We start from the raw sequence: 54,935 nt of genomic DNA, 5'->3' as shown, positions 1-54,935 counted from the left end.
CGGCGGGGTCTGCTCGCGCTCCATCACGCTGCGGCGACGGATCTTGTTGAGCACGTACACGTTGCCCAGGTGCATCACACCGAGGACGAGCAGGACGACTCCGAGCTTGACGGAGAGGGCCTCGAAGAGCGCGCGGGCGTCGAGGACGGCGGCGTCCTGGCTCAGGTAGAGGGCGACGAAGCCGAAGTTGACGAGGTAGAAGCCGACCACGAGGAGGTGGTTGACGGCGTCCGCGAGCTTCTCGTCGCCGTGCAGCACGTCGGAGAGGAAGATCCTTCCGTTGCGGCTGAGGGTGCGCGCGACCCAGATGGTGAGCGCCACGCTGATCAGCAGGTAGACGGTGTACGCGATGACAGTGAGGTCCATGCCCCACCCTCCCTTGAACGCGTTCAAAAGCTGGTAGGCATGACTGTAGGACTGTTCTTGAACATGTTCAAGTCCCGGTTCGCGGTCGGTTCGCGGTCGGCTCGCGTCCGGTTCATATCCGGTGGCCCGCCCCCACGGGCCGAACTAGGGTCGACGGGTGACGCTCTCTCATGACCTGGCCGGTCAAGGCCCCTCCACCGTCGTCCTGCTGCACTCCGGCGTCTGCGACCGCCGCATGTGGGACGGGCAGTTCCACGCCCTCGCCGACGCGGGCCACCGCGTCGTCCGCTGCGACCTCCGCGGCTTCGGCGACACCCCCGTCGACGCCCCGCACACCCACGCCGAGGACGTCCGCGCCCTCCTCGACCACATCGGCGCCGACCGCGCCGCCGTCGTCGGCTCCTCCTTCGGCGGCGCCGTCGCCCTGGAGCTCGCCGCCCGCCACCCCGACCGCGTCACCGCGCTCGCCCTGCTCGCCCCCGCCAGCCCCTGCATGGTGCCGAGCGAGGAACTCCGCGCCTGGGGCGGCCGCGAGGACGCCCTCCTCGAAGCCGGCGACATCGACGCCGCCGTCGAGCTCAACGTCGACACCTGGCTCGGCCCCGAAGCCGACGAGGCCGCCCGTGCCCTCGTCCGGCGGATGCAGCGCCGCGCCTTCGACGTCCAGCTCGCCGCCGAGTTCGGCGCCGACGACCCCGAGGTCACCCGCGACGAACTCGCCCGGATCGCCGCCCCCGCCCTCGTCGTCGGCGGCGCCCACGACGTTCCCGACTTCCGCGCCGTCGCCGCCGACCTCGCGGAGCTCCTGCCCGCCGCCCGCCGTGTCGACCTCGACTGGGCCGGACACCTCCCCGCCCTGGAACGCCCGGACGAGACCGCCGTCCTGCTCACCGCCTTCCTCGCCGAGCTCGCCGAGGAAGCCGCCGCCTAGCGGAAGCGCCGTACCCCCGGCACGAACACCGTCGCCAGGCAGCACCCGCCGACCACCGCCGCCGCCGCGAGCAGCGGCACTTCGGGTCCCCAGGCGGCCGAGGCCAGCGGCGCCAGGGCGTAGCCCACGGGTGTGGCCGCCAGGGAGAGCAGCCAGTCGTACGAGGTGACCCGGGCCAGCGCGTGCCCGGGCACCGCCCGCTGGACGGCCGTCTCCCAGACCGGCGACAGGAACCCGAGCCCCGCCTGTGCGAGCCCGTAGGCCGCGACGGTCAGCGGCGCCGGCGCGGCGACCGCGAGCAGCACCAGCGGCAGCGCGTACGTCGCGAGCCCGAGGTTCGCCGCCAGGACCGGCCGCCGGGGCCGCGCCCGGTCGGCGAGCAGCGCCCCGAGCAGGTAGCCGACCGCGCCGACCTGGAGCAGGACGACCCAGGTCCCGCCCCCGCCGAGCCGCTCCACCGCGACCGCGGGGCCCAGGGTCATCAGGACCGCCGCGGCCCCGTTCCAGGCGCTGTGGCCGATCAGGCTCGTCCAGTACCAGTCGCGGGAGCGGACCTCCCGCCAGCCCTCCACGAGATCGGCGCGGAGCGAGCGGCGCGGGATCGGCACCCGCTTCACCCGCACCATCGCCAGGAGCGCGGCGCTCACCGCGAAGGTGACCGCGTCGAGCACGAACGCCCACCCCGGCCCCACCGTCAGCACCAGCGATCCGGCGAGCGCCGGCCCGCCGAGCCGCCCGGCGCTCGACGCCACGCCCATCGCCGCGTTGGCGCGGTCCAGCGCCTCGGCCGCGACGACCCCCTTCACCAGCGGCGACCCGGTCGGCACCGCGAAGGCTCCGGCCGCGCCGCCGACCGCCGAGGCCGCCGCGAGCACGGCCAGGCTCGGGCTGCCGCCGAGCAGCTGCACCCCCACGAGCAACTGCGTGGCGCAGCGCACGAGGTCGGTGGTGAGCGCGACCGCACGGGCGTCGAACCGGTCGCCCACGACCCCGCCCAGCGGCAGAAGGAGCAGCTTGGGGGCCATCGCGCAGCCGAGGACCAGGGCGAGCGCCCCGCTGGAGCCCGTGGCCGCGAGAACGGCGAGGGCGAGCGCGGCGGGGATCGCCGCGTCCCCCAGGAGGGAGAGCGCCCGGCCGGCGAAGAGCAGCCGGAAGGAGCGGGTGCGCAGGGGGTGGGGGACGGCGGTGGACGTGGGCGGCTTGGGGGGCTTGGGGGGCTCGTGCGTGCGGGCAGGGGATCGCATGGACCGCAGAGTATTTCGGCACCGAATAATTCGTCAACGAAATACTTTCCGGGGGGCGGTCCGGAGGTCCCGACGTACGATCAGCTCATGGCGCTCCCCGAGGACCCGCAGGCCCCCCGCGACTGGACCGACGACCACGTCGCCCGCTGGCAGCCCGTCCTGCCCGACCTCGACCCCGTCATCGAGGGCGCCGTCACCCGGATGAAGAAGCTCTCCGTCCACCTCCGCCGCGTCAGGGAACAGTCCCTCGTCGACTTCGACCTCGAACGCCACGAGTTCGACACCCTCCACAAGCTCGCCGGCCGCGGCGGCAGCGCCGCGCCCTCCGAGCTCGCCGAGGACCTCGACCTCGCCCCCGCCTCCGTCTCCGGCCGCCTCGACGCCCTGGAGAGGCGCGGCTTCGTCCGCCGCACCCCCTCCACGACCGACCGGCGCCGGGTCGTCGTCGAGCTCACCGAGGCGGGCCGTCAGACCTGGCTGGGCGCCATGGACGTCCTCGGCCACGAGGAGTACCGCCTCCTCGGCGCCCTCGCCCCCGAGGAGCGCGCCCTGCTCAACGACCTGCTCCGCCGGATCATGCTCCAGGCGGAGTCGACGGAGAACCCCGCCGGGCGCCCGTGAACGCGGAAGGGCCCCGCCTCCCCAGAGGGAGACGGGGCCCAGCCACACACCGGCGGTCGGAGGCCGCCGCAGCGGCCCGAAGTGACATGTGCGGCTTCGCCGCGCGGCCGTGAGGCGCCCCCGGCGCCGAGCGGTGCGAGGGGCGCGTCGAAAAGGCTAGAAGCGACGCGTGATCAGCGCGCGCTTCACTTCCTGGATCGCCTTCGTGATCTCGATGCCACGCGGGCACGCGTCCGTGCAGTTGAACGTCGTGCGGCAGCGCCACACGCCGTCCTTGTCGTTCAGGATCTCCAGGCGCTGCTCGCCCGCCTCGTCACGCGAGTCGAAGATGAAGCGGTGCGCGTTGACGATCGCGGCAGGACCGAAGTACTGCCCGTCGTTCCAGAAGACCGGGCAGGACGACGTGCACGCGGCGCACAGGATGCACTTGGTGGTGTCGTCGAAGCGCTCGCGGTCCTCGGCGGTCTGCAGACGCTCGCGCGTCGGCTCGTTGCCCTTGGTGACCAGGAACGGCATGACGTCCCGGTACGCCTGGAAGAAGGGCTCCATGTCGACCACGAGGTCCTTGAGCACCGTCAGGCCCTTGATGGCCTCGACCGTGATCGGCTTCTCGGGGTTGACGTCCTTGATCAGCGTCTTGCAGGCGAGCCTGTTCTTGCCGTTGATCCGCATCGCGTCCGAGCCGCAGATGCCGTGCGCGCACGACCGGCGGTACGTCAGCGTGCCGTCGACGTCCCACTTGATCTTGTTGAGGGCGTCGAGGACGCGCTCCTTCGGGTCCATCTCGATCTGGAAGTCTTCCCAGACCGAGGCGTCCGAGATCTCGGGGTTGAAGCGCCGGATGCGCATCGTGACCGTGATGTACGGGGAGGCGGCGGACTCCGCCTCGACCTTGTCCAGTACGGGGGTAGCCATCAGTACTTACGCTCCATCGGCTGGTAGCGGGTCGTCACGACCGGCTTGTAGTCGAGGCGGACGGTCTCGGAGCCGTCCTCGCCGACCTCGCGGTACGCCATGGTGTGGCGCATGAAGTTGACGTCGTCGCGGTTCGGGTAGTCCTCGCGGTAGTGACCGCCGCGGGACTCCTTGCGCGCCAGCGCCGAGACGGCCATGACCTCGGCCAGTTCGAGCAGGTTGCCCAGCTCGATGGCCTCCAGCAGGTCCGTGTTGAAGCGCTTGCCCTTGTCCTGGATGGACACGTTCTCGTAGCGCTCGCGCAGCTCGGCGATCTTCTCGACGGCCGTCTTGATGGTCTGCTCCGTGCGGAACACCATCACGTTGGCGTCCATCGTCTCCTGGAGCTCACGGCGGATGTCGGCGACCCGCTCGTGACCCGTGGAGTTGCGGAGCTTCTCGATCGTCGCGACGACGAGCGCCTCCGGGTTCTCCGGCAGCTCGACGAAGTCGGACTTCGCGGAGTACTCGGCGGCGGCGATGCCCGAGCGCTTGCCGAAGACGTTGATGTCGAGCAGCGAGTTGGTGCCGAGGCGGTTGGCGCCGTGCACCGACACGCAGGCGACCTCGCCGGCCGCGTACAGGCCCGGGACGACGGTGGTGTTGTCCGAGAGGACCTCACCCTCGACGTTCGTCGGGATGCCGCCCATGGCGTAGTGCGCGGTGGGCTGGATCGGGATCGGGTCCGTGTAGGGCTCGATGCCGAGGTAGGTGCGCGCGAACTCCGTGATGTCCGGGAGCTTGGCGTCGAGCTGCTCCGGCGGGAGGTGCGTCAGGTCCAGGTAGACGTGGTCGCCCTCGGGACCGCAGCCGCGGCCCTCGCGGATCTCCGTGTAGATGGAGCGCGAGACGACGTCACGGGACGCGAGGTCCTTCATGACCGGCGCGTACTTCTCCATGAAGCGCTCGCCGTCCTTGTTGCGGAGGATGCCGCCCTCACCGCGGGCGCCCTCCGTCAGCAGGATGCCCATGCGCCAGATGCCCGTCGGGTGGAACTGGAAGAACTCCATGTCCTCCAGGGGCAGACCGCGGCGGTAGCACGCGGCCTGGCCGTCACCGGTCAGGGTGTGGGCGTTGGAGGTCACCTTGAAGAACTTGCCGGTGCCGCCGGACGCGTAGATAACGGCCTTGGCCTGGAAGATGTGGATCTCGCCGGTGGCCAGCTCGTACGCGACGACGCCCGCGGAGTGCTTCACACCGTCGATCTCGGTGATCAGCTGGTCCAGGACGTAGAACTCGTTGAAGAACTCCACGCCCTCCTTGACGCAGTTCTGGTACAGCGTCTGGAGGATCATGTGGCCGGTGCGGTCCGCGGCGTAGCAGGACCGGCGGACCGGGGCCTCGCCGTGGCTGCGGGTGTGACCGCCGAAGCGGCGCTGGTCGATCGTCCCGTTGGGCGTCCGGTTGAACGGCAGGCCCATCTTCTCCAGGTCGAGGACGGCGTCGATGGCCTCCTTCGCCAGGATCTCGGCGGCGTCCTGGTCGACCAGGTAGTCACCACCCTTGACCGTGTCGAAGGTGTGCCACTCCCAGTTGTCCTCCTCCACGTTCGCCAGCGCGGCGGCCATGCCGCCCTGCGCCGCGCCCGTGTGGGAGCGGGTGGGGTAGAGCTTCGTCAGGACGGCGGTGCGGCTGCGCTTCGTCGACTCGATGGCGGCGCGCATGCCCGCGCCACCGGCGCCGACGATGACGGTGTCGTACTTGTGGATCTTCATGACGTGGATTACCTCAGCCCCGTGCCTAGCGGATGTTCGGGTCGAAGGTGAAGATCACCAGCGTGCCCAGAAGGATGGTGAACACCGTGGCGGTGTACAGCAGGCCCTTGAGCCACAGGCGCGTGTTGGCCCGCTCCGCGTAGTCGTTGATGACCGTACGGAGGCCGTTGGCGCCGTGCAGCATGGCGAGCCAGAGCATCAGGAGGTCCCAGACCTGCCAGAACGGGGACGCCCAGCGGCCGGCCACGAAGGCGAAGCCGATCTTGGAGACGCCGCCGTCCAGGAAGAGCTGGATCAGCAGGTGGCCGAGGACCAGGACGACGAGGACCACGCCCGAGAGGCGCATGAAGAGCCACGCGGCCATCTCGAAGTTGCCCCGGGTCGCGCGCGGGGTCTTGCCCGTGCGCTTGCGGGGGGCCTCGATGTACGGCGCGGGGTTGTCCACGTCGTAGTGGGCGCCGCCCTCGACGGGGCCGATCGCGGCGGAGGTCGTGTCAGCAGACATGAGTGGCGTCAGCTCCCGAACAGTTCACGTGCGGCGTGGCCGAGGACGGGGTACAGCGAGCCCGCCATCAGCACGACCCAGATGCCCACGACGGTCCAGAGCATCTGCTTCTGGTAGCGCGGGCCCTTGGACCAGAAGTCCACGGCGATGACACGGAGACCGTTCAGCGCGTGGAAGAGGATGGCGGCGACGAGGCCGTACTCCAGAAGAGCGACGATCGGCGTCTTGTAGGTCGCGACGACCTCGTCGTACGCCTCGGGGGAGACGCGGACGAGAGCGGTGTCCAGCACGTGTACGAACAGGAAGAAGAAGATGAGGACGCCGGTGACTCGATGAGCCACCCAGCTCCACATTCCTTCCCGGCCGCGGTACAGCGTTCCAGCCGGCACGGAAAAACCCTCCGGGAGCGGGGATCAGGGCCGGCCGGCTTCTCTGTCGGTCAGACCCGGCCGGGTACGGTCCACCGGCCCCGGTCATCGTAGCGACGACTTGTCGGTTCGCTCGCGCGGGGTCCTTAGGTGTGATCAAACAGGCACGGACGGACTATCGCACGACACGAGACCGGCCCCAGACTGTCCCGAATCGCCGCATTCCGGTCGTCCTCACGCCCCGTGGTGACGCCGTGTGAGCCCTTCCGCGAGTCGGAAGGCCAGCCGGGCGCGGGCCAGACGGCGGAGTTCGTCGGCCGCGACGACCCTCTCCTCCTCCGGTTCGTTGCCGAGACGTGACCGGATTCCGGCCAGAACCTGGTCGAGGCGCTCCCCGGGACGCACGCCGTCGAGGCTGATCACGAACGCGTGGCCGAAACTGCTCTCGTACGCGGCGTGGGCGGCCCGCAGCGCCGTCCGGGCCGCCGGAGGGGCGCCGGGGTGCGGCGGGGCCGAGGACTCGGCGGCGAGGGCCTCGTCGAGTTCGGCGCGGGACAGGTCGTATCCGGCCTCGTCGGCGGCGGCGAGCAGGGCGTCCAGGGTCGGGTACGGGCGGTGCGCGGCGACCCGTTCGGCCCAGCGGAGGCTGCGGCAGCAGGACAGGAGCAGGGCCTCGGCCTCGGCGGCGGAGGCCGCGTTGAAGCCGACGAGGCCGTCCAGGTGCCGGGGAGGCGTGTGCTGGGCGGGTATCGCAGGCGTGTCCGTGGAGCCCGTTTTCCGGCAGGGGGCGTGGGTGTCGCGGGTCAGCGTGGGCTCCGGTACTGCGCGGGACGGGCGGGGTGGACGTGACGCAACGTTATCGACGGGATGAGGGAAGTGTCCGACGGATGCGCGATTTTCACCCGGAAGGGAGAGTTTCGGAACAAGTGATGGACGATCCGGTTCCGCGTGGCTGACTGGCCGAGGCGGTGCCGGTACGGGAGGATTCGGAGTGATGCGTTACTCCATACGGGTAACCCGACGGGGCCCGGCACTCATGGCGACCGCGGTGGCACTGGCCACCGTGGCGGCCTGCTCGAACGGATCCCCGTCAGGGTCGCCGACGCCGTCCGGATCCGTGTCGGCCGGTACGTCCTCCTCCTCCGGTACGTCCACGGGCGCCGCCCCCACGAGCGCGCCGGCCCCGAGCCCGACGCCCACCCCGACCCCCACCCGGACGTACCCGCTCTCCGAGGCCCCCCGCACGATCCCCGCCGTCCGCGCCCACGAGCCCGCCCGCGGCCCCGGCTGGAAGCCCGCCCCCACCGCCGGCGTCGTCCTCGCCGCGAACAGCGCCGGCCTCGCCGACGAAGGGCGGCTGCTCGCGGGCGAGCTCGGCATCGCCTACCGGGGCGCCGTCGCGGCCGGCCCCGGGGACGTGGAGCTCGCGCTGGGCGGGTCGGGAGCCCCCGAGTCGTACACCCTCGGCGTCAAGGACGGCCGGGTCCGGATCGCGGGCCCCGACGAGGCCGGCGTCTTCTACGGCACCCGCACGCTCAAGCAGTCGGTCAACGCCACGGGCGCGATGCCCGAGGGCACCGTCACCGACCGCCCCGCGAAGCCGCAGCGCGGCCTCATGGTCGACATCGCCCGCAAGCACTTCTCGGCCGCGTGGCTGGAGGACCGCGTCCGCGAGATGGGCGACCTCAAGCTCAACCAGCTCGGTCTGCACTTCTCCGACGACCAGGGCTTCCGGATCGAGTCCGACAGCCACCCGGAGGTCGTCTCCGCCCAGCACCTCACCAAGGCCGAGGTCCGGCGGATCCTCGCGCTCGCCGCGAGCCGCCACATCACCGTCATCCCCGAGATCGACTCGCCGGGACACCTCGGCGCCGTCATCGCCGCCCACCCCGACCTCCAGCTCGTCAGCGCGGGCGGCCGGACCCCGCGCGGGGCCGTCGACATCTCCGACCCGGACTCCGCCCGGATCGTCGACGACCTGCTCCGCGAGTACGCGGCGCTCTTCCCCGGGGCGTACTGGCACCTCGGCGCCGACGAGTACGTGGCCCTCATGGCGAAGAACCCCGAGGCGACCTACCCGCAGCTCGCCCGCGCCGCGACGGCGAAGTACGGCCCGTCGGCGCGCGTCCAGGACCTGGCGACCGGCTGGCTCAACGACCGCGCGGCCGTCGTCCGGCCCACCGGCAAGACCCTCAAGGCGTGGAACGACGGGTTCTTCCCCGGGGGCGTGGTCAGCGCCGCGAAGGACATCGAGGTCGAGTACTGGACGGGCAAGGAGATCGGCGCGCGGCAGCCCGTCGCGTACCTGAGCGCTGGCCGGAAACTGGTCAACCTCAACGACGAGTACCTCTACTACGTCCTCGGCCAGCCCAACGACTTCACGTACCCCACCGGCCGCCGCATCTACGAGCAGTGGACCCCGCTCGTCGTCCGGGGCACGAACCCGGTGCCCGCGCGGTACGACTCCCAGATCCTCGGCGCGCGGTTCGCGGTCTGGTGCGACCTGTCGAAGTCCCAGACGCAGGCCCAGGTCGCCGACGGCATCCGGATGCCGCTGACCGCCCTCGCCCAGAAGGTCTGGAACCCGGCGAAACCGTCTCTGACCTGGGAACAGTTCAAGTCGCTCGCGGCGAAGGTCCGCTGACGCGACCTGACATACGTCGTGGACGCGGGCCCTCCGCGTCCCGTACGTTCCCCCAGCGGCCGAGTGGCCGCCGACGCCGGGGGGGAGGCGTCCTCATGTTCCTTGGGGGGAACCGCTCATCATGCTCCGCAATCCGAACAATCTCTCGTGGTCCGTGCAGTGTCTGCTCGGCATCGCGATCTGCGTCGACCTCGTTGCCCTGAACGCCGACCTCCGCCTCCGCTCCGCCGCGGCGGAGGGAATCACGGGGGACTCGTCCCCGCTGCACCTGGCGCTGCTCGACGTCGGCGTGACGGGGTCTCTCCAGCTTCTGGCGTTCATCGTGACGGGGATCGTCTTCATCGTCTGGTTCCGCCGGCTGCGCATGAACGCGGAGGTGTGGGCCGGAATGCTCATGACGCGGAAGCCCGGCTGGGCCGTCGGCGCCTGGTTCATCCCGCTCGCCTCCCTCTGGATTCCGCGCGAGGTGGCCGTGGACATCTGGCGGGCCAGCCGGGCCGAGCCCACCGCCCCCGACCAGCCGGGTGAGCTCCGGCTGCTCAACAGCTGGTGGACCTTCTTCGCCCTCAGTCTGGTGATGTCGCAGGGGTCGGGCCGACTGCTCGGCTGGGCCGAGACGCCCGACGAGTACTCCTTCGCCGCGAACCTGCTCCTCGCGACCGACGTCCTCGACATCATCGCCGCCGTCCTCGCCATACTCTTCGTCCGGCGACTGACCTCCATGCAGGAGGCCAAGGCCTCCGGCGTCACGTTCTCGGCCGTGAGGTGACGAAAAATCGCCCCCTGGCGCAGTAAAGGAAAACTGCGTCCATTCGGGTGACGAGGAGGCGTCCATGACGTCGACGGCCGCGCTGAGCGCGTCGGGCAGGAGTCTGCGGGAACTGGTCGACGCGGCCGACGAGCGCGGGCTCGCCGCCGCCGGGCTCGCCTGCCTGGACCGGTGCCTTCCGCTCCTCGCCCCCGACGGCGGCGACGCCCTGCGCCCCGTGTGGGCCGCCGTCGCGCGCGGCGACGGCGGGGCCTGGGGCGAGGCCGTCGCCAAGGCGCGCGTGGAGCTCGATTCCGCCGGTACGGGGGCGGGCGCCGGAGCCGTACGGGAGATGCTCGCGCAGGCCCCGGCCGACTGGACCGCCGGGGCCCTGCGCCCCTGGGCCGCCGCCTGCTCGGACCGGGCCCTCGCCCTGCACGGCGGGTTCGACGCCGCCGGCGTCGCCGACGGGCTCGTCGCACGCTGCCGGGCCGGGGACCCGGCCGGCGCGGGACCGCTGCTCGCCGGGGAGCTCCGGCGGCAGCTCGCCGTCCTCGAAGCGGTCGCCCACGGCCCGACCGGACTGCGCCGGGCCCGTGAACTCTCCGTCGAGGGCGGCCGGGTCCTGCGCGCGGTCGTCTCGCGCCGGGCCCGTACCGCCTGAACCGCTATTCCGAAGCGTCCTCGGGCTCCTGGATCGCGACCGACGCGACCGCCGCCGCGATCTCCTGCTCCGCCGTCGCCTTGTCGAGGCCGAGGCCGCTGAGCACGCCCTCGCCGTCCTCGTGCTCCAGGAGCGCGAGCAGGATGTGCTCGGTGCCGACGTAGTTGTGCCCGAGGCGCAGGGCCTCGCGGAAGGTCAGCTCCAGGACCTTCTTCGCCGCCGCGTCGTACGGGACGAGCGCGGGCGGCTCCTCCACGGCCGGCGGCAGGGTCGCCGTGACCGCCTCGCGGACCTGGTCGAGGGTCACGCCCCGCGCGGTGATCCACAGGGCCGCGAGGCCTTCGGGCTCGGCGAGCAGGCCGAGCGCGAGGTGCGCGGGGACGGTCTCGCCGTTGCGGGCGGAGGTGGCCTCGTTCTGCGCGGCCATGACCACGTTCCGGGCCCGGGGGGTGAAGCGGCTGAACCCCGCGTTCGGGTCCATCTTCTCCGCGTCCGGCTCCTTGGGGACGAAACGCTTCTGTGCCGCCTGGCGGGTGACGCCCATGCTGCGGCCGATGTCGGTCCAGGAGGCGCCGGAGCGGCGGGCCTGGTCCACGAAGTGGCCGATGAGGTGGTCGGCGACGTCACCGAGGTGATCCGCCGCGAGGACGGCGCCGGAGAGCTGCTCCAGCGCGTCGGGATGGACCTTCTTGATCGCTTCGATGAGTTCGTCGAGACGGACGGGGATCTTCGGAACGATGGGATTCGTCATGAGGCAACCGTAGGTTGACACTCGGCGAGTGTCAACGGTCGGTTGACAGTGAAAAGGGTGTGACGGATCCCGGGCCATGAGACCGGGGGAGGGGAGACGGGGAAAAGGGCGACGACCGGGGTCGCCACCCCCCACAGGAGAGACCCCGGTCGTCGTCTACGGAGCCGCAGCACGGCCCCGTACTCCTTACTGCGCCACGGGTGCGGTTTCTGTCACACCGCCATGCGGACAGTCGAAGGTTGCAGCTTGTACAAAGTCGCCCGTAGTACGTGGACGTACCACCGGACCACCACGTAGCGTGCAGCTTCGCGAGTGGGCGAGACGGCGATGACCAGCCGACGCGCCGTGTGTACGCGACCGACGAACAGGGTTATGGGGAGTGCTGGGGGACGACGCGGAGCTGACGGCCGCGGTGCTCGCTGCGCAGGACGGGGACGAGGACGCGTTCCGGACTGTGTACCGCGCCGTGCAGCCTCGATTGCTCGGCTACATACGCACACTGGTCGGCGAAGGCGACGCCGAGGACGTCGCCTCGGAGTCCTGGCTCCAGATCGCGCGCGACCTCGACCGGTTCAGCGGCGACGCGGACCGCTTCCGCGGCTGGGCCGCCAGGATCGCGCGCAACCGCGCGCTCGACCACATCCGGATGCGCGGCCGCCGGCCCGCCACGGGCGCCGACGAGACCGAACTCGCCGACAAGCCCGCCGAGTCCGACACCGTGGCCGAGGCGATGGAAGCCCTGTCCACCAGCGACACCATGCACCTCATCTCCCGGCTCCCGCAGGACCAGGCCGAGGCCGTCGTCCTCCGCGTGGTCGTCGGCCTGGACGCCAAGAGCGCCGCCGACACCCTGGGCAAGCGCGCCGGAGCCGTACGGACCGCCGCGCACCGGGGGCTGAAGAAGCTCGCCGAACTGCTCGGCGCGGACGGACCGTCGGCGGACGGCCAAGGGCTCGTCCCCCTGGACGGAGTCCCTCCGCAACGCGGGCCCGGGCCGGGGGCCCCCGGCCCCGGCGGTGTGACGCATTCACGTTCGCGTACGCAGAAGGACATGTGATGGCCGACGAGCGCTACCAGTGGCTCGACCAGGAGGCCGCGGAGCGGCTGCTCCGCGGCGACCCGGTCGACGCCCTCGACGATCCCGGGCGTTCCGAGGCGCGACGCCTGGCGGAGGCCCTCGACTCGGCCCGTACGCCCACCGTCGGCGCCGCGCAGGCCGAGCTGCCCGGCGAGGCCGCCGCGCTCGCCGCCTTCCGCGAGGCCACCGCGGCCCGCGCCACCCGCGCCGCCGCCGGTCCGGGGGCTTCCTCCGCCGAACTCGGCCCGGTCGTACGGCTCGCCGCTCCCGCCACCGCGCCCGTGCGCCGCTGGGGACGCTCCTTCCGGTACGGGCTGGCCGCCGCGGTCGCCGCCGTCACGGTCGGCGGCGTCGCCGTCGCCGCGGGCACGGGCGTCCTGCCGCTCCTCGGCCCCGCGCCCGCCGCCTCCGTCACGGCGGTCGAGACCACGGAACCGGACGTGTCGAACTCCCAGGGCGTCCGCGAGGACCCCGAGGCGCCTTCGCCGCGCCCGGACGAGACCGGGCCCACGCACGGCTCGTCCCCGTCGTCCCCGTCCTCGGCGTCCTCCGGGTCCTCCTCGGCCGGGAGCGGTTCCTCCTCGGACACCGCCTCGCCCCGGACGCGTACCACCCCGGGACCCGGGGCCTCGGCGGCGGCCACGAAGGATGGCAAGGGCACCAAGGACCCGAAGGATCCGAAGGACGCCAAGGAGAGCGCCCTCCAGGGCTGCCGCGACTACCTGGCCGGCCGGCTCGACGCGTCGGCCCGGCGCGAGCTCACGGATCTTCTGCACGCCAACGAGACCCTGAGCCGGTTCTGCGAAGCCGTCGTCTCCGGGACCGGGGCGTCTCCCCGGCCCACGCTCACCCCCACGCCGGCGTCCCCGGAGAAGGGCAAGGACGCCGAGAAGGACGGGAAGGACGGGAAGGACGGGAAGGACGGGAAGGGCAGCGCCGCCGACGCCGCCGCACCCGCGAGTCTGGCCGGCGCCCCTCGCGACAGCGGGGACGAGACCGGCAGGGACACCGGCAAGGACACCGGCAAGGACTCCCGGAAAGGCCGTGGCGAAGACCGCGGCCGTGACGCCCGGGGCGACTCGGGGAAGAAGCGCGAAGCCCGTCGCTGAACGGCCCGCCGGACCCGTTTCACCCCAGGCGTGACACTTTTCGCCCCGTCGGCGCTGTACAGAGTGAGCCGACTGGTCATCGGCCGCGCGTGAGCCGGGGTTCCCCCCGTACCTACGGCTCCGCGCACCCGGCGCGGGTGGGACACGTTCCCCCGGTCCCACCCGCGCCCTCTCTCCGCTCGCCCCTGTCTCCCCTGTCTCACCAGTGGACGACGACCTTGTCCCCGACCTTCACCTGGTCGAAGAGGGCCGCGAGCTTCGCCCGGTCCCGGACGTTGACGCAGCCGTGCGAGGCGCCGTTGTAGCCCCGGGCCGCGAAGTCCGCCGAGTAGTGCACGGCCTGGCCCCGGCTGAAGAACATCGCGTACGGCATGGGCGTGTGGTAGATCGTCGACACCCAGTCCTTGGCCTTCCGGTCCACCTGGAAGAGGCCCTCGCGGGTCGGCGTGTTCTCCGAGCCGAAGCGGACGTCGAAGGAGGAGACGACCTTGCCGTCGATCATCCAGGCCAGCGTCCGGCTCTCCTTGCTGATGCACAGCACCCGGCCGGTCATGCAGCGCGGATCGGGGGTGTCCAGCTTGTTCGTGGTCGAGGGCTTGAGCTCGTCGGCGGTCGGCTTCCGCGTCATCCCGAGCAGCCGCTGCCAGGTCGTCTCGTCGACCGAACCCGTCTGCGGCAGCCCCCGCTTCTCCTGGAAGGCCGTGACCGCGCCCGCCGTCATCTTCCCGTAGAAGGCGGTCGGCGCCCGGTCGAAGTAGCCGATCTGCCGCAGCCGCGCCTGGAGCTCGCGCACCTGCTCGCTCTCGTCGCCGTCCCCCATGAGCGGCTTGGCGTCCGGGGTGGCGGACGCGGAAGCGGAAGCGGAAGGTGAAGCGGAGTCAGAGGCGGAGGCGGAAGGGGCCGGCGGCTTGTCGTCCGTCCCCGAAGGCGCCGGAGTGGAAGGCGCCGCCGATGACGACGAGGTCGACGGCGCGGGCGTCGTCGGCGTACATCCCGCCGCGAGCGCCACCGCCGCCGCTGCCAGTACCGCTCTGCGTATGACGGACGTGGTCCGCTTCATGGTGTCCCCCGAGTGGAATCGTGCGTATGTACCCCTAGGGATGCTTCCCGGACCCACACGGTTGCGCACGCTGTGAGGAAGGTCCCAGCGTGCTGCCCTCCACCGGCCGCACGCCCGCCGCTACAGTCCGTCGCGAGGGGCGGTACCGCCGAGTCGGTACCGCTGAGCAGCAGGTCTGCAGGGTCTATCGGGAGGCACAACACATGGCGCGCGAGACGGAGTCGGGTCTCCCGATCGAGCCGGTCTACGGACCGGAGTCCCAGGAGGGCTGGGACCCGGCGGAGAAGCTGGGCGAGCCGGGCAAGTACCCGTTCACGCGGGGTGTGTACCCGTCGATGTACACGGGCCGTCCGTGGACGATGCGGCAGTACGCCGGGTTCGGTACGGCGACGGAGTCGAACGCCCGCTACAAGCAGCTCATCGCCAACGGCACGATGGGCCTCTCGGTGGCCTTCGACCTGCCGACGCAGATGGGCCACGACAGCGACGCCCCGATCTCGTCCGGCGAGGTCGGCAAGGTCGGTGTGGCGATCGACTCGATCGACGACATGCGGGTCCTGTTCGACGGGATCCCGCTGGACAAGGTCTCGACGTCGATGACGATCAACGCCCCCGGTTCGCTCCTCCTCCTGCTCTACCAGCTCGTCGGCGAGGAGCAGGGCGTCCCGGCGGACCAGCTCACGGGCACGATCCAGAACGACGTCCTGAAGGAGTACATCGCGCGGGGCACGTACATCTTCCCGCCGAAGCCCTCGCTCCGTCTGATCGCGGACATCTTCAAGTACTGCAAGGCCGAGATCCCGAAGTGGAACACGATCTCGATCTCCGGCTACCACATGGCCGAGGCGGGGGCGTCGCCCGCGCAGGAGATCGCGTTCACGCTCGCGGACGGCATCGAGTACGTCCGCACGGCCGTCGCCGCCGGCATGGACGTCGACGACTTCGCCCCGCGCCTGTCGTTCTTCTTCGTCGCCCGCACGACGATCCTGGAGGAGGTCGCGAAGTTCCGCGCGGCCCGCCGGATCTGGGCGCGCGTGATGAAGGAGGAGTTCGGCGCGAAGAACCCCAAGTCGCTGATGCTCCGCTTCCACACGCAGACCGCCGGTGTGCAGCTGACGGCCCAGCAGCCCGAGGTCAACCTCGTCCGCGTGGCGATCCAGGGCCTGGCCGCCGTCCTCGGCGGCACCCAGTCGCTCCACACCAACTCCTTCGACGAGGCCATCGCCCTCCCGACGGACAAGTCGGCCCGCCTCGCGCTGCGTACGCAGCAGGTCCTCGCGTACGAGACGGACGTCACGGCCACGGTCGACCCCTTCGCGGGCAGCTACGTCGTCGAGAAGATGACGGACGAGGTCGAGGCGGCGGCCCTGGAGCTCATGGCCAAGGTCGAGGAGATGGGCGGCGCGGTCAACGCGATCGAGCGCGGCTTCCAGAAGGGCGAGATCGAGCGGAGCGCGTACCGCATCGCGCAGGAGACCGACAGCGGCGAGCGGGTCGTCGTCGGCGTCAACCGCTACACGATCGACGTCGAGGAGCCGTACGAGCCGCTGCGCGTCGACCCGGCGATCGAGGCCCAGCAGGCCGAGCGCCTCGCCAAGCTGCGCGCCGAGCGCGACCAGGCGGCGGTGGACGCCGCGCTCGTGGAGCTCAAGAAGGCGGCCGAGGGCACGGACAACGTCCTGTACCCGATGAAGGACGCCCTCCGCGCCCGCGCGACGGTCGGCGAGGTCTGCAACGCGCTGCGCGAGGTCTGGGGCACGTACGTCCCCACGGACGCGTTCTAGAAGTCCCCCTAGAAGTCCCCGGGCGGCTAAGACCCAGGTCACAGCGGAGTGTCGCACCCATGTGCGACACTCCGCTCCATGCTGGGTGTCATCGATCTGCCGACCTATCTCGCGGGACTCGTCCTCATCATCCTTCTCCCGGGGCCGAACTCGCTCTACGTGCTGTCCGTCGCCGCCCGCAAGGGCACGCGCACCGGATACCGGGCCGCCGCCGGGGTCTTCACCGGCGACGCCATCCTCATGACGCTCGCCGCCCTCGGCGCGGCCTCGCTGCTCCAGACCACCCCGCTCCTCTTCATGATCGTGAAGTACGCGGGCGCCGGTTACCTGGCCTGGATGGCGTACGGGATGCTGCGCTCCGCCCTCGCCATGTGGCGGAGCCGGCGCGAGGTGACGGCCGCCGTCGAGACCGAGGAGCGGGAGACCGGCCAGGTCGAGCGGCCGTACCGGCGCGCCCTGCTGATCAGCCTCTTCAACCCGAAGGCGATCCTCTTCCTGATCTCCTTCTTCGTACAGTTCGTGGACCCCTCGTACGCCTACCCGGCGCTCTCCTTCCTGGTCCTCGGCAGCCTGCTCCAGTTCGGCAGCTTCCTCTACCTGACGACCCTGATATTCGGCGGGACGCGGCTCGCCGCCGCGTTCCGCAGCCGCCGCCGGCTCTCGGCCGGTGCCACCTCGGCCGCCGGCGCGCTCTTCCTCGGCTTCGCGGTGAAGCTCTCCCTCAGCAGCGCGGCCTGACGTCCCCGACGTGATCGTTTGACCCTGACACCGTGTGAGGCTGTTCCGTAAGGGGCGTCATGTTCATCATCGGAGACTTCGCCCGGCACGGGCGGGTGTCGGTCCGCATGCTGCGTCACTACGACGCCATCGGACTGCTGCGCCCGGCCCGGGTCGACCCGTACACGGGCTACCGCTACTACGCGGCCGACCAGCTCGCCCGGCTCAACCGCGTCATCGCGCTCAAGGACCTCGGCTTCACCCTCGAACAGGTGGGGGAGATGCTCGACGAGCGGATCGACGCGGACGAGCTGCGCGAGATGCTGCGGCTGCGCCAGGCCGAGCTGGAAGAGGCCCTGGAAGCGGCGCGCTCACGGCTCGCCCAGGTCGGCGAGAGGCTCCGGGCCATCGAAACGGAGGGACGCATGTCCACTCAGGACGTCGTCGTCAAGAAGATCCCCGCCGTGCGCGTCGCCGAGCTGAGCGCGGTCGCCGCGAGCTTCGGACCCGAGGACATCACCCCCGTCATCGGTCCGCTCTACGACGACCTGTGCGGCCGTCTGGCGGCCGCGGGCGTCACGGGCTTCGGCCCGGGCATCGCGTACTACGAGGACGCGGGCCGCGGCGACGGCTCGGTCGTCGTGCACGCGGCCATGACCGTCCCCGAGGGGACGGCCGTGGAGGGCGTGGACGTCCGCGTCCTGCCCGGCGTCGAGGAGGCCGCGACCATCGTCCACCGCGGCTCCATGGACGACGTCCTGCCGACCGCGCAGGCGCTGGCCCACTGGGTCGGCACCAACGGCTACACGACCAAGGGGTACGCCCGCGAGCTGTACCTGGAGTGCCCGGACGACCAGTCCCAGTGGGTGACGGAGCTCCAGGAGACGATCGAGCGCGTCTGACCCACCCGCGGACGGGAAGGGCCCGGGACCCCCGCACGGGTCCCGGGCCCTGGTCTTTCGCGGCCCCTGCTGACGGCCCCTGCTGACGGCGCCTGCTCGCGGCCCCTACTTGCGGGCCGCCGCCCGCTTCCTGAGCTCCTTCCGCAGCCGCAGCGCGCGCCGCGCCAGGCCCCTGACCTTCGGGTGCCGGGGCACGGGCAGGCCGCCCGGGAGGCTCAGGTAGGTCAGGCGGCGGCGGGTGAAGTGGACCCGGGTGCGCTCGGCGTACGGCCCCGACAGGTGGCGCGCCGCCGCCGGCCGCAGGTCGGCCCGTATCTTCGGCTGCATCGCGAAGCCGACCGCGGCGACGAGGTCGTTGAGGCCCGCCGCGTCCGGCACCGGGCCGCCGGACCCGTCGGCGCCCTCCTCCAGGGGCGGGATCACCGCGTCCACGACGGTCAGCGGGATCCGGTTGCTGTTCTGGAACGGGGTCAGCCGTTCCAGGAGCGTGCCGGTGCCGACCCGGGCGGTGGGCAGCCCGTAGAAGGAGTGCGCGGTGAGCAGCGCCGTCGAGAAGCAGCCGACGACGAGCGCGGGCCGGGTCTCGCGGTAGAGCACCTCGGCGAGGACCGGCCGGTCCTCGACGGTCAGCTCGGCGCCGAGCCGCTCCGCCTCCTCGGCCAGCGAGCTCGTCCAGCTGTCGGGGGCGGTCGGGTGCGGCTTGAAGACGAGCCTCCGGTGGCCGCGGGCGACGGCGCCCCTGACCATCCGCAGGTGGAGCTCCTCCTCCTCGGCCGCGGTGAGCAGCTTCAGGGCGGCGAGGTACTGCCCGAGGAGCAGCGCGGGGCCGGGCTCCCGAGCTTCCGCCCCCGCCAGTTCCGCGACGACCTTCGTGAACGCCTCGGCCGGTACGGTCTCGGGCACGGACCCGAACTCGGCGAGGAGCAGCGGCCGGAGCCCCGGGACGAGGTCCAGGTGGAGGAGGCGCGGGACCCGTCCGCCGATCATCGGGTCGATCTTGTTCCGGGTCGGTCCGTAGCTCATGAGCCCGTCGGCGTACACCGTGATCGAGGCGTCGGGCAGCAGCTGGGCGATGGCGAGCGCGGGGGTCACCTGGAGGGATTCCAGGGCGAGTTCGACCCGGTCGTCGCCGAGCCGCCAGAGCGTGCGCAGGTACCGCTGGAGCATCGGCAGGTCACTGGCCCGGGGCGTCCAGCCGGCGGGGTGGAGCGGGGAGATCGTCTCGTTCCAGGAGACGACCTCGTCGAAGCGGGCGCGGATCCGGTCGAATCCGTCGGCCTCGTCGAGCGCCGGGGTCGTCTCGGGCACGGCCGCGTTGTTGGTGACGAGGAGGATCCGGCGGTCGGCCCGGCCGAAGGAACCGCTGTCGAGCGCGGCGGCCAGCGTGGCCGCCCCGTAGAGGGTGGAGGCGGCGAAGATCTGCGTGGTCCGGCGGGCGCTCATGCCGCCACCTCCGGCGCACCGAGGGCGGAGGGGGCGGAGGGGGAGACGGGGGCGGCGGGGGCGACGGGGGAGGAGGACGGCCGGGTCACCGTCACCGCGACCGGCGCCGGGTCCGGCGCGGGCGGCGGCGGGGCGGGCCGCTGCTTGCGCAGCTTCCGCAGCATCACCGCGCGCTCCCCGCCCATCGCGGTCAGCGCGCCGTCGAGGACCTTCTGCGGCATGCGCCGCAGCGCGCCCGCGCTCATCGCCGTCAGCAGCTCGGCGACCTCGGGCTCGAATCGCTTGATGCCGCCGATGTGGTGGGAAATCAACGCGCAATAGGTGCGTACGGCCTTGGGGAGAAGAAGGTCCGCGTCCCGGTCCTGCGCGGTCTCCTCGATCACCTGGTCGAATGCGCGGATGAAATCCAATTGCCGGACATCACCGATCTGGGTGAGTGAGGTCGCGACCCCCCGGCGGTAGAAGACGCCGAGTTCGCCGATCGCCGCGAAGGATTCCGCCTCGCGGTGCAGCTTCCAGATCCAGGGCCGGTCCTCCGCCGTCCGCAGCCCGTGCGGGAAGTGCAGGAGGCCGCGCTCCAGGAGCCGGCGGTGGTAGATCCCGGCCCACGCGTACGGGTAGTCGACGGCGGTCGTGCGGTGGGCGGGCAGTATGGCCTCGCGCGGGTCGAGGGCCTCGTCGCGGCGGGGGACCGGCACCCGCCGGATCGAGCGGGCCCGGCCCGTCACCGAGACGTGGTCGGTACGGAGGAAGTCGACGCCCGTCCGGTCCATCGCGGCGACGAGCCGCTCGTAGTAGCCGGCGGCGAGCCAGTCGTCGCCGTCCAGGAAGGTGACGTACTCGCCCCTGGCCCTGTCCAGGCCGGTGTTCCGCGCGGTGGCGAGTCCCTGGTTGGCGGCGTGCCGGATCAGCACGGCACCCGGGACGTCGCCCACGGCCCGTTCGAGGATCTCCGGTGTGCCGTCCGACGAGCAGTCGTCGACGAGCAGGAACTCGAAGTCCTCGCGGGCGTTGGCGCGCAGGCTTGTGAGGGTGTCGGAGGCGTATGTCTGCACGTTGAAGAACGGCACGACGACGGAGAGCTTGACCACGCGGCCGACGCTAGGGCCCGACCCGGGCATTCCCCCCGACCGGTGGGGGGATATTCGGTGAACACCAAGCGGCGAGCCGCTTAACCGCCTTTCACAGAAGGGAAATCCAGCCCTCTCCCGGCCGGATTCCGGGTGCGTCCGAAGCTGCTTCAGAATGCGGAGGCGCTCTGTTCACCCGTTGTTGTGGCTCAGTTGGGCCGGAAAGCGACAGGCCCTTCTAGCGTCCTCGACGTGCCAGCAAGTAGCAGCGAAGCGGTACGGACCGCCGTACTCGCAGATTCCGACACCCGGTGGAAATGGGGCGCCCTCACCGCGCGCCGCATCACCGCGGCGACAGCCGAACCCACCGGTTTCGTCCTGCGCGGCAGGGCCACTCCCACCGCACGCCAGCTCGCCGAGACCGGGGTCTCCCGGGTCGCCCCGCGCGAGGTGACGGGCGCCGAGTTCCTGCGCGAGGTGCGGGACGCGGAGGCGCGCGGCGAGGGGTACGACGTCCTCGTCCTCGCCCTCGTCGGCGGCACCGTCCGCGCGGTCCTCCAGGGCATCGCCGACCTCGGCCTGAAGCGCCGCCCGGTGATCGTGACCGGCTACGTCGGGGTCGTGTACGAGAAGCTCGCCGACGGCCTCCTCCTCCGCCACGGCGCCGACGTCGTCCTCGCCAACTCCCGCCACGACGCCGAGCGTTTCCGCGCGGTGTACGAAGGAGTGGGCTACGAAGGAGTGGGCGCGGATTCCGGAGCCGGAGCCGATTCCGGCGCCGGAGCCGACTCCGTCGTCGAGGCCGCGCTCCCCTTCCTCGGCGGAGCCCCGTACGCCCCCCTGGCCGGCCGCGACACCCTCGTCTTCGCCGCGCAGCCCTCCGTGCCCGTCACCCGGGCCGAACGGGCCTACCTCCTGGGCCGGCTGACCGAGCACGCCCGGCTCCACCCCGGCCGCGAGGTCCTCCTCAAGCTCCGCTCGAAGCCGGGCGAACACACCACGCACCTGGAGGAGTTCCCGTACCAGAAGCTGGTCCGCGAACTCGACGCACCCGCCAACTTCCGTCTCGTGTACGGGAACATGGGCGAGGTCCTGGACCGCACCGACCTCCTGGTCACCGTCTCCTCCACGGCCGCCCTCGAAGCGCTCCACCGGCGGATCCCCACCGCGATCCTCACCGACTTCGGCATCCGCGAGGCGCTCGGCAACCACCACTTCGTCGGCTCCGGCCTGCTCACCTCCTTCGACCGGCTCGACAAGGGACGCGTCCCCGTGCCGGACGAGGAGTGGCTCGGCCGGCAGGGCGTCGCCTCCGACACCCCGTACGAGTCGGCCTTCGACGCGGCCCGCGACCGCGTCGCCGCGCTCCTCGCGCTCCCCGCGCTGCCCCCGCTCCGCCCCTACTACACCGCGGAGACGGCCCCCGGGTACCTGCCGGGGATCCTCGCCCGCCACCGCCTGGACGTCACCGCGCCGGAGCCCCGCGAGAGCGGACTGCGCCGGGTCGTGCGGGAGGCCGCGCGGGGCGCGTACCGCCACGGCGTGCAGCGCGTGGCCCCCGTCATCCGCCGCCTGGGAGAACTGTGATGCCGAAGAACGAGCCGACGAGCCGGCCGACGAGCCCGCACGCGAGCCGGACCCCCACGGTCCTCGCCGTGATCCCCGCCCGGGGCGGCTCCAAGGGCGTCCCCGCCAAGAACCTCGTCCCCGTCGCCGGGGTCCCCCTGGTGGCCCGCGCCGTCCACGCCTGCCTCGGTGCCCGGCCCGTCACGCACGTGGTCGTCTCCACCGACGACGAGGCCATCGCGGCGGCGGCCCGTACCGCCGGGGCCGAGGCCGTGCGCCGCCCCGCCGACATCGCGGGGGACACCGCGACCAGCGAGGCGGCCGTCCTGCACGCCATGGACGCCTTCGAGGCGGTCCACGGCCGCCCCGCCGACGTCGTCCTCCTCGTCCAGTGCACGAGCCCCTTCCTCACCTCCGCCGAGGTCGCCGAGACCGCCGACCGGGTCGCCTCGGGCGCCGCGGACACCGCCTTCACGGCCGCCCCCACCCACGGATTCCTGTGGCGCGAGACGGCGGAGGGCGGCGCCGAGGGCGTCAACCACGACAAGGCCCACCGGCCCCGCCGCCAGGACCGCGAGCCCGAATACCTGGAGACCGGCGCCGTCTACGCGATGGACGCGCCCGGCTTCCGCACCCACGGCCACCGCTTCTTCGGCCGCACCGCGCTCGTCGTCACCGACCCCGCCCGGGTCCTGGAGATCGACGACCCGCACGACCTCGCCCGCGCCAAGGCCCTGGCTCCGCTCCTCGACGCGCCCGCCACCCCGGGCTTCGCCGACGTCGACGCGGTCGTCCTCGACTTCGACGGCACGCAGACCGACGACCGGGTCCATCTCGACGCGGAGGGACGCGAGTTCGTCTCCGCCCACCGCGGCGACGGCCTCGGCATCGCGGCCCTGCGCCGCGCCGGACTGCCCGTCCTCATCCTCTCCACCGAGCAGAACGCCGTCGTCGCGGCCCGCGCCCGCAAGCTCAAGATCCCCGTCCTGCACGGCATCGACCGCAAGGACCGGGCCCTCAAGGAGTGGTGCGACGCCGAGGGCATCGACCCCCAGCGCGTCCTCTACGCCGGAAACGACGTCAACGACCTGCCCTGCTTCCACCTCGTCGGCTGGCCCGTCGCCGTGAGCAGCGCCCACGACTCCGTACGGGCCGCGGCCCGCGCGGTCACCACCACCCCCGGCGGTTTCGGCGCGATCCGCGAGATCGCCGCCTGGCTCCTCGGACCCGAGCTCACCGCCCCCACGCCCCTCAGCACCCCCCGCACCACCAACTCCTAAGGAACCACCGTGAACACCCGTCTGCGCACCTTCGGCTCCAAGACCGCCGGCCCGGGTCAGCCCGTCTACATCACCGGCGAGATCGGCATCAACCACAACGGCGAGCTGGAGAACGCCCTCGCGCTCATCGACGTCGCCGCCGAGGCCGGCTGTGACGCCGTCAAGTTCCAGAAGCGCACCCCGGAGATCTGCACCCCGCGCGACCAGTGGGACATCGAGCGCGACACCCCCTGGGGCCGCATGACCTACATCGACTACCGCCACCGCGTGGAGTTCGGCGAGGACGAGTACCGCGCCATCGACGAGCACTGCAAGAAGCGCGGCATCGACTGGTTCGCCTCCCCGTGGGACACCGAGGCCGTCGCCTTCCTGGAGAAGTTCGACGTCCCGGCCCACAAGGTCGCCTCCGCCTCCCTCACCGACGACGAGCTCCTCCGCGAGCTGCGCGCCACCGGCCGCACGGTGATCCTCTCCACCGGCATGTCGACGCCGAAGCAGATCCGGCACGCCGTCGAGGTCCTCGGCTCGGACAACATCCTGCTCTGCCACGCCACCTCGACCTACCCGGCCAAGGCCGAGGAGCTCAACCTCCGCGTGATCAACACGCTCAAGGAGGAGTACCCGAACGTCCCGATCGGCTACTCCGGCCACGAGACCGGCCTCCAGACCACCCTGGCCGCCGTCGCCCTCGGCGCCACCTTCGTCGAGCGCCACATCACCCTCGACCGCGCCATGTGGGGCTCCGACCAGGCCGCCTCCGTCGAGCCGCAGGGCCTCCAGCGCCTCGTCCGCGACATCCGCACCATCGAGACCGCGCTCGGCGACGGGATCAAGAAGGTGTACGAGTCGGAGCTCGGCCCGATGAAGAAGCTCCGCCGGGTCCAGGGGCTCGTCGCCGCATGACCGGGCAGCTGGCGTTCGTCGAGAGCCCGGTCCAGCTCCTCAACGTCCTGGAATGGGCGCACACGCAGGCGCCCGGCCGGGCCCCCGGCGAGCCGCCCGCGCCCGCCCTCACGGTCGTCGTCCTCTCGCCGACCGACCCCATGTCGCGGGGCCAGCTGCGCCGCATGGCCCAGCTGGCCCGCGACGACGGGCTCACCGTCCACTGGCAGGAGGCCCGCGCCGGCCGCGGCGCCCTCGCCCGCACCCTGCGCGGGCTCGCCGGGCCGCTGCGAGCGGCCGAGCGGGTCGTCATCGGTGACCCGTTCTCCCGCTACGTCCAGCTCCTCCTGACGCTCTTCGCCCCGCGGTGCCTCACCGTGGTCGACGACGGCACCGCGACGATGGAGTTCGCCGCCCAGCTCGGCCGCGGCGAGCGCCTGGTCCGCTGGCACCGCAAGGGCAGCCTCGGCCCGCGCGAGCTGGTCCTCGCCCCCGTCACCTCGATGGCCAGACGGCGCCTCGCCCCCGCCCGCGGCCGTACGGTCGAGATCTTCACCTCCCTGCCCGTCGAGGCGCCCCCCGGCGTCGAGGTCACGCGGAACGACTACGCCTGGACCCGGGACCGCTTCGGACCGCCCTCCCTCACCGGCGGCGCGGACCTGGTCGGCACCTCGCTCGTGGAGACCGGGGTCGTCGACTCCGACCACTACCTGCGGGTCGTCGGCGGGCTGGCCCGGGCGCACGGGGCGACCCGCTACTTCGCGCACCGCAGGGAGAGCGCCGAGAAGCTGCACGCCGTCGCCGTCGGGACCGGCCTCCAGATCGTCCGGCCCGACCTGCCCCTGGAGCTCATCGCCCGCCGCGGACCCATCGGCCGCACGGTCGTGAGCTTTCCGTCCACGGTCGTCCACACGCTGCCGCTGGCCCTCGTCGGCACGGGCGTGAAGGTCGCCGTCGTCGAGATCGCGCCCGAGTGGCTCCGGGCCACCGCCTCACCGCGCGCCCAGGGCTTCCTGTCGGGGATCGCGGGCACGGCGGCCCACGAGGTCGACCGCCTGAGCACCCGACTGGAATTCGGCTGAGGAGGCACAGGGATCGAGCGACCCTACCCACATCGTGGGACCTTCATGCCTGGTAAACCGAGAATCTTTCCCCTATCGGGCTGAACTTTTCGTGATCAATGGGCAGTTGATCTCCAAAGGGGCCTACCCTTCAAAAGGTGAACCAGTTGAAGTCCCGTGAGCCAGGCTCCACCACCCTGCCCGGAACGCTGTCCGCACCCCTGCGCGCCGAACTGATCGCCTTCCGCAGGGACTTGCACATGCACCCCGAGCTGGGCAACCAGGAGTTCCGTACGACCGCCGCGCTCAAGGCCCGCCTGGAGGCGGCCGGCCTCGCGCCGAAGGTCCTTCCTGGCGGCACGGGACTCATCTGTGACATCGGAACTCCGGACAGGCACCGGCCGATGCTCGCCGTGCGCGCCGACCTCGACGCGCTGCCCATCCCGGACGTGAAGACCGTCGCCTACCGCTCCACCGTGGCCAACCGCGCCCACGCCTGCGGACACGACGTCCACACCACCACCGTCCTGGGCGCCGGGCTCGTCCTCGCCGAGCTCGCCCGCCAGGGCCGGCTGCCCGCCCCCGTACGGCTCCTCTTCCAGCCCGCCGAGGAGGTGCTCCCCGGCGGCGCCGCCGACGCCATCCAGGCCGGGGTGCTCGACGGCGTCGGCCGGATCATCGCCGTCCACTGCGACCCCAAGGTCGACGTCGGCAAGATCGGGCTCCGCGTCGGCCCCATCACGAGCGCCTGCGACCGGCTCGAAGTCACCCTCGACGGCCCCGGCGGCCACACCGCCCGCCCGCACCTGACGACCGACCTCGTCACCGCCGCCGCCCGCGTCGCCGTCGACGTCCCGGCCGTCCTCTCCCGCCGCGTCGACGCCCGCTCGGGCCTCTCCGTCACCTGGGGCCGTATCGAGTCCGGCCACGCGCCCAACGTGATCCCGCAGCACGCCGAGCTCTCCGGCACCGTCCGCTGCCTCGACCTGCCCACCTGGCGTGCCGCGCCCGACCTCATCCACGCGGCGATCGACGAGGTCGCGAGCCTGCACCGGGCCAAGTCGACGGTGAACTACGTCCGGGGCGTCCCCCCGGTCGTCAACGACGCGGCCGTCGCCGAGCTCCTCGCCGACGCCATGACCGCCCGCAGGGGCGCGCACGCCATCGAGGACACCGAGCAGAGCCTCGGCGGCGAGGACTTCTCCTGGTACCTGGAGCACGTCCCCGGCGCCATGGCCCGCCTCGGCGTCCGCACCCCCGGCGACACGCGCGTCCGGGACCTCCACGCGGGCGACTTCGACGTGGACGAGCGGAGCATCGAGTCGGCGGTCGAACTCTTCACCGCCGCGGCCCTCCTCGACGCGGACGTACGTCGCTGAACCCCGGGAATCGGGGCCGGGTGATCAATCCCACGTAGGTCCGCTCAGATGAGCGCGAAAGGCACTCCTCAGCCGTCCGGCCGACGGCCCGGCGTGTCCCAATTCGCGCTCTGGCCAAGGCTCGTACCAGCCTGTATAACCGGCGGTACCTGGTCGAACGCCGCCCGTGGCCCCCTCCCGGGACCTTGCGACGATCCGATAACGACTCATGAACGGGTCTTTAACTGACATCTACGCGCGTTACGATCGCCGCGAAACCAGCGCCGGAAGAGGCGCTTTCGGTCAGTCTTGAAGGGACCCTCCTCTTGCGCCGGATCACCAGGATCACGACCGTGGGCATCGCCTCCGCGGCGCTCGCCCTGTCCGCCACCGCCTGTGGCAAGTCGTCCAACGACTCGGGCTCCAGCTCCGACTCGAAGGCGACCAAGGCCGCCATCGCGTACGACATCGGCGGCCGTGGCGACCAGTCGTTCAACGACGCCGCCTACGCGGGCCTGAAGAAGGCCGAGGACGAGCTCGGCGTCAAGGGTGCCGAGGCCGAGCCGTCGGCCGGCGAGGGCGACGCCGACAAGGTGCAGCGCCTCACCGCGCTCGCCCGCGCCGGCAACAACCCGGTCATCGGTGTCGGCTTCGCCTACGCCCCGGCGATCGAGAAGGTCGCGAAGGCGTACCCGAAGACCACCTTCGGCATCATCGACGACACCTCGAAGACCGGCGCGAACATCGCCAACCTGGTCTTCAACGAGGAGCAGGGCTCCTACCTGGCCGGCGTCGCCGCCGCCAAGGCGTCCAAGACCGGCACGGTCGGCTTCATCGGCGGTGTCGAGGTTCCGCTGATCAAGAAGTTCGAGGCGGGCTTCGCGCAGGGCGTCAAGGACACCAACCCCAAGGCGAAGGTGCTCGTCCAGTACCTGACCCAGCCGCCGAACTTCGACGGTTTCGCCAAGCCCGACCTGGGCAAGGCCGCCGCGCAGGGCCAGCTCGACAAGGGCGCCGACGTGGTCTACGCCGCCGCCGGTCTCGCCGGCTCCGGCGCGATCGAGGCCGCCTCCACCGCGGGCAAGTGGGCCATCGGCGTCGACTCCGACCAGTACAACCAGGCGGGTCTGGCCAAGTACAAGGCCCAGATCCTGACCTCGGTCACCAAGGACGTCTCGGACTCCGTCTTCAACCTGATCAAGTCGGTCAAGGACGGCAAGCCGCAGTCCGGTGAGGTCCGCTACGGCCTCGCGACCGACGGCGTCGGCCTGGCCGAGTCGAACCCGGCCTACACCAAGATGACCGACGTGACCGAGGCTGTCGCCAAGGCCAAGAAGGACATCGTCGACGGCAAGATCACGGTCAAGACCGCTCCGTAAGGACCGCAGGTCACGACCTGATTCCCGGGCCCGGCGTCCGGTGGCACAGCCCACCGGACCCGGGCCTGGGTCCCATTCCCGTACGGGTTTTCATTTTTCGGCAGCGCTACGCGTGTAGATGTCTCCCTGGCACGATAACTTCGCCCCGCCCTGCCTCCCCGCTCCCACTCCTTCCGGCCAAGGAGAGTGCGTCATCAACGCGTCCAGCCCCCCTGCCGTAGAACTCCACGGCATCACCAAGCGGTTCCCCGGCGTCGTCGCCAACAAGGACATCGCGATCACGGTCCGCAAGGGCACCGTGCACGCCCTCATCGGCGAGAACGGTGCCGGCAAGTCGACCCTCATGAAGATCCTCTACGGCATGCAGAAGCCGGACGAGGGCACCATCGCCATCGACGGCGAGCAGGTCACCTTCTCCAGCCCCGGTGACGCCATCGCGCGCGGCATCGGCATGGTGCACCAGCACTTCATGCTCGCCGACAACCTCACCGTCCTGGAGAACGTCGTCCTCGGCGGCGAGAAGCTCTACGGCATCGGCGCCAAGGCGCGGAAGAAGATCCTGGAGATCTCCGACCAGTACGGCCTCGGGGTCCGCCCCGACGCCCTCGTCGAGGACCTCGGTGTCGCCGACCGCCAGCGCGTGGAGATCCTCAAGGTCCTCTACCGCGGCGCCCGCATCCTCATCCTCGACGAGCCGACCGCCGTGCTCGTCCCGCAGGAGGTCGACGCGCTCTTCGACAACCTGCGCGAGCTCAAGTCCGAGGGCCTGACCGTCATCTTCATCTCGCACAAGCTGGGCGAGGTCCTGAAGGTCGCGGACGACATCACCGTCATCCGCCGGGGCACCACCGTCGGCACCGCCGACCCGAAGACCGCCACCACCAAGCAGCTCGCCGAGCTGATGGTCGGCAGCGAGCTGCCCTCGCCGGAGACCCGCGAGTCGACCGTCACCGACGTGCCGATGCTCCAGGTCGCGAACCTGACCCTGGTCGAGAGCGGCACCGGCGGTGCCCCGCTCACCACGGCCGCTCCCGCCGACCCGTCGAAGGCCGTCACGGTCCACGAGGAGGTCGCGGTCGGCCGCAAGCTCCTCGACGACATCTCGCTCACCATCCACAAGGGCGAGATCCTCGGCATCGCCGGCGTCGAGGGCAACGGCCAGACCGAGCTCATCGAGGCCCTCATGGGCATGTGCACCCCCGACGCGGGTGTCATCAGCCTCGACGGCCAGGACATCTCCAAGGTCTCGGTGCGCAAGCGCCGCGAGGGCGGCATCGGCTACATCCCCGAGGACCGCCACCGCCACGGCCTGCTCCTCGAAGCCCCGCTCTGGGAGAACCGCATCCTCGGCCACGTCACCGAGGAGCCCAACTCCAAGCGCGGCATCCTCGACCCGAAGGCCGCCCGCAAGGACACCGAGCGGATCGTCCGCGAGTACGACGTCCGGACCCCCGGCATCGACGTCACCGCGGCCTCCCTCTCCGGCGGCAACCAGCAGAAGCTGATCGTCGGCCGCGAGATGAGCCACGCCCCGAAGTTCCTGATCGCCGCCCACCCCACCCGTGGTGTGGACGTCGGCGCGCAGGCGCAGATCTGGGACGCCATCCGCGACGCCCGCCGCGAGGGCCTGGCGGTCCTGCTGATCTCCGCCGACCTCGACGAGCTGATCGGCCTCTCCGACACCCTCCGGGTCATGTACCGCGGCAAGCTCGTCGCGGACGCCGACCCCGCCACCATCACGCCCGAGGAGCTGGGCTCCGCCATGACCGGCGCGGCCACCGGCCACCTCGAAGGCACCGAGCAGTCCGAAGACGGTGACGCCCGATGATGAAATTCGACAAGGACAAGCTGATCATCGGGGCCGCGGGCCCGGTGCTCGCGCTCGTCTCCTCGTTCGTCCTCACCGTCCTGGTGCTGCTCGCGACGGGTCTCGACCCGATCGAGCCGATCCGGCTGATGATCGAGAACGCCGAGTACACGGACATCCAGGTACTGATCGTCAACCAGACGGGCATCTACTACCTGGCCGCCCTGGCTGTCGCCATCGGCTTCCGGATGAACCTCTTCAACATCGGCGTCGACGGCCAGTACCGCCTCGCGGCGATGGTCTCGGCCCTCGTCGGCGCCTCCGTGGAGCTCCCCGGTCCGCTGCACATCCTGCTGATCGTGCTCGTCGCGATGCTCACCGGTGCCTTCTGGTCCGGCATCGCCGGTCTCCTCAAGACCACCCGCGGTGTGTCCGAGGTCGTCTCGACGATCATGCTGAACGCCATCGCGACCTCCCTGGTCGCCTGGCTGATCCTGCCGAAGAACTTCGGCGTCCAGCCCGAGGGCTCGAACAACCTCACCACCGGTGAGATCTCCGAGTCCGGCTGGTTCCCCGGCATCGACATGGGCGAGGGCAACGGAGTCATCTACGGCTTCACCTTCGTCGCGCTCGCCCTCGGCGTCGTCTACTGGTTCGTCCTCAACCGCACCCGGTTCGGCTTCGACCTGCGCGCCACCGGCGCCAGCGAGTCCGCCGCCCAGGCCAGCGGCGTCGACGCCAAGCGGATGATCCTCACCTCGATGCTGCTCTCGGGCGCCCTGGCCGGCCTCTCCGGCATGCCGACGCTGCTCGGCGAGTCCCACACGTACAGCCTCGACTTCCCGGTCGGCGTCGGCTTCACCGCCATCACGATCGCCCTCCTCGGCCGTAACCACCCGGTCGGCATCCTCTTCGCGGCCCTGCTCTTCGCGTTCCTCGACAAGGCGTCCTCGTCGCTGGACACCGCGGGTTACCCGAAGGAAATCACCCAGATCATGCAGGGCATCATCGTGATCGCGGTCGTCGTCTCGTACGAGCTCGTCCGCCGTTACGGCCTCCGCCGCCAGCAGCAGAAGGTCGGCGAGGAGCTCGCCGCCGGCGGCGCCATCAAGACCGAAGCCGACAAGGAGGTCTCGGCATGAGCACCGGCACTGTCACCAAGCCGAGCGCCGCGCCCAAGGGCGGCGGACGCCAGAAGCTCACCCTGCCGTGGATCATGCTGATCGTCGCGGCCGGTCTCGTCCTCTTCTCGCTGGTCCGGGTCGTCTCCGGCGCCGACGACCTCACCTCCGTCGGTCAGGTCTCCGGCGCGCTCCAGCTCGCCGTCCCGATCGGCCTCGCCGGTCTCGGCGGCCTGTGGGCCGAGCGCGCGGGCGTCGTCAACATCGGCCTCGAAGGCATGATGATCCTCGGCACCTGGTTCGGCGCCTGGGCCGGCTACCAGTGGGGCCCCTGGGTGGGCGTCCTGTTCGGCCTGCTCGGCGGCGCGCTCGGCGGCCTGCTGCACGCGATCATCACCGTCACGTTCAACGTGAACCACATCGTCTCCGGTGTGGCGGTCAACATCCTCGCGGTCGGCTTCACGCAGTACCTGTCGAACTTCACCTTCGCCGAGGCCGAGGGCGGCTCCTCCAAGCAGTCCCCGCGCATCGACGAGATCACCACGATCACGATCCCAGGGTTGTCGGACTGGCTCCAGGACCTCCAGCAGAAGCACTGGTTCCTGATCTCCGACATCGCCGGCATCCTCGGCGGCCTGGTCACCAACCTGTCGCTGCTGACCGTCGTCGCCATCCTGCTCATCCCGGCGACCTGGTGGCTCCTGTGGCGCACCGCCTTCGGTCTGCGCCTGCGCTCCTGCGGTGAGAACCCGGTCGCGGCCGAGTCCCTCGGTGTGAACGTCTACAAGTACAAGTACATCGCCGTCGCCACCTCCGGCGCCCTCGCGGGCCTCGGCGGCGCGTTCCTCGCGATCGTCTCCACCGGCATCTACCAGGAGGGCCAGACCGGCGGCCGCGGCTACATCGGTCTCGCCGCGATGATCTTCGGTAACTGGATGCCCGGCGGCATGGCGCTCGGCGCCGGCCTCTTCGGCTTCACCGACAGCCTCAAGCTGCGCGGCGGCGCCGAGAACGTCCACGCGCTGCTGCTGCTCGTCGCGGTCCTCCTGGTGATCGCCGCCGTCTGGCAGCTGTACAAGAAGAAGTACGTCCCCGGCATCGTCGCCGCCGCCTTCTCGGCCGTCTTCTTCCTCTGGTACGCCCTGACGGACGAGGTCCCGAGCCAGTTCGTCGACGCGGCCCCGTACATCACCACCCTGCTCGTGCTGGCCCTCTCGGCGCAGCGCCTGCGGATGCCGAAGGCGGACGGTCTGCCCTACCGAAAGGGCCAGGGCAAGTGACGACCTCCTCTCCGGAGTCGTCCCCGGAGTCGTCCCCGGAGTCGACCCTCCCCGAGTCCGGCTGGGAAGCCCTCCGTACCGAGGCGCGCGCGGCGATGGGCCGCGCGTACGCCCCGTACTCCGGCTTCCCGGTCGGCGCGGCGGCCCTCGTCGACGACGGGCGCACGGTCTCCGGCTGCAACGTCGAGAACGCCTCCTTCGGCCTCGCCCTGTGCGCCGAGTGCGGTCTCGTCTCGCAGCTCCAGGCGACCGGCGGCGGCCGTCTGACGCACTTCGTGTGCGTGGACGGCCGGGGCGAGTCCCTGGTCCCGTGCGGCCGCTGCCGGCAGCTCCTGTACGAGTTCGGCGGCGCCGAGCTCGTCCTGGAGACGCCCGGCGGGTTCCTGACCCTGGGGGAGATGCTCCCGCAGGCGTTCGGCCCCGAACACCTCGCCAAGTAAGGCCCCGGAGCGGCCCTTCGTGCACGATGGAAGGGTCGCTCCCCCCTTTCCCTCCCCTCTATGCGCGTAGAAGTAGAAAGAGGAACCATCACCATGGACGTCATCTCCGTCATCCGTACCAAGCGGGACAAGGGCGAGCTGAGCCCGGAGCAGATCGACTGGGTCATCGACGCGTACACCCGCGGTGTGGTCGCCGACGAGCAGATGTCCTCGCTGGCCATGGCGATCCTGCTCAACGGCATGAACCGCACGGAGATCGCCCGCTGGACCGCCGCGATGATCGCGTCCGGCGAGCGCATGAACTTCGACGCGCTCTCCCGCCCGACCGCCGACAAGCACTCCACCGGCGGCGTCGGCGACAAGATCACCCTCCCGCTCGCCCCGCTCGTCGCCGCCTGCGGCGCGGCCGTCCCGCAGCTCTCCGGCCGCGGCCTCGGCCACACCGGCGGCACGCTCGACAAGCTGGAGTCCATCCCCGGCTGGCGCGCGCTCCTCTCCAACGAGGAGATGCTCCACGTCCTCGACACCACCGGCGCGGTCATCTGCGCGGCTGGCGACGGCCTGGCCCCGGCGGACAAGAAGCTGTACGCGCTCCGCGACGTCACCGGCACTGTCGAGGCGATCCCGCTCATCGCCAGCTCCATCATGTCCAAGAAGATCGCCGAGGGCACCGGCTCCCTGGTCCTGGACGTCAAGGTCGGCACCGGCGCGTTCATGAAGACCATCGAGGACGCCCGCGAACTGGCCTCCACCATGGTCCAGCTCGGCACCGACAGCGGCGTGAAGACGGTCGCGCTCCTCACCGACATGTCGACCCCGCTCGGCCTCACCGCGGGCAACGCCCTGGAGGTCCGCGAGTCGGTCGAGGTCCTCGCCGGCGGCGGCCCCTCCGACGTCGTCGACCTGACGATCGCCCTCGCCCGCGAGATGCTCGACGCGGCCGGCATCAAGGACGCCGACCCGGCGAAGGCCCTCAAGGACGGCTCGGCGATGGACGTCTGGCGCCGGATGATCGCGGCCCAGGGCGGCGACCCGGACGCGGCCCTCCCGGTCGCCCGCGAGCAGCACGTCGTCACGGCCCCGTCCTCGGGCGTCCTCACCCGCCTCGACGCCTACGACATCGGCATCGCCGCCTGGCGCCTCGGCGCGGGCCGCGCCCGCAAGGAGGACCCGGTGCAGGCGGGCGCGGGCGTCGAACTCCACGCCAAGCCCGGCGACACGGTCATCGCGGGCCAGCCCCTGATGACCCTCCACACGGACACCCCGGAGAAGTTCGACTACGCCCTGGGCTCCCTGGAGGCCGCCTGGGACATCGCCCCGGAGGGCACCCCCTTCACGGCGAACCCGATCGTCCTGGACCGCATCGCCTGAGACCCGGCGGCGCGCTGACGAGGAACGGGACCGGTGGATCTCCACCGGTCCCGTTCCCCGTCACGGCTCCCCGTCAGCCGGACAGCAGCCCCGGCAGCTCCCGCATCGCGTCGAAGACCACCGTCCGGGGGCCCATCAGCCGGTCCGCGCGGGTCAGGCCGCCGGAGTAGCCGAAGGCGCGCATGCCGGCCGCGCGGGCGGCCTCGACGCCGTACGGGCTGTCCTCGACGACCGCGCAGCGCTCGGGCGGTACGCCCATGGCCGCCGCCGCGTGCAGGAACAGGTCCGGGGCGGGCTTCGCCCGGGGGACGTCGTGGGCGCTGAAGCGGCGGCCCTCGAAGCGGCTCAGGAGTCCCGCGCGGTCCAGGTTCCGGGCCACGGTCGCGTGGCTGCCGTTGGAGGCCAGGCAGTACGGGACGGCCAGCGCGTCCAGCACCTCCGTGACGCCCTCCACGGCCGTGAGCTCCGCGTCGAGGGCATCCTCGTACCGCTGCTTGTACGGGACCTGCCAGTCGGGCTCCAGGGGCTTGCCCCGGCGCTCCTCGACGAGCGCGGTCAGCAGCTCCTTCGAGGAGCCGATGAAGAGGTCGGCCATCTCGGCCTCGGAGAACTCCGCCCCGACGGCCGCGAACACCTCCCGGTCCACCCGGCAGTAGATGCGCTCGCTGTCCACCAGAACACCGTCACAGTCGAAGATCACCAGTTCGACAGGTTCGTGAGTCATGATCCAGAGCCTAGCGATGAGTTACGGGGGCGGGCACGGTCTCTTCTCCTGTGGACCCCCGTCGAGAGCCCCTCGTCCTGACCCTGCCCGCCCGCCCCACCCGGGACGACGTCGCGGGCCTCTGCGCGCGCCTCGCGCACGCCCCGCCCGGGGACGTCACCTGTGACGTGGGGGAGCTCGCGGGCGCCGACCTCCTCGCCGTCGACGCCCTCGCCCGGCTCAAGCTCGCCGCCCGGCGCCACGGCCACCGCCTCCGGTTCGAAGGGGCGGGGCCCGAGCTGCGGGCCCTGCTCCTCCTCACCGGCCTCGACGGGACCCTAGGCCTCCAGCCGTGACGGCAGCTCGAAGAGCGGGAACCAGCGCTCGGTGTCCAGGAAGAAGTCCATCCCGGCCACCTTCCCGTCCCGCACCTCCAGGACGATCAGCGCCCAGGGGCTGAAGCCGCCGGCCGGGTCCGGGTGGTACTGGGCGAAGGCCGGCGAGCCGTTCGCCACGGTCGGGACCAGCTTCGAGCCCGCGCAGACCTCGCCGACGCCCAGCATCCAGCCCACGATGTCGTCGTGCCCCTGGAGCCAGAGGTCGAACGGCGGCATGGACATGGTCGCGTCCTCGTGGAGCAGCGCCGTCAGCGCCTTCATGTCGTAGCCCTCGAAGGCCACCACGTACCGCTCCAGGAGCGCCTTCTGCTCCTCGTCCAGCGGGTCCGCCGCGTCGGACGCGGCCGGTGCCTGCTCGGCGAGGGTCGCGCGGGCCCGCTGGAGCGCGCTGTTGACCGAGGCGACCGTGGTGTCGAGGAGCTCCGCGACCTCGCTCGCCTTCCAGGCGAGCACCTCGCGCAGGATGAGCACCGCCCGCTGCTTCGGCGGCAGGTGCTGGAGCGCGGCCATGAACGCGAGCCGCACCGACTCCCGGGACAGCGCCGTCTCCGCCGGGTCGCCCGCCGAGGGCAGCACCCGCCCGTCCGGCATCGGCTCCAGCCAGGTGATCTCCGGCTGCTTCACCAGCTGCGCCTGCGCGACCGGCGTCGGGCCGGTGAGGTCCATGGGCCGCGCTCTCCTGTTCCCCGCGTTCAGCGCGTCCAGGCAGACGTTGGTCGCGATCCGGTACAGCCAGGACCGCACCGAGGACCGCCCCTCGAAGCTCGCGCTCGCCTTCCACGCGCGCACCATCGTGTCCTGCACCGCGTCCTCCGCCTCGAAGGAGGAGCCGAGCATGCGGTAGCAGTAACCGGTCAGTTCCCTGCGGTAGCTGTCGAGTTCGTCGGTCGTCACGGTCGCGTTCGTCGTGGTCACGCGATCGAAGCTAGCGCAGGGCACTGACAAGTCGGGTCAGGTTCCCGGCTTCCGCCCGTAGACGAAGACGTCGTCGCCGTTGCGCAGCAGGTTCCAGTACGCCTTCGCGTCCGCGGACCGCATGTTCACGCAGCCGCCCGAACCCGGCGGGTTCCACATCGACTTGGTCGTGGAGTGGAAGGCCTGCCCGCCGTCGAAGAACTGCGCGTACGGCATGGAGACGTTGTAGAGCGTCGACCAGTGGTTGATGTTCCGCCAGTAGATCTTCTTCGACCCGGTCCGCGTCTCGGTGCCGTCCTTGCCCGTACGGACCGGCACGGGGCCGTACTTGAGCCGCGACCCGTCCTGGATCCAGCTCAGCTGGCGGGTCAGGTCGACGCACGCGATCCGCCCCCGGTTGGTCGGGCAGGTGCCCGCGCGGTTCGGGGTGGTGCCGGCGGCCCGCTGCTGGAGCATCGTGTTCATCGTGCGCCAGGTGACCGGGCCCGCGTACCCCATCGTCGGGGTGATGCCGTGCTTGGCCTGGAAGGCCTTGATGGCCTGACAGTCCGCGAGCGACTGCCGTCCGTCGACGGGCCGCCCGAGGAACTTCTCCACCTGCTTCTGGTACGGCCCCGTCGTCACGTTGCAGGACGCCGCCTGCGCCGGAGCCGTACCGAGCGCGATCGTCATCGGTACGACGAGCGACACGAGCCCGGCCGTGATGCCCGCTCTCTTCCCCGCACGAGCCATGAATCGGTTCATGATCGTCAACTCCCCCTAGAGTCCTGTCATTTAAGACGCTCCGGGGGAGGGGAATGGTTTCAGGCCGCCGGAACCGGCTCAGGCCGCCGTCACCAGCTCCGGCCGCCGCGCCGCCACCCGCGCGCTGTGGGACCCGTACAGCGTCACCGACACCACGCCGAGGACCGCGACGAGCCCGATCACGACCGTGCCCGCCCAGCCGCCCGCGTGGAACGCGATCGCACCGAGCGTGCCGCCCACGCTGCTGCCCAGGTAGTACGCCGACTGGTACAGCGCCGAGGCCTGTGCGCGGCCCGTCTTCGCCGTACGGCTCACCGAGGACGAGGCGACCGCGTGGCCCGCGAAGAACCCGGCCGTGATGAGGACCAGGCCCGCGAGGACCGCCGCGAGGGAGTCGGAGAGGGAGAGGAGGAGGCCCGCCGCCGTCGTCGAGACCGCCAGGTACAGCGCCCCGCGCCGGCCGAGCCGTCCGACGAGCTTTCCGGCGGCGGCGGAGGAGACCGTGCCGACCAGGTAGACCAGGAAGATCGAGCCGATGACGCCCTGGGGGAGGGAGAAGGGCGCCTCGACGAGCCGGTAGCCGATCACGGTGTAGACCGCGCCGAAGACCGTCATGAACAGCGCGCCGATCACGTACAGACGCACGAGCAGCGGGTCCGACAGGTGCGTCCTGACGGTCTTCGCCAGCGCCTTGGGGTTCAGCGTGCCCGGCGTGAAGTGCCGCGCCTTCGGGAGCAGCGCGCGGAAGGCGAGCGCGCAGAGCAGCGAGGTCAGGCCGACGGCGGCCAGACCCGCGCGCCAGCCCCACATCTGCGCGACCCAGCCGGTGACGAGCCGGCCGCTCATGCCGCCGATCGAGTTGCCCGCGACGAAGAGGCCGATCGCGGCGATCAGCGCCTTCGGCCTGACCTCCTCGGCGAGGTACGCCATCGCGGAGGCGGGGAGGCCGGCGAGCGCGGCGCCCTGGAGGGCGCGCAGCGCGATCAGGGTCTCCAGGTTCGGCGCGAGGGGCACGAGGAGGGCGAGGGCGACGGCGACCGTGAGGGAGGCGGTCATCATCGCGCGGCGTCCGAAGCGCTCGGAGAGGGCGCTGAGGGGGAGGACGCAGAGGGCGAGGGCGCCGGTGGCGGCGGAGACCGTCCAGGAGGCGGCGGACGCGGTGGCGCCGAACTCGGCCGAGATGGCCGGGAGGAGGGCCTGCGTGGAGTAGAGGAGGGCGAAGGTGGCCAGGCCGGCGGCGAAGAGCGCGAGGCTCGTCCGGCGGTAGCCGGGGACTCCGGGAGCGAGGCGGGTGTCGGCGGACGCGCTGGTGGCGCCCGCCTTGGTACTGGCGGGAGGCATGTCCACGAACGTAGGACGCTCTGTTTCATGCGTCCAATGCACGGAACTGATGTAATCGTTCCCATGCTGCATGAGTACAGGTCACAGCCTCGCCTGTCACCGAACAGTAACGAAGAAGACATGGGCCTGGTACTGGCTCCGCGCCTCGCGTACTTCGCCGCGGTCGCCCGGCACGAGCACGTGACGCGGGCGGCGGCCGAGATGGGCGTGCCGCAGTCGACGCTCTCGCGGGCGATGGTCCGCCTGGAACAGGACCTCGGCGTCTCGCTCTTCGCCCGGCGCGGCCGGACGGTCTCCCTCACCCCGGCGGGCCGCCGCTTCCTCACGGCCGCCGAGAAGGCGCTCGCGGAGGTCGAGCGGGCCGCCGACACCGTACGGGCGGACGCCGACCCGACGGCCGGCCGGGTCGCCTTCGGCTTCCTGCACACCATGGGCTCGGAGACCGTCCCGGCGCTCATCCGGGCCTTCCGCGTGGACCACCCGCGGGTCCGCTTCACCCTCGTCCAGAACTACGGCGAGGCGATGATCGAGCGGCTGCGCGCCGGCGACCTGGACCTCTGCCTGACCTCGCCGGTCCCGGACGCCCCCGACCTCGTCGCCCGGCGCCTCGACGAGCAGCGGCTGCGGCTCGTCGTCCCCGACGACCACCGCCTCGCGGGCCGCCGCCGCGTCCGCCTCGCGGAGGCCGCCGACGAGACCTTCGTGACCCTGGAACCGGGTTACGGGCTCCGCCGCATCACCGACGACCTGTGCGCGCAGGCCGGCTTCAAGCCCCGGATCGCCTTCGAGGGCGAGGAGGCCGAGACCCTGCGCGGCCTGGTCGCCGCCGGTCTCGGCGTGGCCCTGCTGCCGCCGCCCGCCGTCCCGCGCCCCGGCGTCGTCGAGCTCAGCGTCACCGCGCCGCGCGCGGTCCGCGAGATCGGGGTGGCCTGGCTGGACGGCCACCCGGACACGGCCCCGGTGGCCGCCTTCAAGAAGTTCCTCCTGAGCCGGCGCGACCACCTGCTGCCGAAGCTATGAGCCGCTCGTGAACCCCGCCGCGAGCGGCATCCTGAGCCCCAGCGGCGGGGGAGCGGCCATCGCGTCGGTCACCGGCCGGGCCACGGGCCGGGCGAAGAGGGCGCCGAGCGCGAAGTCGGCGGCGAGGTTGCGGACCTCGTGCGCGTACTGGCGCAGCGCGTGCCCGTCCGAGTGCACCTCGAAGCGGCAGGTCTCGCGGTTCGTCTTCTTGGCGCGCTCGGCGAACCGGAAGGACAACTCCGGGTCGGTACGGGAGTCGTTGGTGCCGTGCACGATCAGCACCCGGCGCCCGAGGAGGTGGCGTACGGGCTCGGGTTCGGCGGCCACGTCGTCCTCGGGCAGCCAGGGCGCGAGGGCGACGACCGCCCCGACGGCCTCGTGTCCGCCGGCCCGCAGCGCGGCCCGCGCGCCCATCCCGTGCCCGACGAGGCAGACCGGCACGTCCCCGTACCGCCGTACGGCCTCGCCGACCGCCCAGGAGGCGTCGGCGGCCTGCTCGGCGTCGGCCCCGTTCCACCCGCGCCCCCGGTACCGCACCACGTGCGCGACGAGCCCCTCGCCGCGCCCGCCCCGCACGAGCCGCCGCCCGAGCGGCAGCACGGCGGCGTGCGCCCGCGCGGAGGGCCGCCGCCGCGAGGCCTCGTCCCCGTCCGGCAGCAGCAGCACGACACCGCCCACCGCCGAGGGCCGGTTTCCTCCAACGGGCCGACCGAGCCGGGGTCGCCGGGCTCCGGACGGTCCCACGAGTGCGAAGAGCGCCATGACAGAACAGTCTCAGAAGCGGAGGTGTACACCAGCGGTACGCGCGATCACTGTTACGTATCGGGCCTCGAATGAACGCCCGTACCCCATAAGTCCGTTCGGCACGCGGGTGCGGATGACCGGAGCGGAGCGAAGAATCCGCGGTGTGACAGGGCGCGCTCTACGCGCGTAGGCGCTACAGTGCGGAAATGACGAGCCAGACCCCCAACGTCCCCACCGCGGACCAGATCCGCCGTGCCCCGAAGGTGCTCCTCCACGACCACCTCGACGGCGGACTGCGCCCCGGCACGATCATCGAACTCGCCCGGGAACAGGGCTACGAGCAGCTCCCCGAGACCGAGCCCGACAAGCTCGGCATCTGGTTCCGCGAGGCCGCCGACTCCGGGTCCCTGGAGCGCTACCTGGAGACCTTCGTGCACACCTGCGCCGTCATGCAGACCCGTGAGGCCCTGGTCAGGGTCGCCGCCGAGTGCGCGGTCGACCTCGCCGAGGACGGGGTCGTGTACGCGGAGGTGCGCTACGCCCCCGAACAGCACCTGGAGGGCGGCCTGAGCCTCGAAGAGGTCGTGGAGGCCGTCAACGAGGGCTTCCGCGAGGGCGAGCGGCAGGCCAGGGCCAACGGACACCGCATCCGCGTCGGCGCGCTGCTCACCGCCATGCGGCACGCGGCCCGCTCCCTGGAGATCGCCGAGCTCGCCAACCGCTACCGCGACACCGGCGTCGTCGGCTTCGACATCGCGGGCGCCGAGGCCGGCTTCCCGCCCACCCGCCACCTCGACGCCTTCGAGTACCTGAAGCGGGAGAACAACCACTTCACGATCCACGCGGGCGAGGCCTTCGGTCTCCCCTCCATCTGGCAGGCGCTCCAGTGGTGCGGAGCCGACCGCCTCGGCCACGGCGTCCGGATCATCGACGACATCGAGGTCGACGAGGACGGTTCGGTCCGCCTCGGCCGCCTCGCCGCCTACGTCCGCGACAAGCGGATCCCCCTGGAGATGTGCCCCACCTCCAACCTCCAGACCGGCGCCGCCGCCTCGTACGCCGAGCACCCGATCGGCCTGCTCCGCAAGCTGCATTTCCGTGCCACCGTCAACACGGACAATCGCTTGATGAGCGGAACGAGCATGAGCCGTGAATTCGAGCTCCTGACCGAGGCTTTCGGATACACGCTCGATGACATGGGTTGGTTCACTGTCAATGCGATGAAATCAGCGTTCATTCCTTTCGATGAACGACTCGCCATGATCAATGACGTGATCAAGCCTGGCTATGCCGAGCTCAAGTCCGAATGGCTGTTCCAGCAGACCGCCACGACCAGCGACTCTTCCCGCGCGGAAGGCTGATCGCACCCTCGCAAAGGGTTTCGAAGCGGCCGGGTGGGCACGACACCCGGCCGCTTTCCGGTGTTTGCGGTGGAGACGTCCGGTGGTTAGGTTGCAGAGCCGCTCTGCATTCCCGTGTTCCCAGGATTTCCCCCAGCGGCTTTTCCCCGAAGCCCCGGATTCCCCAAGGAAGATTTTCAGATGAAGCAGTCTGCCGCCAAGAAGCTCGGTGTCGCCGCCCTCGGTGCCGCTTTCGCCGTCACCGCCGCCGGCACGGCCTCCGCGTCCGCCCTGCCGCTCGACGCCGACGCGCTGGGCACGGTGACCAACGCAGTCCCGCTGGGCAGCGACCTCACCGAGCTCCCCGACGGTGCCGGCGAGTCCCTCGGTGCCGGACAGGGCGCCCTCGCCCAGGGCGTCGACCAGGGCGTGAAGACCCTCCCGGCCGCCGCGGGCCCCGCCACCGACGGCCTCGGCGCCACCCCGCTCGGCGGCCTCCTCGGCGGCCTGCCCATCGGCGGCCTCACGGGCGGTCTCCCCGGCGGCCTCCCGCTCGGCTGAGCCGCACCCGCACCCGTACACGCCCGAGGGGCGCGCACCCGGAGACCCGGATGCGCGCCCCTCGGGCGTTCCCCGTGACTACCAGGCGGTCCTCGAGCTCGCGGCCTTCTCTCCCGGCAGGAATATCCACAGGCCCAGGTAGATCAGGAACTGCGGCCCCGGAAGCAGGCACGAGACCAGGAAGATCAGGCGCATCGTCGTCGCGGAGGTGCCGAAGCGCCGCGCCAGCGCCGCGCACACTCCGCCGATCATGCGTCCGTTACGGGGGCGGACAAGTGCGGCCATGGTGGGCTCCTTCGAAAGCGTCTGCCGGGAGCCGCTCCGTCGGGCTCCCGATGACTCCATCCTGCCGCCGCCACCGGGTCCCGGGCGTCGGCCTACGGGGCGATCGGGACCCTGGAAATCGTCGGGGTCGAACCCTGAGCCTTCTCCTTCTCCGGCAGGGGAGAACCCTGATCCCGCTCCGACCTGCGGCGCAGCCGGGCCCGCCCGGCCGGCACGAACAGCAGGTGCGCGAGCGCCACCCCGGCGGTGTTCAGGAGGACGGAGTCCACGTCGACGACCTGGCCCGGTACGGCGGTCTGGAGCAGCTCGAGCGCGAGCGACACCAGCGCGCCGGCCGCGACCGTACGGACCCACGAGCCCCAGAGGGAGGCGCGGAGCCGTCCGTCGGCCATCGGGAGCAGCACCCCGAGCGGGGCCAGGAGGAGCAGCCCCTCGGCGATCAGCCGGGCGGCCTCGGCGCCGCCGAGCGCGAGATCGGCCCGGATGCCGGCGAGGGGGATCGTGTTCGGGGCGGTCACCCAGGCCACGTCCCGTGGGCGGAGGCCGATCCAGGCGACGAGCAGCAGATGCGCGAGGAGGAGAGTGAACCCCGCCCCACGGACGACCACGGCGGCGTTTCCGCCCGAACCTTGACGCTGCACGCCCCCCAAGACGCTCGTACCGGCGGAATCGGTTCCGCCGGTACGGAGAAGCCTCAGGCGGCGGGAGTGGACTGCGTCACCCCGGGCGTCGTCGTCGCCACCGGTTCCGGCGTCGTCGCCACCGGTTCCGGCGTCGGCGCCGTCGGCGGGCTCGACTCCGGCCGCTCCCGCAGGTCCGTCGTGCACTGGTAGCGCTTCGGCTCGTACCAGCCGGGGCCGCCGAGCAGCACCGTGTGCTCGCCCGCGCCCGCCGAGCTCTCCGCGAAGGTGCAGACGATCTGCGAGAGCGCGACCGGCGTCAGGTCCTCCGGCTGGCGGCTCAGCCGCAGGGTGCCCGCCGGATCGCCCGCCCGCGCCCCCTTGACCGTGAGCGGACCCCGTACCGCCGTCGTGAATCCGGCCTGCCGCTCGTCCTCCGACGGCTCCGCGAGCAGCTGCGCGAGCAGCCCCGACGCCGTCCGCACCGGGTCGCCGCCCGCCTTCTCCTCCGGCAGCGGCGAGCGGCGGTCGACGGCCTCCAGCTGCGAGCCGCACACCAGGAAGACCCGGACCGGCACGCCCTGCGCGGCGGTCGCCGACGGGCTCTCCTCGGTGACGCTGCACGGAACCCGGGACGGGGCCGCGCCCGCGTCCACGGGTACGGACGTCGTCCTGATCCCGCACCCGGTCAGCACGAGCGCGGCGAACCCCGCGCAGAGGACCAGTCGCTGCGTACGGCGTCTCACTCGTCCTCCCCCTCGCCCTGGCTGCTCCGCGTCCGCACCTCGCGGGTGATCCCCGAGGCGTCGAGCGGCAGTCGCAGCACGAACACCGCGCCGTCCACCGCCCCGTCCTCGCCGACCGAGTTCGAGGCGGTGATCGAGCCGCCGTGGATCAGCGCGTTCTCCATGGCGATCGACAGGCCGAGGCCGCTGCCGTCCGACCGGGGCCGGGAGGCGCTCGCCTTGTAGAAGCGGTCGAAGACGTGGGGGAGCACGTCCTCCGGGATGCCGGGGCCGTGGTCGCGGACCGCGATGACGAGTTCCTCCCGCTCTTCCCGCTCCTCCCGCTCCGTCCGCACCGACACCCGCACCGGCGAACCGCCGTGCTTGAGCGCGTTGCCGATGAGGTTGGCGAGGATGACGTCGAGACGGCGCGGGTCGAGCGGCACCATGATCCCGCGCTCGGCGTCGAGGTCGACCGCGTCGAGCCAGGCGCGCGCGTCGATGCACGCGGTGATCTGGTCGGCGATGTCCACCTCGTCGACGACGAGCCGGGCGGTGCCCGCGTCAAAGCGGGTCACCTCCATCAGGTTCTCCACCAGGTCGTTGAGGCGCCGGGTCTCGCTCACGACGAGCGCGACCGCCGGGGCGATCATCGGGTCGAGCGTGTCCTGCTCGTCCTCCAGGACCTCCGTGACGGCGGTCAGCGCGGTCAGCGGCGTCCGCAGCTCGTGCGACATGTCGGCGACGAACCGCCGCGAGGACTCCTCGCGCGCGCTCATGTCCGCGACCTTCTTCTGGAGCGACTCGGCCGCGCTGTTGAACGTCCGTGTCAGGTCCGCGAGTTCATCGGCCCCGGTGACCCGGAGCCGGGTGTCGAGCTTGCCCTCGCCGAGCTGCTTGGCCGCCTCGCCGAGCCGGTGCACGGGCCGCAGCACGGTGGTCGCCGCGACCTGCGCGAGCAGCACCGAACCGGCCACCGCGAGCGCCGTCGCGATCCCCAACGACCAGGCCAGCGAGTTGAGATCGGCCTTCTCCGCCGCGAGCGACTTGAGCATGTAACCGGCCGGACCGCCGCCGTCGATCCGCGTCCCGCCGACCAGGTACGGCGTCCCGTTCCGCTCCGTCCGCTGCCAGAACAGGTGGTACGGGTACGGGTTCGCCTCCGTCACCGGGCGCCGTGTGTCCACGGCCTCCCGCAGCGACCGCGGCACGTCGGCCAGCGTGAAGTCGTCCGGGTCCGAGGCCCCGACGATCGGCTTGCCCGCGGCCCGCTCGCCGAGCAGCAGCACCTGGTAGTTCGCCCCGCCGCCGGAGGCCATCTGCTCGGCGGTCCGCCGCAGGTCCTCCTCGGTGGGCCGCAGCGGCAGCGTCGCCGCCCGGTTCTGCATCTCCTGCCGGAAGTCGTTGAGCGCCCCGTCCTGGGTACGGGTCAGGACCGCCTCGCGGTTCAGCCAGTACGCGATGCCGGAGGCCGAGACGGCCGCGGTCAGCGCGACCAGGGCGAAGACGACGACGAGGCGCAGCCGCAGACTGGAGAGCCGCAGCCGCGCGAGGAATCCTTTGCTCACGCAGGGACGTCCAGGCGGTAGCCGACCCCACGGACCGTACGGATCAGGGTCGGCGAGGACGGCACGTCCTCCACCTTCGCGCGCAGCCGCTGCACGCAGGCGTCGACCAGCCGCGAGTCGCCCAGGTAGTCGTGCTCCCACACGAGCCGCAGCAACTGCTGCCGGGACAGCGCCTGTCCGGGCCGCCGGCTCAGCTCCAGGAGCAGCCGCAGCTCGGTCGGCGTGAGCTGGAGGTCCTCGCCGTTCTTCGTCACGGTCATCGCCGACCGGTCGATGACGACCGAGCCGTACGTCGCCGAGTCCGTCGACTCGCGCTCGCCGCGCCGCAGTACGGCCCGGATGCGCGCGTCGAGCACCCGGCCCTGCACCGGCTTCACCACGTAGTCGTCGGCACCGGACTCCAGGCCCACGACTACGTCGATGTCGTCACTGCGCGCCGTGAGCAGGATGATCGGCAGCTGGTCGGTGCGGCGGATGCGCCGGCACACCTCGAAGCCGTCGATGCCGGGCAGCATGACGTCGAGCACCACCAGGTCGGGCCGCTGCTCGCGCAGCAGCTGGAGGCCGTCCTCCCCGGTCGCGGCGGTGGCCACCCGATGGCCCTGCCGTGACAGGGAGAGTTCGAGGGCCGTGCGGATGGCGTCGTCGTCCTCGATCAGCAACAGAAAAGGCACGCCGTCATTCTGTCGTACTCGGCCGTCCGGGCACGACCGCTTAGTGACGCGCTCCTCGTGACGCCCGTGTCCCGTCCCCTGTGACACGGCTGTGACAGTCGGCGGACACCTCCATGAACTCCGCCGGGCAGGCTTCTTGGCACACGGACCGAATCACACTCCGAACGACGGGGGGCGCGAGATGAACGCACTGCACAGCACCACCTCAAGCGCAGTTGTCACGCGCCTCCACGACGTCGGCCGGAGCACCGAGAAGTCCGGCGCGGTGAACGGGCGGGGGTGCGTTCGCGGCGTCGGGCGCCAGCGGAAGGCGCCGTACATGGCCGCCGTCGCTGACGCGGGAGCGGTGTACGGGGAGAGCACGGGGGAACGCGCGAGCTGTTCGGAGGCCGAGTTCACGGCCTACGTCCAGGAGCGTCGTGCCTCCCTGTACGCCACCGCCTACCACCTGACCGGTGACCGTTTCGAGGCCGAGGACCTGCTCCAGAGCGCGCTGTTCTCCACGTACCGCGCCTGGGAGCGGATCAGCGACAAGGCCGCCGTCGGCGGGTACCTCCGTCGCACCATGACCAACCTGCACATCAGCGCGTGGCGCCGCCGCAAGCTCAACGAGTACCCCACCGAGGAGCTGCCGGAGACGGTCGGCGAGACGGACGCGATGCGGGGTACGGAACTGCGCGCGGTCCTGTGGCAGGCCCTGGCCCGGCTGCCCGAGCTCCAGCGCACGATGCTGGTGCTGCGCTACTACGAGGGCCGTACCGATCCGGAGATCGCGGAGATCCTGGACATCAGTGTCGGCACGGTGAAGTCGAGCATCTGGCGTTCGCTGCGGCGCATGCGCGAGGACGAGGTGCTCAGCTTCGGCCGTGACGAGGAGGAGTCCTTCGGCGAGCTGGTGGCCTGAAGGTCGGGGGGAAGCAACGGGGGAAACGGGGGAAAGACCCGCGCGGGCTCACGGGGGAACGGGAGCTCGCGGGGGAAGCGGGGGGAGCACGGGGATACGGGGAACGACGAAGCGGGTCGCACAGGCCGGGGGGCCAGGTGCGACCCGCTTCTCGCGTGTCCGGGCTCTTCGTCCGTCAGTTCGCGGCCGGCGTGCGGTGGCGGCCCGCCGCCGCGGCGGCCAGGCGGCCGAGCGCCTCGTCCTTCGCGCACGGGTGCGCGCCGAGCGCCGTCTGACGGGCCACGATCGCCCGCTCCGAGCGCATCAGACGCCAGCCCCGGCGCAGCAGGAACGGCACCGACTTCCGGCCCTCGCGCAGGTCGCGGGCGAGCCGGCGACGGAAGGTCGTCGAGGGGCGGCCGCGCAGGCAGAGCGCGTCGGCGAGGACGTCGAGCTCACGGCAGCGGTTCACGATCTCGGCGGCGAAGATGCCCTCCGCGACGAAGAGCGGGGTCCGCTCGATGTCGAGGCGGTCCCGGCCGACCCGGGAGCTGGTGGCGATGTCGTACACGGGGACCTCGGTCCGTCCCGTACGGCAGAGCTCGACGATCGCGGCGACGGCGGCGTCCGCGTCCCAGGAGCCTGGGGAGTCCCAGTCGACGTCCGAGGTGCCGTCGACGATCGGGAGCGACGGGTCGTCGCACTCCTTGTAGAAGTCGTCGAGGCGCAGGACCGGAAGGCCCGCAACGGCGGCGAGGGACGACTTGCCGGAGCCGGACGGGCCGGACAGCAGGACGACGCGGGTCGGAATCGGGAGGGCACTCACGGAACACCAGTGTGAACCATTCCCCCGTCCAGGGGAGTACCGGAGAAGGCCGTTGGTATCGAGCATCACACCCCCACTACGCTCGGTGCCCGTTCGCTCACCCCGTGGAATCCTCTGGAAGGATCATGATGGCGCGTCACGCAGAAGACCGGACCCCCCGTCGGAGCGCCCTGCTGAAGGCCGGGCTCACCGTCACGGCGGCGGGCGCCGCGCTGGTCGGCGGGGGTGCGGCGGCCCAGGCCCTGGCCCCGGTGCCGCTGCCGGTCGACTCGCTGACCCGGACGGACGCGGCGGCGGCCGGGGCGGGCGCGCTCGAAGGCGTCACCCACGGCCTCGGCCCCCTCACCCGCCTCCAGCTCGACCCGCTGGCCAAGACCGGTGTCGACCCGCTCGACAACGGCCTCGGCACCCAGGTCGCCGACTTCAAGCCGGTCGGCACGAACCTCGTCACCGACCACCTCACGAAGGGCGGCGCGGTCGCGGACCTGCCGGTGGCGGGTCCGCTGACGCAGGGCCTGCTCCCGTAGCGGAGGCCGCTCAGTCGCGGACCCGGCGCAGCCACGCCACGGCCGCGCTCGGCTGCTTCAGCCGGGCGCGCCAGGGGCCCTCGGCCCACTTGAGATGGACGACGAGCGGGCCCGCGGGCAGCGGCTCCGACTCCCGCTGCCTGCCGATCTCGTTGACGATGTGCTTCGGCCTCGGCAGGAGCGCGGGAGAGCCGTCGTACCGCGCCAGGTCGTAGACGTGGACGATGAAGTTGCTCTTGCCGCGGTAGCGGAAGGCCACGTGGTCCGGTCCGCCCGTGTGCAGCAGCACGTCGGACCCCCAGCCTTCCAGGGTCTCCTCCGACAGCTGCCGGGCCGCCGAGAGGGGCAGGGCCCGCGCGCGCCAGAGGCCGTAGGCCTCCAGCTTCAGGCGCAGCCGCCCGGTGTCGGGGACGACGACGAGCACGCGGCCCCGCAGGCCCTTCTCGGTGCTGCTGACGAGCAGGTCGCCCTGCTCGTTCTCCTCCGTGAGGGTCCAGAGGGCCGTGTACCGGTCGGTGTGGACGGCGATGTCGAAGAGGACGGGGCCGGGCGGGAGGTCGTCGACGACGATGACGTCGTTGCCGACGCCTTCGATCTCGCGCGGTTCGAAGTCGTTGTCCTCGTACGGCCAGTCCTTCGGTACGGATACGGGGACCGTGACTGCCGGGAACGGGCCCGGGGCGTACGCCGAGGCCGGGGCGTACGGCGAGACGGGCTCGGCGGACGACGGGGGATTCGTGTCCTTGGAGGCCGCGGGAAGGGCCTCGGGCGCCCGAGGCGCGGGGAGGGCGTCCTCCGGCTCCGGGAGGGCGGCCTCGGGCTCCGGGAGGGTGTCCTCCGGCTCGGGAAGGGTGTCCTCCGGCTCCGCCACGACCCCGTGGTCCGCCGCCAGGCCGACGAGCCCGTCCTCGTACCCCTGGCCCACCGCCCGGAACTTCCAGCCGCCGGCGCGGCGGTACAGCTCCGCGAGGACCATCGCCGTCTCGGGGCCCGCGTCGGTCACCCCGTACGCCACGACCGCCGAACCGTCGGCGCCGATGACCTGGACGGAGAGCCCGCGCGCGTCCTTCAGCGCCCCCTCCTCCGTCGACGCGACGAGGAGGACGCGGTCGATCGCCTCCTCGACGGCCGCGAGGTCGGTGTCGAGCCAGACCGTGCCGTCCTCGTGCTCGGTGAGCCGCACCGCGCCGGACGCGTGCACGGGTGCGCCGGGGAACACGATGTCGGCGTCCCCCCGGACCCTGCCCTGCTCCGTCACGAGCAGCGCCGCGATGTCCACGCCGGTTCCGACGGCGACGCGCAGCGCGGCCGTCGGGACGAAGGCGTTGTCTCCCTTGATCAGTCCCCTCAGCATGAGTGGATCATGCGTTCGGGCCCGGGCGTGCGCAAGGCCCCCGGGTGCGGACACCCGGGGGCCTTGCGGAGTGGATCTAGTACGAAGAACCGCTCGCGCCCAGCGACCCCGTGGGGTGCCAGACGGTCTTGGTCTCCAGGAACGCGGTCATGCGGTCCGTGCCGGGGGACTCGTTGAAGTCCTCGGTACGGGGACGCAGCACGCGCTTCAGGTTGTCCGCCGCCGCGATCTCCAGGTCGCGGGCCAGGTCGGCGTCCGCGCCCGTGAGGTCGATCGCGTTGACGTCCTGGTGGGCCGCGAGGTGCGGGCCCATCTCCGAGGCCTTGCCGGAGAGGATGTTGACCACGCCGCCGGGGAGGTCGGAGGTGGCCAGGACCTCGCCCAGGGACAGGGCGGGGAGCGGGGACTTCTCGCTCGCGACGACGACCGCCGTGTTGCCCGTCGCGATCGCCGGGGCGATCACCGAGACCAGGCCCAGGAACGAGGACTCCTGGGGGGCGATCACCGTGACGACGCCGGTCGGCTCGGGCGAGGACAGGTTGAAGTACGGGCCGGCGACCGGGTTGGCGCCGCCGACGACCTGGGCGATCTTGTCGGTCCAGCCCGCGTACCAGACCCAGCGGTCGATCGCCGCGTCGACGACCGCCGCCGCCTTCGACTTCGACAGGCCCTCGGCGTCCGCGACCTCGCGGACGAACTGCTCCCGGCGGCCCTCCAGCATCTCGGCGACGCGGTAGAGGATCTGGCCGCGGTTGTACGCGGTCGCGCCCGCCCAGCCGCCGAAGGCCTTGCGGGCGGCGACGACCGCGTCACGGGCGTCCTTGCGGGAGGAGAGCGGGGCGTTCGCCAGCCACTTGCCCTTCGAGTCGCTCACCTCGTACACCCGGCCGCTCTCGGAGCGGGGGAACTTGCCCCCGACGTACAGCTTGTAGGTCTTGAAGACGCTCAGACGCGTCGCGGAAGACTCAGACATCGAGGTAAGCCTCCAGGCCGTGGCGACCGCCCTCGCGGCCGAAGCCCGACTCCTTGTAGCCGCCGAAGGGCGAGGTCGGGTCGAACTTGTTGAACGTGTTGGCCCAGACGACACCCGCGCGGAGCTTGTCGGCGACCGCGAGGATGCGGGAGCCCTTCTCCGACCAGATGCCGGCCGACAGGCCGTACTGGCTGTTGTTGGCCTTCGCCACGGCCTCGTCCGGCGTACGGAACGTCAGCACCGACAGGACCGGGCCGAAGATCTCGTCGCGGGCCACCGTGTGCGCCTGCGTGACGCCGGTGAAGAGCGTCGGGGCGAACCAGTAACCGGCCGACGGCAGCTCGCAGGGGGCGGTCCAGCGCTCGGCGCCCTCCGCCTCGCCGCGCTCCACGAGGGAGGTGATGCGGGCCAGCTGCTCCGAGGAGTTGATGGCGCCGATGTCGGTGTTCTTGTCGAGCGGGTCGCCGAGGCGGAGCGTCGACAGGCGGCGCTTGAGGCTGTCCAGCAGCTCGTCCTGGATCGACTCCTGGACGAGGAGGCGCGAGCCCGCGCAGCAGACCTGGCCCTGGTTGAAGAAGATGCCGTTGACGATGCCCTCGACGGCCTGGTCGATGGGGGCGTCGTCGAAGACGATGTTGGCGCCCTTGCCGCCCAGCTCCAGGGTCAGCTTCTTGTCGGTGCCCGCGACGGAGCGCGCGATGGCCTTGCCGACGGCGGTCGAGCCGGTGAAGGCGACCTTGTTGACGTCCGGGTGCTCGACGAGTGCGGCGCCCGTCTCCCCGTAACCGGGAAGGATGTTGACGACACCCTTCGGCAGCCCGGCCTGACGGCAGATGTCCGCGAAGAACAGCGCGGACAGCGGGGTCGTCTCGGCCGGCTTGAGGACGACCGTGTTGCCGGTCGCGAGCGCCGGGGCGATCTTCCACGCCAGCATCAGGAGCGGGAAGTTCCACGGGATGACCTGGCCGGCCACGCCCAGCGGACGCGGGTTCGCGCCGAAGCCGGCGTGGTCGAGCTTGTCGGCCCAGCCCGCGTAGTAGAAGAAGTGCGCGGCGACCAGCGGGAGGTCCGCGTCGCGGGTCTCCTTGATCGGCTTGCCGTTGTCCAGGGTCTCCAGGACGGCCAGCTCGCGGCTGCGCTCCTGGATGATCCGGGCGATGCGGAAGAGGTACTTGCCCCGCTCGGCGCCCGGCAGCGCCGACCACTTCTCGAAGGCCTTCCGCGCCGCCTTCACCGCGCGGTCGACGTCCTCGGCGCCGGCCTGGGCGACCTCGGAGAGGACCTCCTCGGAGGAGGGGGAGACGGTCTTGAAGACCTTGCCGTCGGCCGCGTCGACGAACTCGCCGTCGATGAAGAGGCCGTAGGAGGGGGCGATGTCGACGACGGACCGGGACTCGGGCGCCGGCGCGTACTCGAATGCAGATGCCATGTTGATCAGTCCACCGTCACGTAATCGGGGCCGGAGTAGCGGCCGGTAGCCAGCTTCTGGCGCTGCATCAGCAGGTCGTTGAGCAGGCTGGAGGCGCCGAAGCGGAACCAGTGGTTGTCCAGCCAGTCCTCGCCCACGGTCTCGTTGACGAGCACCAGGAACTTGATCGCTTCCTTGGTGTTGCGGATGCCGCCGGCCGGCTTCACGCCGATCTGGACGCCGGTCTGCGCGCGGAAGTCGCGGACCGCCTCCAGCATGAGGAGGGTGTTCGCCGGGGTGGCGTTGACCGCGACCTTGCCGGTCGAGGTCTTGATGAAGTCCGCGCCGGCCATCATGCCGAGCCAGGAGGCGCGGCGGATGTTGTCGTACGTGGAGAGCTCGCCGGTCTCGAAGATCACCTTGAGGCGCGCGCGGTCGCCGCACTCCGCCTTGATGGCCGCGATCTGCTCGTAGACCTTGAGGTAGTGGCCGGCGAGGAAGGCGCCACGGTCGATGACCATGTCGATCTCGTCGGCGCCCGCGGCGATGGCGTCGGCCGTGTCCGCGAGCTTCACGGGGAGCGCGGCGCGGCCGGCCGGGAAGGCGGTGGCGACGGAGGCGACCTTGACGCCGGAGCCCGCGACGGCGGCCTTGGCGGTGGCCACCATGTCCGGGTAGACGCAGACGGCGGCGGTCGTCGGGGTCGCGCGGTCGGTCGGGTCGGGGTTGACGGCCTTGGCGGCGAGCGCCCGGACCTTGCCCGGGGTGTCCGCGCCTTCGAGCGTCGTCAGGTCGATCATGGAGATGGCCAGGTCGATGGCGTACGCCTTGGCCGTGGTCTTGATCGAGCGGGTGCCGAGAGATGCGGCGCGCGCCTCCAGGCCGACGGCGTCGACGCCGGGCAGCCCGTGGAGGAAGCGGCGCAGCGCACTGTCGGACGCGGTCACGTCGGCGAATGCGGATGCTGCGGATGCAGTGGTGGGCATGGTCACCAGTCGAGCATATCTACGCGCGTAGCGACCTGTACAGGGGAGCCCTTCGGTCGAGCGCGAGGTCACATCAGGGGTGACGGGGCGAGTGACGCCTGTCACACGCCTGTGACGTGGAGCGCACAGCTCCCGCATACAAGATCTTTAAATTTTTAACCAGCAGCCAGCCAGACCTCACCGGACACCTCGGACCGAGAAAAAGCGGCATGCGACTCACCCAACCACCTGACTGATTTCCCAGGAGTCGTTATGCGCACCGCCCTCCGCACCGCCGTCGCCACCGCCCTCGTCGCGGGCGTCGCGATCACCCCGGCCCTCACCGCGGGCGCGGCCTTCGCGGCCGACGGCCCGACGGCCGTCAAGTCGGCGGCGACCCCGTCCGCCACGACGGCGCCGACGGACGCGGATGCGGATGCGCAGGCGGACGCGGCGGATGCCCCGAAGAGCTCCGAGAGCCCGAAGGCCGCGGCGGACGACAGCACCGGCACCCTCGTCCGGACGGAGAACCTCCCGAACGGCGCCCAGGCCAAGATCTTCCGCGTCGCCGGCGGCCACCACCGCGCCGAGATCTCCAAGGCGGGCCAGCGGGTCGGCACCCTGGACGCGAACGGCATCGCGGTCGCGTACGAGGACGAGTACACCTACTTCGTCCTCTACCCGAATGGCCAGACGTACTCCTGGAAGGGCAACCGCCTCCAGGGCCGCGCCGTCACCGGCACGTACGAGCTCGCCAACGGCGCGCAGGTCAAGCTCACGGAGAAGCAGGGCCGCTTCCACCTCACGGGCGACGGCCGGCTCCTCGCCGTGACGGGCGACGACCTCCGGGTCGCCGCGTTCCGTGGCGCCGTCGTCCTGATGGAGCAGGACGGCCGCCTCGTCTCCTACATCCCGGGCTCCGCCCGGCAGGCCGCCCCGAAGCTCGTCTCCGCGGGCGTGTACGTCCGCACGGTGCCGCTGCCCACCGGCGGCGAGGCCAGGATCTTCCGCGTCGCCGACGGCCACCACCGCGCCGAGCTCACCTACAAGGGCAAGAACGTCGGCACGCTCGACGCCGACCACCAGTCGGCCGCCGGCAACAACAACGGCGCCTTCTTCGTCCTCGACTCCGACGGCAGCTCCTACGGCTGGGTCGGCAACTACATCCACGCCGAGCCGGGCCAGTACAAGCTCGCCAACGGCGTCCGCCTGGAGGTCGTCGAGAAGGACGGCCGCTGGGGCCTCCGGGAGATCCGGCTGGGCGTCAAGACCGGTGTCTCCTACGTGAAGGGCGACCGCGCGGTCTTCCGCTTCACCGGCGGCGGCCTCGTCGTCCTGGAGCAGGGCGGCGGCCTCGCGGCCTACATCCCCGGCTCGTCCCGGCAGGCCGCCCCGACGCCGTACACCCGTGACGACCAGTGCACCGTCACCACCACCGTCAGCATCGGCGCGGGCACCGAGGCCGAGCTCGTCATGAGCCCGAACGGCCCGACCGCCACCTTCCACGACGCGGGCGACGACACCCCGGTCTTCTCGAAGCTCGACCGCAAGCACCCCGCGCTGCCGAAGAGCGCCGGCATCATCGCCCGCATCGACAACCCGTTCGGCGCCACCCCGACGCTCTACACCAAGGTCGAGGGCGGCGTCGGGAGCAAGGGCGGCTCGCAGGCCTTCCCGAAGATGCCGGAGGGCTGCACCCTCAACCCGGTCACGGGCGGCACCAAGGTCCCCACGGACAACAAGGGCACCGGCGGCGACAAGAGCTCCACGGGCACCACCGGCTCCACGGGCACCACCGGCTCCACGGGCACCACCGGCGGTCAGACCGCCGTCGTCCCGCAGGGCGGTGTCGCGGCCGGTGCCGAGCTCGGCACCACCGGGACCGACTCCACGGCCCTCTACGCGACGGGCGCCGGCGCGGTCTCCCTCGCCGCCGCGGGCCTCGGCTTCGTCGTCCTCCGCCGCCGGGCCGGCGCGCGCGGCTGACCCACCGCCCCGAGCTCACCCACGCCCCGGCCGGGCGCCCCCCCCCCCCCCGCCGGCCGGCCCCCCCCCCCCCCCCCCGCCCGGCCCCCGGCGGGCCCCCCCCCCCCCCCCCCGAACCCCGCCCCGTCCCCGCACCCCCCCCGCCGCCAGCAGCCG

General features: G+C 71.8%; 54 protein-coding genes (1 of these 54 running past the window's edge). 28 read left to right on the top strand and 26 right to left on the bottom strand.

The window, feature by feature from the left end; genetic code table 11:
• Positions 1-366, bottom strand: the 5' portion of a protein-coding gene (locus ACFC0Z_RS26870; protein WP_376442889.1) for a hypothetical protein. Its footprint begins 69 nt before the window's first position; only the first 366 of its 435 coding nucleotides appear in the window; its start codon is at positions 364-366; its stop codon lies beyond the left edge, outside the window.
• A gap of 157 nt (positions 367-523) precedes the next feature.
• Between ACFC0Z_RS26870 and ACFC0Z_RS26865 the strand changes: the two genes are divergently transcribed.
• Positions 524-1,297 (top strand): alpha/beta fold hydrolase, encoded by a 774-nt coding sequence (locus ACFC0Z_RS26865; protein WP_376442887.1) that lies wholly within the window; start codon positions 524-526, stop codon positions 1,295-1,297.
• Here the strand turns inward: ACFC0Z_RS26865 and ACFC0Z_RS26860 are convergent.
• Complete coding sequence (locus tag ACFC0Z_RS26860; RefSeq protein WP_376442885.1) at positions 1,294-2,541, bottom strand: MFS transporter; 1,248 nt, start codon at positions 2,539-2,541, stop codon at positions 1,294-1,296. The two genes, ACFC0Z_RS26865 and ACFC0Z_RS26860, sit on opposite strands and share 4 nt — an antisense overlap.
• A gap of 87 nt (positions 2,542-2,628) precedes the next feature.
• Between ACFC0Z_RS26860 and ACFC0Z_RS26855 the strand changes: the two genes are divergently transcribed.
• The gene (locus ACFC0Z_RS26855) at positions 2,629-3,162 is read left to right on the top strand and encodes a MarR family winged helix-turn-helix transcriptional regulator (RefSeq protein ID WP_376442883.1); all 534 of its coding nucleotides are present in this window, start codon (positions 2,629-2,631) and stop codon (positions 3,160-3,162) included.
• A gap of 156 nt (positions 3,163-3,318) precedes the next feature.
• Here the strand turns inward: ACFC0Z_RS26855 and ACFC0Z_RS26850 are convergent, their stop codons facing one another.
• The 5 genes from ACFC0Z_RS26850 to ACFC0Z_RS26830 all read right to left on the bottom strand — a co-directional run bounded on the left by ACFC0Z_RS26850 (position 3,319) and on the right by ACFC0Z_RS26830 (position 7,511).
• Positions 3,319-4,077 (bottom strand): succinate dehydrogenase iron-sulfur subunit, encoded by a 759-nt coding sequence (locus ACFC0Z_RS26850; RefSeq protein ID WP_376442880.1) that lies wholly within the window; start codon positions 4,075-4,077, stop codon positions 3,319-3,321.
• Positions 4,077-5,831, bottom strand: a complete 1,755-nt coding sequence (gene sdhA, locus ACFC0Z_RS26845; protein WP_376442878.1) for a succinate dehydrogenase flavoprotein subunit — start codon at positions 5,829-5,831, stop codon at positions 4,077-4,079. The genes ACFC0Z_RS26850 and sdhA overlap by 1 nt, the downstream gene beginning before the upstream one ends.
• A 25-nt stretch (positions 5,832-5,856) precedes the next feature.
• Positions 5,857-6,336: a succinate dehydrogenase hydrophobic membrane anchor subunit gene (locus ACFC0Z_RS26840; protein ID WP_189800273.1), complete on the bottom strand. Its 480-nt coding sequence runs from the start codon at positions 6,334-6,336 to the stop codon at positions 5,857-5,859.
• Positions 6,337-6,344: 8 nt separating this feature from the next.
• Positions 6,345-6,725 carry a succinate dehydrogenase, cytochrome b556 subunit gene (gene sdhC, locus ACFC0Z_RS26835; protein ID WP_015035721.1) on the bottom strand — a complete coding sequence of 127 codons (381 nt, stop codon included), beginning with the start codon at positions 6,723-6,725 and terminating at the stop codon, positions 6,345-6,347.
• Between the two features lie 213 nt (positions 6,726-6,938).
• Positions 6,939-7,511, bottom strand: coding sequence for a 2-oxo-4-hydroxy-4-carboxy-5-ureidoimidazoline decarboxylase (locus ACFC0Z_RS26830; protein WP_376443139.1), 573 nt, complete (start codon positions 7,509-7,511; stop codon positions 6,939-6,941).
• Positions 7,512-7,740: 229 nt separating this feature from the next.
• Between ACFC0Z_RS26830 and ACFC0Z_RS26825 the strand changes: the two genes are divergently transcribed.
• From ACFC0Z_RS26825 to ACFC0Z_RS26815, 3 genes are all read left to right on the top strand, one after another.
• Positions 7,741-9,348 (top strand): glycoside hydrolase family 20 protein, encoded by a 1,608-nt coding sequence (locus tag ACFC0Z_RS26825; protein ID WP_376442874.1) that lies wholly within the window; start codon positions 7,741-7,743, stop codon positions 9,346-9,348.
• A gap of 121 nt (positions 9,349-9,469) precedes the next feature.
• Positions 9,470-10,117, top strand: coding sequence for a DUF4328 domain-containing protein (locus ACFC0Z_RS26820; protein WP_376442872.1), 648 nt, complete (start codon positions 9,470-9,472; stop codon positions 10,115-10,117).
• A 64-nt stretch (positions 10,118-10,181) separates the two neighbouring features.
• Positions 10,182-10,760: a hypothetical protein gene (locus ACFC0Z_RS26815; protein ID WP_376442869.1), complete on the top strand. Its 579-nt coding sequence runs from the start codon at positions 10,182-10,184 to the stop codon at positions 10,758-10,760.
• A 4-nt stretch (positions 10,761-10,764) separates the two neighbouring features.
• Here ACFC0Z_RS26815 and ACFC0Z_RS26810 read toward each other — a convergent pair whose 3' ends face one another.
• Positions 10,765-11,511, bottom strand: coding sequence for a Clp protease N-terminal domain-containing protein (locus tag ACFC0Z_RS26810; protein WP_376442866.1), 747 nt, complete (start codon positions 11,509-11,511; stop codon positions 10,765-10,767).
• Between the two features lie 379 nt (positions 11,512-11,890).
• Here ACFC0Z_RS26810 and ACFC0Z_RS26805 point away from each other — a divergent pair, with 379 nt between their 5' ends.
• Positions 11,891-12,568: an RNA polymerase sigma factor gene (locus ACFC0Z_RS26805; RefSeq protein ID WP_376442863.1), complete on the top strand. Its 678-nt coding sequence runs from the start codon at positions 11,891-11,893 to the stop codon at positions 12,566-12,568.
• Positions 12,568-13,698 (top strand): hypothetical protein, encoded by a 1,131-nt coding sequence (locus ACFC0Z_RS26800; protein WP_376442860.1) that lies wholly within the window; start codon positions 12,568-12,570, stop codon positions 13,696-13,698. The genes ACFC0Z_RS26805 and ACFC0Z_RS26800 overlap by 1 nt, the downstream gene beginning before the upstream one ends.
• Before the next feature lie 199 nt (positions 13,699-13,897).
• Here the strand turns inward: ACFC0Z_RS26800 and ACFC0Z_RS26795 are convergent, their stop codons facing one another.
• Positions 13,898-14,518: a L,D-transpeptidase family protein gene (locus ACFC0Z_RS26795; RefSeq protein WP_376442857.1), complete on the bottom strand. Its 621-nt coding sequence runs from the start codon at positions 14,516-14,518 to the stop codon at positions 13,898-13,900.
• Positions 14,519-14,961: 443 nt separating this feature from the next.
• On the opposite strand from ACFC0Z_RS26795, the gene ACFC0Z_RS26790 reads away from it, so the two are divergent.
• The 3 genes from ACFC0Z_RS26790 (at position 14,962) to ACFC0Z_RS26780 (ending at position 18,161) form a co-directional block, all read left to right on the top strand.
• On the top strand, positions 14,962-16,542 hold the full coding sequence (locus ACFC0Z_RS26790) for a methylmalonyl-CoA mutase (RefSeq protein ID WP_376442854.1): 1,581 nt from the start codon (positions 14,962-14,964) through the stop codon (positions 16,540-16,542).
• Between the two features lie 78 nt (positions 16,543-16,620).
• Entirely contained in the window at positions 16,621-17,280 is a 660-nt protein-coding gene (gene leuE / locus ACFC0Z_RS26785) for a leucine efflux protein LeuE (RefSeq protein ID WP_376442851.1), read from the top strand.
• 59 nt (positions 17,281-17,339) lie between these two features.
• On the top strand, positions 17,340-18,161 hold the full coding sequence (locus tag ACFC0Z_RS26780; protein ID WP_376442849.1) for a MerR family transcriptional regulator: 822 nt from the start codon (positions 17,340-17,342) through the stop codon (positions 18,159-18,161).
• A gap of 105 nt (positions 18,162-18,266) precedes the next feature.
• Here ACFC0Z_RS26780 and ACFC0Z_RS26775 read toward each other — a convergent pair whose 3' ends face one another.
• Both ACFC0Z_RS26775 and ACFC0Z_RS26770 read right to left on the bottom strand, forming a co-directional pair.
• Positions 18,267-19,604, bottom strand: coding sequence for a polysialyltransferase family glycosyltransferase (locus ACFC0Z_RS26775; protein ID WP_376442846.1), 1,338 nt, complete (start codon positions 19,602-19,604; stop codon positions 18,267-18,269).
• Entirely contained in the window at positions 19,601-20,695 is a 1,095-nt protein-coding gene (locus ACFC0Z_RS26770; RefSeq protein WP_376442844.1) for a glycosyltransferase family 2 protein, read from the bottom strand. The genes ACFC0Z_RS26775 and ACFC0Z_RS26770 overlap by 4 nt, the downstream gene beginning before the upstream one ends.
• A 231-nt stretch (positions 20,696-20,926) precedes the next feature.
• Between ACFC0Z_RS26770 and ACFC0Z_RS26765 the strand changes: the two genes are divergently transcribed.
• The 11 genes from ACFC0Z_RS26765 to ACFC0Z_RS26715 all read left to right on the top strand — a co-directional run bounded on the left by ACFC0Z_RS26765 (position 20,927) and on the right by ACFC0Z_RS26715 (position 34,219).
• Positions 20,927-22,261 (top strand): DUF6716 putative glycosyltransferase, encoded by a 1,335-nt coding sequence (locus tag ACFC0Z_RS26765; RefSeq protein WP_376442841.1) that lies wholly within the window; start codon positions 20,927-20,929, stop codon positions 22,259-22,261.
• Positions 22,261-23,520: a cytidylyltransferase domain-containing protein gene (locus ACFC0Z_RS26760; RefSeq protein WP_376442838.1), complete on the top strand. Its 1,260-nt coding sequence runs from the start codon at positions 22,261-22,263 to the stop codon at positions 23,518-23,520. The genes ACFC0Z_RS26765 and ACFC0Z_RS26760 overlap by 1 nt, the downstream gene beginning before the upstream one ends.
• A gap of 9 nt (positions 23,521-23,529) precedes the next feature.
• The gene (locus tag ACFC0Z_RS26755; protein ID WP_376442835.1) at positions 23,530-24,423 is read left to right on the top strand and encodes an N-acetylneuraminate synthase family protein; all 894 of its coding nucleotides are present in this window, start codon (positions 23,530-23,532) and stop codon (positions 24,421-24,423) included.
• Positions 24,420-25,484: a hypothetical protein gene (locus tag ACFC0Z_RS26750; protein ID WP_376442832.1), complete on the top strand. Its 1,065-nt coding sequence runs from the start codon at positions 24,420-24,422 to the stop codon at positions 25,482-25,484. The genes ACFC0Z_RS26755 and ACFC0Z_RS26750 overlap by 4 nt, the downstream gene beginning before the upstream one ends.
• 137 nt (positions 25,485-25,621) lie before the next feature.
• The gene (locus ACFC0Z_RS26745; RefSeq protein WP_376442829.1) at positions 25,622-26,842 is read left to right on the top strand and encodes an amidohydrolase; all 1,221 of its coding nucleotides are present in this window, start codon (positions 25,622-25,624) and stop codon (positions 26,840-26,842) included.
• A 305-nt stretch (positions 26,843-27,147) separates the two neighbouring features.
• Complete coding sequence (locus tag ACFC0Z_RS26740) at positions 27,148-28,200, top strand: BMP family protein (RefSeq protein WP_376442826.1); 1,053 nt, start codon at positions 27,148-27,150, stop codon at positions 28,198-28,200.
• 118 nt (positions 28,201-28,318) lie between these two features.
• On the top strand, positions 28,319-30,028 hold the full coding sequence (locus ACFC0Z_RS26735) for an ABC transporter ATP-binding protein (RefSeq protein WP_376442823.1): 1,710 nt from the start codon (positions 28,319-28,321) through the stop codon (positions 30,026-30,028).
• A complete protein-coding gene (locus ACFC0Z_RS26730) occupies positions 30,025-31,149 on the top strand; it encodes an ABC transporter permease (RefSeq protein WP_376442820.1) in 1,125 nt (374 codons plus the stop codon). Before ACFC0Z_RS26735 ends, ACFC0Z_RS26730 begins: the two co-directional genes overlap by 4 nt.
• On the top strand, positions 31,146-32,408 hold the full coding sequence (locus tag ACFC0Z_RS26725; RefSeq protein ID WP_376442817.1) for an ABC transporter permease: 1,263 nt from the start codon (positions 31,146-31,148) through the stop codon (positions 32,406-32,408). The genes ACFC0Z_RS26730 and ACFC0Z_RS26725 overlap by 4 nt, the downstream gene beginning before the upstream one ends.
• Positions 32,405-32,848 (top strand): cytidine deaminase, encoded by a 444-nt coding sequence (locus ACFC0Z_RS26720; RefSeq protein ID WP_376442814.1) that lies wholly within the window; start codon positions 32,405-32,407, stop codon positions 32,846-32,848. The genes ACFC0Z_RS26725 and ACFC0Z_RS26720 overlap by 4 nt, the downstream gene beginning before the upstream one ends.
• A 93-nt stretch (positions 32,849-32,941) precedes the next feature.
• Complete coding sequence (locus tag ACFC0Z_RS26715; protein ID WP_376442811.1) at positions 32,942-34,219, top strand: thymidine phosphorylase; 1,278 nt, start codon at positions 32,942-32,944, stop codon at positions 34,217-34,219.
• Between the two features lie 73 nt (positions 34,220-34,292).
• On the opposite strand, the gene ACFC0Z_RS26710 is transcribed toward ACFC0Z_RS26715, so the two are convergent.
• Entirely contained in the window at positions 34,293-34,943 is a 651-nt protein-coding gene (locus ACFC0Z_RS26710; RefSeq protein ID WP_376442808.1) for an HAD family hydrolase, read from the bottom strand.
• A gap of 50 nt (positions 34,944-34,993) precedes the next feature.
• On the opposite strand from ACFC0Z_RS26710, the gene ACFC0Z_RS26705 reads away from it, so the two are divergent.
• Complete coding sequence (locus ACFC0Z_RS26705) at positions 34,994-35,278, top strand: STAS domain-containing protein (protein WP_376442805.1); 285 nt, start codon at positions 34,994-34,996, stop codon at positions 35,276-35,278.
• On the opposite strand, the gene ACFC0Z_RS26700 is transcribed toward ACFC0Z_RS26705, so the two are convergent.
• The 3 genes from ACFC0Z_RS26700 to ACFC0Z_RS26690 form a co-directional block, all read right to left on the bottom strand.
• Positions 35,261-36,235 carry a sigma-70 family RNA polymerase sigma factor gene (locus ACFC0Z_RS26700; protein WP_376442802.1) on the bottom strand — a complete coding sequence of 325 codons (975 nt, stop codon included), beginning with the start codon at positions 36,233-36,235 and terminating at the stop codon, positions 35,261-35,263. The genes ACFC0Z_RS26705 and ACFC0Z_RS26700 overlap by 18 nt on opposite strands.
• 36 nt (positions 36,236-36,271) lie before the next feature.
• A complete protein-coding gene (locus ACFC0Z_RS26695) occupies positions 36,272-36,907 on the bottom strand; it encodes a L,D-transpeptidase family protein (RefSeq protein WP_376443136.1) in 636 nt (211 codons plus the stop codon).
• A 150-nt stretch (positions 36,908-37,057) separates the two neighbouring features.
• Positions 37,058-38,320, bottom strand: coding sequence for an MFS transporter (locus ACFC0Z_RS26690; protein WP_376442799.1), 1,263 nt, complete (start codon positions 38,318-38,320; stop codon positions 37,058-37,060).
• 63 nt (positions 38,321-38,383) lie between these two features.
• On the opposite strand from ACFC0Z_RS26690, the gene ACFC0Z_RS26685 reads away from it, so the two are divergent.
• The gene (locus ACFC0Z_RS26685; protein WP_376442796.1) at positions 38,384-39,340 is read left to right on the top strand and encodes a LysR family transcriptional regulator; all 957 of its coding nucleotides are present in this window, start codon (positions 38,384-38,386) and stop codon (positions 39,338-39,340) included.
• On the opposite strand, the gene ACFC0Z_RS26680 is transcribed toward ACFC0Z_RS26685, so the two are convergent.
• Positions 39,335-40,102, bottom strand: coding sequence for an alpha/beta hydrolase (locus tag ACFC0Z_RS26680; RefSeq protein ID WP_376442793.1), 768 nt, complete (start codon positions 40,100-40,102; stop codon positions 39,335-39,337). The two genes, ACFC0Z_RS26685 and ACFC0Z_RS26680, sit on opposite strands and share 6 nt — an antisense overlap.
• Positions 40,103-40,290: 188 nt before the next feature.
• Between ACFC0Z_RS26680 and ACFC0Z_RS26675 the strand changes: the two genes are divergently transcribed.
• Together ACFC0Z_RS26675 and ACFC0Z_RS26670 are read left to right on the top strand one after the other, a co-directional pair.
• Positions 40,291-41,445, top strand: a complete 1,155-nt coding sequence (locus tag ACFC0Z_RS26675; protein ID WP_376442791.1) for an adenosine deaminase — start codon at positions 40,291-40,293, stop codon at positions 41,443-41,445.
• 180 nt (positions 41,446-41,625) lie between these two features.
• Positions 41,626-41,985, top strand: coding sequence for a hypothetical protein (locus ACFC0Z_RS26670; protein WP_376442789.1), 360 nt, complete (start codon positions 41,626-41,628; stop codon positions 41,983-41,985).
• A 78-nt stretch (positions 41,986-42,063) separates the two neighbouring features.
• Here ACFC0Z_RS26670 and ACFC0Z_RS26665 read toward each other — a convergent pair whose 3' ends face one another.
• The 5 genes from ACFC0Z_RS26665 to afsQ1 all read right to left on the bottom strand — a co-directional run bounded on the left by ACFC0Z_RS26665 (position 42,064) and on the right by afsQ1 (position 45,857).
• Complete coding sequence (locus ACFC0Z_RS26665; protein ID WP_376442786.1) at positions 42,064-42,270, bottom strand: PspC domain-containing protein; 207 nt, start codon at positions 42,268-42,270, stop codon at positions 42,064-42,066.
• A gap of 92 nt (positions 42,271-42,362) precedes the next feature.
• Positions 42,363-42,911, bottom strand: a complete 549-nt coding sequence (locus tag ACFC0Z_RS26660) for a VanZ family protein (protein WP_376442783.1) — start codon at positions 42,909-42,911, stop codon at positions 42,363-42,365.
• Between the two features lie 53 nt (positions 42,912-42,964).
• Complete coding sequence (locus tag ACFC0Z_RS26655; protein WP_376442780.1) at positions 42,965-43,636, bottom strand: hypothetical protein; 672 nt, start codon at positions 43,634-43,636, stop codon at positions 42,965-42,967.
• Complete coding sequence (locus tag ACFC0Z_RS26650; protein ID WP_376442777.1) at positions 43,633-45,183, bottom strand: ATP-binding protein; 1,551 nt, start codon at positions 45,181-45,183, stop codon at positions 43,633-43,635. Before ACFC0Z_RS26650 ends, ACFC0Z_RS26655 begins: the two co-directional genes overlap by 4 nt.
• Entirely contained in the window at positions 45,180-45,857 is a 678-nt protein-coding gene (afsQ1, locus tag ACFC0Z_RS26645; RefSeq protein ID WP_360812754.1) for a two-component system response regulator AfsQ1, read from the bottom strand. The genes ACFC0Z_RS26650 and afsQ1 overlap by 4 nt, the downstream gene beginning before the upstream one ends.
• A gap of 181 nt (positions 45,858-46,038) precedes the next feature.
• On the opposite strand from afsQ1, the gene ACFC0Z_RS26640 reads away from it, so the two are divergent.
• Positions 46,039-46,761, top strand: a complete 723-nt coding sequence (locus ACFC0Z_RS26640; RefSeq protein ID WP_376442774.1) for a SigE family RNA polymerase sigma factor — start codon at positions 46,039-46,041, stop codon at positions 46,759-46,761.
• A gap of 175 nt (positions 46,762-46,936) precedes the next feature.
• Here the strand turns inward: ACFC0Z_RS26640 and ACFC0Z_RS26635 are convergent, their stop codons facing one another.
• A complete protein-coding gene (locus ACFC0Z_RS26635; protein ID WP_376442771.1) occupies positions 46,937-47,632 on the bottom strand; it encodes an ATP-binding protein in 696 nt (231 codons plus the stop codon).
• A gap of 62 nt (positions 47,633-47,694) precedes the next feature.
• Between ACFC0Z_RS26635 and ACFC0Z_RS26630 the strand changes: the two genes are divergently transcribed.
• Positions 47,695-48,093, top strand: a complete 399-nt coding sequence (locus ACFC0Z_RS26630; protein ID WP_376443133.1) for a hypothetical protein — start codon at positions 47,695-47,697, stop codon at positions 48,091-48,093.
• Between the two features lie 10 nt (positions 48,094-48,103).
• Here ACFC0Z_RS26630 and ACFC0Z_RS26625 read toward each other — a convergent pair whose 3' ends face one another.
• The 4 genes from ACFC0Z_RS26625 to deoC form a co-directional block, all read right to left on the bottom strand.
• Positions 48,104-49,447 (bottom strand): TerD family protein, encoded by a 1,344-nt coding sequence (locus ACFC0Z_RS26625; RefSeq protein ID WP_376442768.1) that lies wholly within the window; start codon positions 49,445-49,447, stop codon positions 48,104-48,106.
• Between the two features lie 76 nt (positions 49,448-49,523).
• A complete protein-coding gene (locus tag ACFC0Z_RS26620) occupies positions 49,524-50,420 on the bottom strand; it encodes an aldehyde dehydrogenase family protein (RefSeq protein WP_376442765.1) in 897 nt (298 codons plus the stop codon).
• Positions 50,413-51,849, bottom strand: a complete 1,437-nt coding sequence (locus tag ACFC0Z_RS26615) for an aldehyde dehydrogenase family protein (RefSeq protein WP_376442762.1) — start codon at positions 51,847-51,849, stop codon at positions 50,413-50,415. Before ACFC0Z_RS26615 ends, ACFC0Z_RS26620 begins: the two co-directional genes overlap by 8 nt.
• Positions 51,850-51,854: 5 nt before the next feature.
• Positions 51,855-52,814, bottom strand: coding sequence for a deoxyribose-phosphate aldolase (gene deoC, locus ACFC0Z_RS26610; RefSeq protein ID WP_376442759.1), 960 nt, complete (start codon positions 52,812-52,814; stop codon positions 51,855-51,857).
• Between the two features lie 252 nt (positions 52,815-53,066).
• On the opposite strand from deoC, the gene ACFC0Z_RS26605 reads away from it, so the two are divergent.
• On the top strand, positions 53,067-54,779 hold the full coding sequence (locus ACFC0Z_RS26605; RefSeq protein WP_376442756.1) for a hypothetical protein: 1,713 nt from the start codon (positions 53,067-53,069) through the stop codon (positions 54,777-54,779).
• Positions 54,780-54,935: the final 156 nt, after the last annotated feature.

The organism is Streptomyces sp. NPDC056144 (genome assembly GCF_042264145.1).
In the GTDB taxonomy this organism is placed as follows: domain Bacteria; phylum Actinomycetota; class Actinomycetes; order Streptomycetales; family Streptomycetaceae; genus Streptomyces.
The sequence above is the reverse complement of the archived record's forward strand: the minus strand, read 5'-3'. Positions and strand labels throughout refer to the sequence as shown.

Excerpts from the sequence above, each read along its gene's own strand:
- ACFC0Z_RS26860 (WP_376442885.1), bottom strand. The coding sequence starts at position 2,541 with ATGCGATCCCCTGCCCGCACGCACGAGCCCCCCAAGCCCCCCAAGCCG.
- ACFC0Z_RS26855 (WP_376442883.1), top strand. The coding sequence starts at position 2,629 with ATGGCGCTCCCCGAGGACCCGCAGGCCCCCCGCGACTGGACCGACGAC.
- ACFC0Z_RS26850 (WP_376442880.1), bottom strand. The coding sequence starts at position 4,077 with ATGGCTACCCCCGTACTGGACAAGGTCGAGGCGGAGTCCGCCGCCTCC.
- sdhA (WP_376442878.1), bottom strand. The coding sequence starts at position 5,831 with ATGAAGATCCACAAGTACGACACCGTCATCGTCGGCGCCGGTGGCGCG.
- ACFC0Z_RS26840 (WP_189800273.1), bottom strand. The coding sequence starts at position 6,336 with ATGTCTGCTGACACGACCTCCGCCGCGATCGGCCCCGTCGAGGGCGGC.
- ACFC0Z_RS26825 (WP_376442874.1), top strand. The coding sequence starts at position 7,741 with ATGGCGACCGCGGTGGCACTGGCCACCGTGGCGGCCTGCTCGAACGGA.
- ACFC0Z_RS26820 (WP_376442872.1), top strand. The coding sequence starts at position 9,470 with ATGCTCCGCAATCCGAACAATCTCTCGTGGTCCGTGCAGTGTCTGCTC.
- ACFC0Z_RS26815 (WP_376442869.1), top strand. The coding sequence starts at position 10,182 with ATGACGTCGACGGCCGCGCTGAGCGCGTCGGGCAGGAGTCTGCGGGAA.
- ACFC0Z_RS26810 (WP_376442866.1), bottom strand. The coding sequence starts at position 11,511 with ATGACGAATCCCATCGTTCCGAAGATCCCCGTCCGTCTCGACGAACTC.
- ACFC0Z_RS26800 (WP_376442860.1), top strand. The coding sequence starts at position 12,568 with ATGGCCGACGAGCGCTACCAGTGGCTCGACCAGGAGGCCGCGGAGCGG.
- ACFC0Z_RS26795 (WP_376442857.1), bottom strand. The coding sequence starts at position 14,518 with ATGGGGGACGGCGACGAGAGCGAGCAGGTGCGCGAGCTCCAGGCGCGG.
- ACFC0Z_RS26790 (WP_376442854.1), top strand. The coding sequence starts at position 14,962 with ATGGCGCGCGAGACGGAGTCGGGTCTCCCGATCGAGCCGGTCTACGGA.
- leuE (WP_376442851.1), top strand. The coding sequence starts at position 16,621 with ATGCTGGGTGTCATCGATCTGCCGACCTATCTCGCGGGACTCGTCCTC.
- ACFC0Z_RS26780 (WP_376442849.1), top strand. The coding sequence starts at position 17,340 with ATGTTCATCATCGGAGACTTCGCCCGGCACGGGCGGGTGTCGGTCCGC.
- ACFC0Z_RS26775 (WP_376442846.1), bottom strand. The coding sequence starts at position 19,604 with ATGAGCGCCCGCCGGACCACGCAGATCTTCGCCGCCTCCACCCTCTAC.
- ACFC0Z_RS26760 (WP_376442838.1), top strand. The coding sequence starts at position 22,261 with ATGCCGAAGAACGAGCCGACGAGCCGGCCGACGAGCCCGCACGCGAGC.
- ACFC0Z_RS26750 (WP_376442832.1), top strand. The coding sequence starts at position 24,420 with ATGACCGGGCAGCTGGCGTTCGTCGAGAGCCCGGTCCAGCTCCTCAAC.
- ACFC0Z_RS26735 (WP_376442823.1), top strand. The coding sequence starts at position 28,319 with ATGTCTCCCTGGCACGATAACTTCGCCCCGCCCTGCCTCCCCGCTCCC.
- ACFC0Z_RS26730 (WP_376442820.1), top strand. The coding sequence starts at position 30,025 with ATGATGAAATTCGACAAGGACAAGCTGATCATCGGGGCCGCGGGCCCG.
- ACFC0Z_RS26725 (WP_376442817.1), top strand. The coding sequence starts at position 31,146 with ATGAGCACCGGCACTGTCACCAAGCCGAGCGCCGCGCCCAAGGGCGGC.
- ACFC0Z_RS26715 (WP_376442811.1), top strand. The coding sequence starts at position 32,942 with ATGGACGTCATCTCCGTCATCCGTACCAAGCGGGACAAGGGCGAGCTG.
- ACFC0Z_RS26710 (WP_376442808.1), bottom strand. The coding sequence starts at position 34,943 with ATGACTCACGAACCTGTCGAACTGGTGATCTTCGACTGTGACGGTGTT.
- ACFC0Z_RS26695 (WP_376443136.1), bottom strand. The coding sequence starts at position 36,907 with ATGACGATCGCGCTCGGTACGGCTCCGGCGCAGGCGGCGTCCTGCAAC.
- ACFC0Z_RS26690 (WP_376442799.1), bottom strand. The coding sequence starts at position 38,320 with ATGCCTCCCGCCAGTACCAAGGCGGGCGCCACCAGCGCGTCCGCCGAC.
- ACFC0Z_RS26685 (WP_376442796.1), top strand. The coding sequence starts at position 38,384 with ATGCTGCATGAGTACAGGTCACAGCCTCGCCTGTCACCGAACAGTAAC.
- ACFC0Z_RS26680 (WP_376442793.1), bottom strand. The coding sequence starts at position 40,102 with ATGGCGCTCTTCGCACTCGTGGGACCGTCCGGAGCCCGGCGACCCCGG.
- ACFC0Z_RS26675 (WP_376442791.1), top strand. The coding sequence starts at position 40,291 with ATGACGAGCCAGACCCCCAACGTCCCCACCGCGGACCAGATCCGCCGT.
- ACFC0Z_RS26670 (WP_376442789.1), top strand. The coding sequence starts at position 41,626 with ATGAAGCAGTCTGCCGCCAAGAAGCTCGGTGTCGCCGCCCTCGGTGCC.
- ACFC0Z_RS26665 (WP_376442786.1), bottom strand. The coding sequence starts at position 42,270 with ATGGCCGCACTTGTCCGCCCCCGTAACGGACGCATGATCGGCGGAGTG.
- ACFC0Z_RS26640 (WP_376442774.1), top strand. The coding sequence starts at position 46,039 with ATGAACGCACTGCACAGCACCACCTCAAGCGCAGTTGTCACGCGCCTC.
- ACFC0Z_RS26635 (WP_376442771.1), bottom strand. The coding sequence starts at position 47,632 with ATGCTCGATACCAACGGCCTTCTCCGGTACTCCCCTGGACGGGGGAAT.
- ACFC0Z_RS26630 (WP_376443133.1), top strand. The coding sequence starts at position 47,695 with ATGGCGCGTCACGCAGAAGACCGGACCCCCCGTCGGAGCGCCCTGCTG.
- ACFC0Z_RS26625 (WP_376442768.1), bottom strand. The coding sequence starts at position 49,447 with ATGCTGAGGGGACTGATCAAGGGAGACAACGCCTTCGTCCCGACGGCC.
- ACFC0Z_RS26620 (WP_376442765.1), bottom strand. The coding sequence starts at position 50,420 with ATGTCTGAGTCTTCCGCGACGCGTCTGAGCGTCTTCAAGACCTACAAG.
- ACFC0Z_RS26615 (WP_376442762.1), bottom strand. The coding sequence starts at position 51,849 with ATGGCATCTGCATTCGAGTACGCGCCGGCGCCCGAGTCCCGGTCCGTC.
- deoC (WP_376442759.1), bottom strand. The coding sequence starts at position 52,814 with ATGCCCACCACTGCATCCGCAGCATCCGCATTCGCCGACGTGACCGCG.
- ACFC0Z_RS26605 (WP_376442756.1), top strand. The coding sequence starts at position 53,067 with ATGCGCACCGCCCTCCGCACCGCCGTCGCCACCGCCCTCGTCGCGGGC.